The following is a 55868-nucleotide window of genomic DNA, read 5'->3' as shown; positions in this document are numbered from 1 at the left end:
GAAGCCGTGAGCCGCGTCTCGTCGATCATCACCGAGGTCGCGAACGCCAGCGGCGAGCAGGCCGAAGGCATCCGCCAGGTCAATCAGGCCGTCGCGCATCTGGACAGCGCCACGCAGCAGAACGCCGCGCTCGTCGAGCAGGCCGCCGCCACGGCGCAGCGGCTCGCCGAGCAGGCCGACGTGCTCGACGAGGCCGTGCGCCTCTTCACCGTGGCAGGCGCCGAAGCGGAAAAGCGCGCAAAGCCCGCCCGCACCCCGGCGCGCCGCCAGAGCGTCAATCTTGCCGAAGCGGCCGAGGAGATCGCAGCGTAACGACCGGCTCGCACGCCGCGCCGCAAACGCAGTCGGGTGGCTTCGTCTATTGGTCTGAGAGATCGGCGTTAGTCCCATCTCGACAGTGCGGCGCGCGGGCGGCACCATGAAAACCGTCAGCAAGCCGTACCCCGGTTTGCTGATCCGAGTAACAACGGCGTTTCAACGGCTCGCCCGGCCTGCCCGGGTGGGCCGTTTTTTCTGTTGCGCACGCCTGGCGCCTGGCATCGCTTTGCTTCGCAACCATGACAGCGGTGCAACGCGCAACGCATTTCGCATGGCCCGTTGCAGGGCGCGCAAAAACGGGCGTTGCGCCGGCGAGTCGCGTTACACTGGCTGGCCAGGGTCGCGGCACAGCGATCTCGCTGTGTGTGTCTGCGCTCACTTGCATGAACACGCCGCGCAGCCGACCCCGTACAATGGTTCGACCACCCAACGCACGAGGACAACATCAATGCGCACGACCGGGTCTTCCGGAAACATGACCCTGCTCACCGAGCATGACGACGCGACCGGACGCGAACTGCGTTCACTGCGCCTCGAATCGGCGGCCGACGGCAAAAGCCTCTTGCTGGTCGAAGTCGACGAGCGCAAGCCGGGCATCCATCGCGAAGTGCGTTACGAAATCACGCCGGCCGAGCTGATCGCGGCCATTCGCGCACAAGGCGCCGAGCTGCCCGGGGAATCACACACGCGCTAAGCGCACCGAAACTGACGACACGAACGCGGCACGCGCAGTCTCGTGTGCCGCGTACTGTCGCTTTCCACTCATCGGGCGCCTCTCGCGAACACCTCGCGTTTCTCTCTTTTAATCCGGCGCTTTTTTCATATGCCTGCCCTACTCGGCAGGCATTCTCACGCGCGTGCAGGGGGTCGCTTGCACGCGTTCGAAATACGTCCATAATCTTTACGTTACCCTTCTATCTTTCCCGTTCCTCGCCTGACGGCGCAACGGAAGTAAGCCGATGCTACATGACCTCGTCGCGCAATACGGGCCTGCGCTGGTGTTCATCAATGTGCTCGCCGGATCGCTTGGGCTGCCCGTGCCCGCGATGCCCGCGCTCGTGTTGTTCGGCGCGATGGCGGCCATGCATCCCGGTTCGATCGGCCAGCAGGTCGCACCGGTGCTCGGGCTCGCCATCTTCGCCATGCTGATTGGCGACAGCGTCTGGTTCATGGCCGGGCGCCTCTACGGCGGCAACACGCTCAAGACGCTCTGCAAGCTCTCGCTCTCGCGCGACACCTGCGTGAAAAAAACCGAGCGCTTTTTCGGCCGCTGGGGCGTGCGCGTGCTCGCCGTCGCCAAGTTCGTGCCGGGGCTGTCGCTCGTGTCCGTGCCGATGGCCGGCGCGATGGGCGTGCCCTACCGCCAGTTCGTCGGCTTCGACGGCATCGGCGCGGCGCTGTGGTCCGGCACCGGCCTGCTCGTCGGCGTAATGTTCGCGCCGCAGATCGACATGCTGATGAGCGGCGCAAGCCGCCTTGGCCGCTTCGCCCTCGTCGTGGTGGCCGTGCTGCTGGTGCTTTACGCGACCTACCGCTGGCAGCGCCGCCGCCAGCTCATCAAAAAGCTCGCGAACGCGCGCATCACGGTGGAAGACCTTTACCGCGCGATGGGCGCCAAGCCGCCGCCGGTCGTGTTCGACATTCGTTCAGAAGAAAAGCGCAAGCTCGATCCGTACATCATTCCGGGCGCGTTGTTCGCCGACGAGCGCAAGCTCGACGAGATCGTCGGCAAGTACCCCAACGACCAGAAGCTCGTGATCTACTGCTCGTGCCCCAATGAAATTTCCGCGGCCTGGATGGCGAAGAAGCTAGCCGAGGCCGGCTTTACCGATGTGGTGCCGCTGCTGGGCGGTCTCGATGCGTGGCGCGACGCCGGCCGCACGCTCGAGTCCCTCCAGATGCACGCCCACACCGAAGTCCCGGTCAACATCACGCCTAAAGCTGTCTGATCCGGGCGGCCCGCTCCCGAGCCGCCCGCACGAGGAGAACCGCCAGATGGGCACGATCACCGAAGCCGAGGTTCCCGAATCCGAGGAACTTCCTTCCGCGAGCCGCCACTCCGACACGCAGCCGCAACCCGCCGAAGCGCCGTTCTCGACGCTCTCCACGCGGCGCCATCAGATGTTCCCCCAGCTCACCGACGACGAAATCGCGCGCCTCGCGCGCTTCGGCGAAGAGCGCCACTGGTCAGCAGGGGAGCTGCTCTTTCGTACGGGCGAAACCGGCCCCGGCATGTTCGTGCTGCTCTCCGGTTCGGTCAAAGTTTTCCAGCGCGACGGGCTGGGCCGCGAGCGGCTCATCGTCGAGCATGGGCGCGGGCATTTCCTCGCCGAAGTGGGCCAGCTCTCGGGCGGCCCCGCGCTCGTGGACGGCATGGCGCTCGAACCCGTCGATGCGATCCTGATTCCGCCCGAGCGGCTGCGCGCGGCCATCGTCGCCGAAGCCGAACTCGGGGAGCGCATCGTGCGTGCGCTGATCCTGCGCCGCGTCTCGCTGACCGAAAAGGGCGCGGGCGGCCCGATTCTCGTCGGCAAGCACGACGATCCCACGCTCGTTTCGCTGCAAGGCTTCCTTTCGCGCAACGGCCATCCGTATTCCGTGCTCGACGAGCGCGACGAAGGCATGCTTTGCGGCGTAATCGAGCGTTTCGCCGCGCGCTGCGAGGACCTGCCGCTCGTGATCTGCCCCGACGGGTCGGTGCTGCGCCGTCCCAGCGCGCCCGAACTGGCCACGTGCCTCGGCATCCTGCCCGAGCTCGACGGCGAGCGCGTCTACGACGTCGCCGTGGTGGGCGCGGGCCCGGCCGGTCTCGCCACGGCGGTCTACGCCGCTTCGGAAGGCCTTTCGGTGATCGTGCTCGACTCGCGCGCGCCCGGCGGCCAGGCAGGCGCCAGCTCGCGTATCGAAAACTATCTGGGCTTTCCCACCGGTATCTCCGGCCAGGCGCTCGCCGGCCGCGCGTTCGTGCAGGCGCAGAAGTTCGGCGCACACGTGGCCATTCCGGTCTCGGTGCGCAAGCTGATCTGCGATGAAGAACCGCGGCGGCTCGAAACCTGCAGCGGCGACGTGCGCGCGCATACAGTCGTGATCGCGAGCGGCGCCGTGTACCGCAAGCCCGCGATCGAGGGCATCGATCGCTATACGGGGCGCGGCATTTACTACTGGGCCTCGCCGGTCGAGGCGAAGCTTTGCAAGCACGAGAACATCGTGCTCGTGGGCGGCGGCAATTCCGCGGGCCAGGCGATCGTCTACCTCTCCACGCACGCGCGCCAGATCGACGTGCTGATCCGCAAGGCCGGTTTCGAATCGACGATGTCGCGCTATCTGATCGACCGTATCGCTTCGCTCTCGAACGTGCACGTGCATGGGCACAGCGAGATCGGCGGCCTGGACGAAGACACGAGCGGCCTCGCCTCGGTGCGCCTGAAGATGCCGTGCCCGGAGGGCGTCGACCATTTCGATTCGCGCCATCTGTTCCTCTTCACGGGCGCGGACCCGAACACCGGCTGGCTGCGAGCATGCGGCGTGAAGCTCGACCCGCACGGCTTCGTGCTGACCGGCGACAACGAGTCGTGCAGCCTCGCGACTTCGGTGGAAGGCGTCTACGCGATCGGCGACGCGCGAGCGGGCTCGACCAAGCGCGTGGCCGCGGCGGTGGGCGAAGGCGCGGCCGTGGTCGCGCAGATCCATCAACGGCTCGCTGCGCTGCGGCCGGTGACGGTGGTCGCGGGCGTTCATGCGTGAGCGCGCTGTGGAGGTTGCAGAAGCGCCCACGGTTGCCGAAGCCGGTTCCTCGCTAGTTCTGCCGCTCGCGGCGGCTCGCACGCTGCACCTCGCGGCGCAAGGGCTGCTCACGCCGCCGCGCCGCAAGGCTACGCAAGAAGACGTGCTCGATGCGATCCGCCGCATGGCGCAGCTGCAGATCGACACGATCCACGTGGTCGCGCGCAGTCCCTATTTCGTGCTGTTCAGCCGCATTGGCGCGTTCGAGCCGGCCTGGCTCGACGCGCATCTCGCGCAGGGGCGCCTGTTCGAATACTGGGCGCACGAGGCCTGCTTCCTGCCGATCGAGGACTACGGGCTGCTGCGCCATCGCATGCTCGACCCTTCCGGCATGGGCTGGAAATACGCGGCCGAGTGGCATGACCAATACCGTGACGAGATCGACGCCCTGCTCGAGCGCATCCGCGCCGAGGGCGCCGTGCGTTCCGCCGACTTCGCGCGCGCCGAGGGCGACAAAGGCAGCGGCTGGTGGGACTGGAAGCCGGAGAAGCGGCATCTGGAAGTACTGTTCGCAACCGGCGCGCTGATGGTGGCGCAGCGGCACAACTTCCAGCGTGTGTACGACGTGGCCGAGCGCGTACTGCCGCACTGGAACGATGCGCGCGACCTGCCGCCACGCGCCGAAGCGGAGCGCGAGCTGCTCCTGCGCTCCTGCCGCGCGCTCGGCGTGATCCGCGCGGACTGGGCCGCCGACTACTTCCGCCTGCCGCGCCGCCCGTATGCCGATGCCCTCCACGCACTCGCCGACGCGGGCGAGCTGCTGCCCGTGCGCGTAGAAGGCTGGAAACACGATGCGTTCGTGCATCGCGAGCACGCGGCCCTCATCGGCGAAGCGGCGAGCGGCAAGCTCGCCTCCACGGTCACGACCCTGCTCTCGCCCTTCGATCCGGTGGTGTGGGATCGCAAGCGAGCGCTCGCGCTATTCGATTTCGATTACGCCATGGAATGCTATGTGCCCGCCGCGAAGCGCAAATACGGTTACTTCGCACTACCGATCTTGAATCGCGGACGGCTGATCGGGCGCGTCGACGCAAAGGCGCATCGGGCGCAGCAGGTGTTCGAGGTGAAGTCGCTGCATCTGGAGCCCGGCATACGCGCGAGCGGCCGTCTGGTGGCCGACTTGCGCCGGGCGCTGCAGCGTTGCGCGGACTGGCACGGCACGCCGGAGCTACGCATCGGCGCAGCACCGGACGGCCTCGCGGCCGCCCTGCTGGCTGCGTGAGCGTGCGACTGCTGACCCGGCAGAGCCGCCGCACGCGTTGAGAACGATTAGTGCTCCAGCTTGGCGCGCAGTTCGCGCGCGGCTTCGAGCAAGCCTTCGTAGCCCGAACGCGCGTGTTGCGGCAGGTCGGGGTCGCCCACCAGCGCGCCCAGCGTTTCGACGAGGCTGAAGACGAGGCCCTTGGCCGCGCCCGCCGCGATCTTGCCGGACTTCACGCCTTCGTCGACGTGGCTGAAGGCGGCGTTCAGGCTCTCCAGATCCGGTTGCGATGAACCGGCGCCAGGCTTTTGAGCGTCCTGCTTTTGCTTGTCGTCGCTCGTCATGATGAACTCGATCTCCCTTGGTGAGCAGTAGTCAAAAGAATCACGCACTTTTTTAATGTTATATACCCATCGGGTGCGGGCGTCCATTCGAGGCCCGGCAGCGCGAGGAGCAACGCAAAGCGCACTCCCGAATCTTCTCACCTTTGCCGCCCACGCGCAGAAGCCGCGAGCGCGACGGCTTGTCGCTTCGTCACGCCCGGGGACTAAAAAAGCCTTGAAATCAGGGCTAATGTGGATTTCGCACGATGGATCGGCAGGTGCCTCGCCTCGCTTCACACGAGCGCCGATGGCGCGTTACGACCTCTCCCGCAAACGCTCACCATTGCGCTTCGAAACGTGGATTCTCGCCGCTTCGAGTGCGTCTGCCGATCGGTTCGCGCTCACCGCACCCCACGCCGGATTTGCATTTCACCCTTGTTTTCAAGGTACTTCTGCTCATGGCGGCACGTCCCGCGCGCTCGTGCCGCTCCGTTCAAGGTGCGTGACCGGTTGGCAACCTGCTCACTCCCGAAAAGCCTCACCTCTCGCGCGACTGTCCATTTGGGGCGTCCAATGCGATGCCTGAACGTTGCCGCGCGATGCGGTATCGTATGTGGATGTCTGCAGATGCCAATACGAGGAATCACACGATGAGCTACGCCACGAACGCGCCCGCCCGCAAGGAAATCGACTCGCTCAGCGGGGCCGCCGTCGTCGAATTCGGCACCGACTGGTGCGGCTATTGTCAGGGTGCGCAACCGCTGATCGGCGCGGCGTTCGAGCGTAATCCGCAGGTGCGTCGCCTGAAAGTGGAAGACGGACCGGGCCGCGCGCTCGGCCGCTCGTTTCGCGTGAAGCTCTGGCCCACACTCATTTTCCTGCGCGACGGTGTGGAGGTCGCGCGCGTGGTGCGTCCACAAAACGCCGCCGAACTCGACGAGGCGTTCGCTTCGCTCGCGTAGTCGCGCCACGCCCTCCTACGCGGTCCGAACGATCGGCGCAGACCGCTCCCGAAAAGCCTCACCTTTGCCCGCGGGCGCGCCCGAAAGCGCCCGCCGCGCTCACGCCTCCAGGCCGGCGAGCAGATCGTCGATCGCGCGATACACACGCTCGACCACCTCCGGCCCCACCTCCGCTTCCAGCGCCTTGTAGCGCGCCTCCAATTCGTTCGAAATCGCTTTCACGAGTTGATGGCTCTTCTTCGTGAGCGAGACGAGCACGCGCCGCTGGTCGTCGGCGAAACGCTCCTTCGTCACGAGGCCGAGCGTCTCCATACGTGCGAGCACGCCCGCCATGCTCGGGCTGGAGATCGTGCACAGGTCGGAAATCTGCCGCGGCTCGAGCGGTCCGCTTTCATTGAGCGCGCGGATCACGCGCCACTGCTGCTCGGTGAGGCCGTGCGACGTGATGAGCGGGCGAAAGCGTTCCATCATCTTTTCGCGCGCGCGCAGCAGCAGCATGGGCAGGTTGCGGTGCGCAACGCGAGTGGTCGGGCGCGAAGTATCGGACATGGCGGTTTCAGCTAAACGAAGAATTCGACGAACAGGCCCAGGAGAAACCCGAAAAGTTCTCATCGACGATTGACGACGGATCATAGCAAGCGCACTATCACTCACATATTAGTGTTTCCGTGAAGCCAATCCAAGCCATGTTTTCCGTTGCCGATCATCTGCTGCACGCGTCGAAGGCGAGGCCTTGCCGCGCGACGTCAGCGCCGCTGCCGTGCGCGGGCTGCTCGCCACAGGTGCGCGTTGCCGGGCGCCGGTGAGCGGCGCTGTCTACGGCACGCTGCTCAACGACCGCCACGCGCTCGAAGCGCTGGGCGACGCCGTGAACGCGCCCCCTTACAAGGCGCCGCCGCGCGCGCCCGTTCTCTACCTGAAGCCGCGCAACACGCTCGCAGGCCACCGCGCGCGCGTGGCCGTGCCCGGCGGCGAGGGCGTCCAGGTGGGCGCATCGCTCGGCGTCGTGATCGGGCGCACCGCCGCGCGCGTCGCCGCACATGAAGCGTTCGATTACATCGCGGGGTATACGCTCGTGGCCGATCTGAGCGTGCCGCATGCGAGCGTCTATCGCCCCTCGGTGCGGTTTCGCGCACGCGACAACTTCTGCGTAATCGGCCCCGCCGTGGTCGCGCGCCGGCATGTGGCCGATCCGGATGAACTTGCCGTTGCGGTCAACGTCGAAGGCGGCGCGGCCTTCCATGCAACGACGGCCACGAGCGTTCGCGGCGTCGCCCAGTTGCTCGCCGATGTCACCGACTTCATGACGCTCGCCCCCGGCGACGTCATCACGCTCGGCGTGCCGCACGGCGCACCCGTGGTTCAGGCCGGTGCGCGTGCAGCGATCTCCATTGGAGACTGGTCGCCGCTCGAAATCGAATTCGTCGCGGCAGACGTGGCGCTGGGAGCACAAGCATGATGCGCGCACGCGTTGCCTATGCAGGCGCCATCCACGAAGCCACGCCCGAAGGAGACCGCGTGCGGCTCGCCGACGGCCGCGTGCGCGAGGAACACGAAGTCGTCTGGCTCGCGCCGTTCGAGCCCGGCACGATCTTCGCACTCGGGCTCAATTACGCCGAGCACGCCAAAGAACTGCAGTTCTCGAAGCAGGAAGAGCCGCTCGTGTTCCTCAAGGGGCCGGGCAGCGTGATCGGCCATCGCGGCACCACGCGCCGCCCCGCCGACGTCACGTTCATGCACTACGAGTGCGAGCTCGCCGTCGTGATCGGCCGCACCGCGCAGCACGTGAAACGCGAGGACGCCATGCAGTACGTGGCCGGCTACACGATCGCGAACGACTACGCGATCCGCGACTATCTGGAGAACTACTACCGCCCGAACCTGCGCGTGAAGAACCGCGACGGCGGCACCGTGCTGGGCCCCTGGTTCGTCGACGCCGCCGATGTCGCCGACGTCAACGCTCTCGGCCTGCGCACTTACGTGAACGGCGAACTCAAGCAGAACGGCAACACGCGCGATTTCGTCACCGGCATCGCGGAACTCATCGAGTATTTGAGCGGCTTCATGACGCTCGCCCCCGGCGACGTCGTTCTGACCGGCACGCCCGAAGGCGTCGTCAACGTGAATGCAGGCGACGAAGTCGTCTGCGAGATCGACGGTCTGGGCCGTCTCGTCAACACCGTCGCGAGCGACGCCGACTACGGGCGCTGATCCGCCAACGAATCGAACACGGACTACGTTAGACATGCGAATCGACCATCTGATCAACGGCCGCGCACACAGCGGACGCGACTACTTCGAAACCGTGAATCCCGCGAACCAGGACGTGCTCGCGGAAGTCGCGCGCGGCGGCGCAGAGGAAGTCGATCTCGCGGTGCGCGCCGCGAAAGACGCCTTTCCCGCCTGGGCGGCAACGCCCGCCGCGGAGCGCGCGAAGGCGATCCGCAAGCTCGGCGAGCTGATCGCGAAGAACGTGCCCGAAATCGCGCAGACCGAAACGAAGGACACCGGCCAGACCATTTCGCAAACCGGCAAGCAACTCGTGCCGCGCGCCGCCGACAACTTCAGCTACTTCGCCGAAGTCTGCACCGCCGTGGACGGCCACACCTACCCCACGGCCACGCATCTGAACTACACGCTGTTTCATCCCGTGGGCGTGTGCGCGCTCATCTCGCCCTGGAACGTGCCGTTCATGACCGCCACGTGGAAGGTCGCGCCCTGCCTCGCGTTCGGCAATACCGCCGTGCTGAAGATGAGCGAGCTATCGCCGCTCACGGCCTCGATGCTCGGCCAGCTCGCGCTCGATGCCGGCATTCCGGCGGGCGTGCTCAATGTCGTGCACGGCTATGGCAAGGAAGCGGGCGAGCCGCTCGTCGCGCACCCCGACGTGCGCGCCGTTTCGTTCACGGGCTCGACGGCTACGGGCAACCGTATCGTGCAGGCCGCGGGCCTCAAGAAGTTCTCGATGGAGCTGGGCGGCAAATCCCCGTTCGTGATCTTCGACGACGCCGATTTCGAACGCGCGCTCGACGCCGCCGTGTTCATGATCTTCTCGAACAACGGCGAGCGCTGCACGGCGGGCTCGCGCATTCTCGTGCAGCGTTCGATCTACGCGAAGTTCGCCGAGCGCTTCGTCGAGCGTGCGAAGCGCATCAGCGTAGGCGATCCGCTCGACGAGACAACCATCGTCGGCCCGATGATCAGCCAGGGCCATCTCGCGAAGGTACGCAGCTATATCGAGCTCGGACCGAAGGAAGGCGCGACGCTCGCGTGCGGCGGCCTCGACGCGCCGGCGCTGCCCGACGCGGTGAAGAATGGAAACTTCGTTCAGCCGACCGTGTTTGTCGATGTCGATAACCGCATGCGCATTGCGCAGGAAGAGATCTTTGGCCCGGTGGCGTGCCTGATTCCCTTCGACGACGAGGCTCATGCGATCCGCCTTGCCAACGACATCGCCTATGGTCTGTCCAGCTACGTGTGGACCGAGAACACCGGCCGCGCGCTGCGCGTGGCCGCCGCCGTCGAAGCGGGCATGTGCTTCGTGAACAGCCAGAACGTGCGCGACCTGCGCCAGCCGTTCGGCGGCACGAAGGCTTCAGGCGTCGGCCGCGAAGGCGGTACGTGGAGCTACGAAGTGTTCCTCGAGCCGAAGAACGTGTGTGTTTCGCTCGGCTCGCATCACATTCCGCACTGGGGCGTGTAATGGGCAATCTCGCGCTGGCGGCCAAGGTCACGCACGTGCCTTCGCTGTACCTCTCCGAACTGGACGGCCCCCACAAAGGCTGCCGCCAGGCGGCCATCGACGGCCATCACGAGATCGGCCGCCGCTGCCGCGAGCTGGGCGTCGATACGATCGTCGTGTTCGATGTGCACTGGCTCGTGAACAGCGAGTATCACATCAACTGTGCACCGCGCTTCGAAGGCGTCTACACGAGCAACGAGCTGCCGCATTTCATCAAGAACATGCCGTATGCGTACCCCGGCAATCCGCGGCTTGGCCATCTGATTGCCGATGTCGCGAACGAAATGGGCGTCAAGACCCGCGCCCATAGCGAAACGACGCTCGACCTCGAATACGGCACGCTCGTCCCCATGCGCTACATGAACGGCGACGAACATTTCCGCACGGTTTCGGTGGCGGGCTGGTGCATGTGGCACGACCTCGCCACCAGCGCGCGCTTTGGCCTGGCCGTGCGCCGCGCGATCGAAGAGCGCTACGACGGCACGGTGGCGATACTCGCGAGCGGGTCGCTGAGCCACCACTTCGCCAACAACGGCACGGCCGAAGCCTTCATGCACAAGGTCTGGGACCCGTTTCTCGAAGCGACCGATCGCAACGTCGTGGCGATGTGGGAGCGTGGCGACTGGAAAACCTTCTGCGACATGCTGCCGATGTACAACGAAAAGTGCTGGGGTGAAGGCGGTATGCACGACACGGCCATGCTGCTCGGCGCGCTCGGGTGGGACCGCTACGAAGGCCGGGCGGAAGTCGTCACGCCGTATTTCGGCAGCTCCGGCACAGGGCAGATCAACGCCATCCTGCCGGTCATGCCGCTACCGGCTTAAGCGGCTCAAACACGGGAGAACGCCATGCCCCATCTCACCCTCGAATACAGCGCGAATCTCGCGGATGCGAGCAGCATGGGTCAGCTATGCGAATCGCTCGCGCACGTGCTCGATGCACAACGCGACGAGAACGGCGCGCGCGTGTATCCACGCGGCGGCATTCGCACCCGTGCGCTGCGCTGCGAGCAGTACTTCATTGCCGACGGCAACCCCGGGAACGCCTTTCTGCACGGCTGCCTGAAGATCGGCGCAGGCCGCTCCCAGGCCGTGCGACGGGCGACGGGCGATGCGCTCTTCGAGGCGATCAAGCAGCACTTCGAACAAGCCTTCGCGTCGCACGGCCTCGCGCTCTCGCTCGAAATCGTCGAGTTCAGCGAGGAAGGCGCGTGGAAGCACAACAACCTGCACGCCCGGCTCAAAAACGCGAGTTCATGATGCTAGATCAGCAAACCATCTGCGAGCTGGCCGCACGGCTCGACGAAGCGGAACGCACGCGCACGCAGCTGCGGCATTTTTCGCGGTTGCATCCGGAGATGACAATCGACGACGGCTACGCGATCCAGCGCGAGTGGGTCAAACTCAAGCTCGCCGCGGGCCACACGATCAAGGGCCGAAAAATCGGCCTGACGTCGCGCGCCATGCAGCGCGCGTCGCAGATCGACGAGCCCGACTATGCGCCGCTGCTCGACAGCATGTTCATCCCGGCAGGCAGCGAGATTCGCGCGGAACGCTTCATCGCGCCGCGTGTGGAAGTGGAATTGGCGTTCGTGCTGAACCGGCCACTGCAAGGGCCCGACGTCAAGCTCTTCGATGTGCTCGATGCAACGGCCTATGTGACGCCGGCCATCGAGATCATCGACGCGCGCATCGAGCAGTTCGACCGCGAAACCCACGCGCCGCGCAAGGTGTTCGACACGATTTCCGACTTCGCCGCCAACGCGGGCGTCGTGCTGGGCGGCCGCCCGGTCAAGCCGCTCGACGTGGACCTGCGCTGGGTCGGCGCGCTGCTCTACAGGAACGGCGCCGTAGAGGAAAGCGGCCTGGCCGCCGCGGTGCTCGACCATCCGGCAACCGGCGTTGCCTGGCTCGCCAACAAGATCGCGCGCCACGACGAGCGCCTGGAAGCCGGCGACGTGATCCTGAGCGGCTCGTTCACGGCGCCGATTCCGGCACGCGCGGGCGATACGTTCCATGCCGATTACGGGCCGCTGGGCGGCATCGGCTTCCATTTCATCTGATCAGGATGCCGTCATCATGGCCGTACCCGCCAACCCGTTCAAGCGCGCGCTCGCGCAAGGCCGCCCGCAAATCGGCCTGTGGGCCGCACTCGCCGACTCGTACGTAACCGAACTGCTTGCGAACACGGGCTTCGACTGGCTGCTGATCGACGGCGAGCACGCGCCCAATGATTTGCGCAGCACGCTCGCGCAACTGCAGGCCGTCGCACCCTACCCCACGCACGCGATTGTGCGGCCCGTGCGCAACGACGCGGCCATCATCAAGCAACTGCTCGACATCGGCACGCAAACCCTGCTCGTGCCGATGATCGAGAACGCCGAGGAGGCACGCGCCGCCGTCGCCGCGACGCGCTATCCGCCGCACGGCGTGCGCGGCGTGGGCAGCGCGCTTGCGCGTGCCTCGCGCTGGAACGGCTCTGCGGATTATCTGCATCACGCAGCGGAAGAACTGTGCGTGCTGGTCCAGGTGGAAACGGCAAGCGCGCTCGCGCAGCTCGAAGCCATCGCGCAGGCAGGAGGCGTGGACGGCGTGTTCTTCGGGCCCGCGGACCTGAGCGCTTCGATGGGCCTGCTGGGCCAGCCAGGCTCGCCGCAGGTGCGCGAGGCGATCTGCAACGGCATTCGCACTGTGCGCGCGCAAGGCAAAGGCGCGGGCGTGCTCGCGGCCGATCCGGTCATAGCGAACGAATATCTGGAAGCTGGCGCGACGTTCGTCGCCGTGGGCAGCGACGTGTCGTTGCTTGCACGCAGCGCAAGCGAACTGGCCGCGAAATTCCGCCAGCCTGCGGCGCGCGGCTAACGCACGTTCATCCCGCGTTCATCGCGTCGCGCGCGGGGCGCGCTTCATTCGCCCGCTTCCCCGCTCTGTATGAGCTTGGCCAGCACGCTTGCCAGCACTTCGCGCTCGTGCTCGCTCAGCGTGGCGAGAATCGCGTCGTTCGTCGCCTTCGAGATCGCCGTGGCGCGCCGGTAGGTACTGCGCCCCTGCGCCGTGAGCGCCACGAGCACGCCGCGCCCGTCCGCCTCGTTCGAGGTCTTGGCGAGCAGGCCCTTGCGTTCGAGCACGTCGGTGGCGCGGCTCGCCTGGCTGCGGTCGAGATTCGATACGCGCCCGAGATCCGACACCGACAACGATCCGAACGCGCCCACGCTGAGCAGCAGCCGCGCCTCCGTGAGCGACAGGGAGAGCGCTGCCTCGAACGCGTCGCTCATCGTGCGATCGGTCTGCTTCTTGAGCACATGGAGCCGATAGGTGAACAGCTCCGCGATGTTGTACTTCCCCGTCATGGATCTTCCCGCCTGGTTTTCACCGGCCGCGAAATGCGGCCACGCCGTCAGGATAGCATCGATGAAAGCGCTGTTCTGCAGGCATTTCATGGAAAGTTTGATGCTTGCACACGCATTTATTTGCGCGTAGGATCGGCGTGATCAGAGCCCGCCACGAGGAGACTTTCATGAATGAAAACATCCAGCGCACGCGCCCCGAATGGTGCGACCCCACGGAATGGGCGGTGCGCGTGCAACTCGCCGCTGTGTATCGCGTGTTTCATCTCATGGGTTGGACCGAGCTGATCTTCAATCACATTACGCTGCGCGTGCCCGGGCCGCACAAGCATTTCCTCATCAACCCGTTCGGGCTCACGTATGACGAAATCAAGGCCTCGAATCTCGTCAAGATCGATCTCGAGGGCAATATCCTGAGTCCGAGCGAGTATCCGATCAACCCGGCCGGCTTCGTGGTTCACAGCGCGATACATGCAAACGTGGCAGACGCGCATTGCGTGATGCATACGCACACCACGGCAGGGCTCGCGGTGGCGTGCATGGAAGGCGGCCTCGCGTATACGAACTTCTATTCGGCGCAGCTGCACGACATGGTCGCGTATCACGACTTCGAAGGCATCACCGTGCACGCCGAAGAAAAATCGCGCATCCTGAAGTCGATGGGCGACAAGCGGCTGCTCATTCTGCGCAACCACGGGCTGCTTTCGCATGGTGTGACCCTCGCGCACGCTTTTGCGCTGCTCTGGACGCTCAATCGCGCGTGCGAGGTGCAGGTCGTGACCGATTCGATGCGCGGTCAGACGCTGCCGATCTCGCCCGCCATTACCGAACGCTCGACGCGCGACGCCTTGCAGTTCTCGCCCGAACACGGCGCGGGCCAGAACGTGCTCGACGCGCTGATCCGTCGTGTCACGCGCATCGACCCGTCTTATCAGGAGTGAAAGTTTGAACACCCCGAACCGGAAGATCACCGTCGTCGGCGGCGGTGCGATCGGCGGCCTGCTCGCGGCGCGCCTCGCGCGCGCGGGCATCGCCGTAAATCTGCTCGCACGCGGTGCGCATCTGGAAGCGATTCGCCGCGACGGTCTGACGATCGTCGAAGGCGACACGCGCTACACGCAAGCCGTCAACGCCACGAACGACGCCGCATCGCTCGGCGCGCAAGACATCGTCTTCGTTTGCCTGAAGGGTCAGGCGCTCGCCCAGTCGGCCGCTTCGCTCGCACCGCTCGTGGGCCCGCACACGCATATCGTCTCGGCGATGAACGGCGTGCCCTGGTGGTTTCTCCACGGCTTCGGCGGCACGCATGCGAATGGCCCGCTCGAAGCGGTCGATCCCGGTGGTGTCGTCTCGAAGGCGCTGCCGCCCGCGCAGGCTTCGGGCTGTGTCGTGCATCTGTCGTCGTCGATTGCGGGGCCGGGCGTGATCCGCAAGGGCGGCGGCAATCATCTGATCGTCGGCGAGGGCTCGGCGCACATGGCCGCGCGCGCACAGGAAGCGCGCGAGCTGCTTGCGCGGGCCGGCTTCGAGGTCACGAAGGCCGCGCCGATTCAGGCCGATATCTGGGCGAAGCTCTGGGGCAACATGACGATGAACCCCATCAGTGCGCTCACGCGCTCGACCGCCGACGTGATTCTCGACGACCCGCTCACGGCGCAGCTCGTGAGCGCGGTCATGGCCGAGGCGCGTGCGATCGGCGAAGCGCTCGGCATTCGCCTCGCGATGACCATCGAGGAACGCAACGCGATCACGCGTAAGCTCGGGGCGTTCAAGACCTCGATGCTGCAAGACGTGGAAGCGGGCCGCTCGCTCGAAGTCGAAGCACTTCTTGGCGCGCCCTATGAACTGGCGCAGCGCGTGGGCATCGCGGCGCCGTCGCTCGGCATGCTCTACGGTCTGGCGCGCCAACTCCATTCGAATCTCGAAGCGGCGCGCCAGAAACGCTAGCCATCAATCCTCGAGCGGTTTGCCCGTGAGGTCGCGAATAAACGGCAGGGCGAGGCACGAGATCGCCACGCACGCCATCACGTACCACGCGGGCGCGAGCAGATTGCCCGTGCTCTTCACGAGCCAGGTGGCAACGGTCTGCGCGAAGCCGCCGAAAATCGCCACGCCGATGCCATAGACGATAGCCATGCCCGTCGCGCGCACGGCTCGCGGGAACATCTCGGGCAGCATCGTGATGGAGGGCGCGGCCTGCAGCCCAAGCAGCACGCTCAGGCCGCCTACGGTGATCAAAAGACGCGCGGCATCCGGGCCGCTCGCGAGCCACAGGAACGCCGGGTAGATCAACAGCAAGACACCCACGCGCGGCCAGAAGATCAGCGCGCGGCGGCTGAACCGGTCGCAGAGCAGGCCCGATACGGGCGCCACCAGAAAGGTCACGACGCCGGAAACGAGCCCCGCCAGCAGGGCCGTGGGCGCGGGCACCTTCAGTTCGTGAATCGCATACGTCGGCATATAGAACGTGACGACATAGGCCGTGACCGTGGAGCCGATCGTCAGCAGGATGCCGAGCGCCGCGCGCCGCCAGTGATCGCGCAGCACGGCGAGCACCGGCATGCGCACCACGCTCGCCTGCGGCGGCAACTGCTCGTCAAGACGCCGGCGAATCCACATACCGAGCGGCGCGATCGCTACGCCCATGAGGAAAGGCACGCGCCAGCCCCAGGCGAGCAGCGTGTCGGCGGCGAGGAAAGTCGTCAGGAGTCCGGCCGTTAATGCGCCGAGCGAAACGCCCATCCCCTGGCTCGCGAACTGCCAGCTGCCGAGCAGGCCGCGATTGACGGGCGTGCCCGCCTCGATCAGCAGCGTGGTGGATGCGCCCACTTCGCCGCCCGCGGAAAATCCCTGCAGCAAGCGCGCGAACACGATCAGGACCGGCGCAGCCACCCCGATCTGCGCGTAGGTGGGGGCGAGGCCGATCAGCATGCAGCCCAGCGCCATCATGAAGATGGTGAGCGTCATGGCAGGCTTGCGTCCGGCGCGGTCGGCATACGCGCCGATCACCACGCCGCCCAGCGGCCGCATGACGAAGCCCACGCCGAAAGTCGCCACCGAGGCCAGCAACTGCCCGTAGCTCGACATGGTGGGAAAGAACAGCTTGCCGATGGTCAGCGCGAAGAAGCTGTAGACGGTGAAATCGAAGAATTCGAGCGCATTGCCGATTGTCGCGGCGACGATCAACTGCGTTCGGCTCAGTTTGCCCTTGCGCACTCCGGTCATGCTGACGCTGTTCATGGCTCTCCTCGTCGGCCTCTGGCGGGCCTGAATGTTGACCGTGCAACGGTAGCATTCGCCCGGGCGCACGCGCCACTGATCAAAACCCGCGTACGCCACGAACCGCGTATGGCAATGAAACGTCCCTTTTATCGGCGCCCGGCATGCGCGTCTCATCCGCGTTCGTAAGGTAAAAGAGGCATACTCCCGGCATAGTCAGCACTCACGTTTCGCGCGCCGCGCCATTTTTTGGCGGTTCCGCAAACGCCCTGCGGGCCACCCACGCACAAAGTGGGCACCGAAATTGCGGCAGCGCGTCGAACGTTCCGACGAATCGGGCGCCGGCAGGCTATGCGCCGCGCCAACGCGCTTCCAGCCGCGCGTTTTGTCCCGCTGTCTTTTCCTCCGCCGCCACTGAAGGGTCGCCGCAGTCGCGACCCGTAAGCCCATGACAAGGATGTCCCTTTCTTCTGCCTTTCGGTTCCCGCGCGCGTCGCGCCTGCAAGCTCTCGTTGCCGTCCTCGCCGTTTCAGCCGGCCTGACGCTCGCGCTCGGCGCGTCGCGTGCAGCGGCGGCGACACCGGCCACCGTCGCCGAAGCGTTCAAGCCCGGCGCGAGCCCAGCGCATCCCGCCCAGCCTGCCGCGCCCGCCGCTAATGCCAACGCGGCCAACCCGGCCGCCCCCGTGGCGCTCACGCCCACGCAGGCGCAAGCCGCCCTGCAGGTGCTCGACGATCCCGTGCAGCGCGGCCACATGGAAGACACGCTGCGCGCCATCGCCGCCGCTGGCGCGCTGGCCGTGCCCGCCTCGGCGAGCGCGGCGGCCAGTGCGCCCGCCGCGGCCTCCGGCGCGGCGGCATCCACAGCCGCTTCGGCGCCGCTCGCGGGCGCATTGCGCTCCAACGGTCTGGTCGTGCAGATCGCCGATCACGCGGCGCACGGCGCGCGCACGATGGGCCAGCATCTGAGCCATACGTTCGCGACGCTGCTCGGCCTCTGGTCCACGCGCAACTGGTGGCAGGACCATCTGAACACGCCGGAAGGCCACGCGCTGATGCTCGCGCTGCTGCGCGTGCTGCTGCTCACGCTCGTGCCCGCGCTCGCGCTCGCCACGCTGCTGCGCCGCGTCGTCGCCACGCCGGAGCGCGCCATTGCCGCGCATCAGGCCGCGAAACAGCGCGAGGACGCCGGCCCTGCGCAAGGCGGCACGCCGACGCCGCAGCCACAAACACCTGAAGCGACGGGCACGAGCCTCGCGCTCGCCGCGCAGGCGAAAGCCGCCGATGCGAAGGCCGACGCGGAACAAGACGCCCTGCGCGAAGCCGCCGGCATGGAGCCGGCCGAGGGCAAGAGCGGCCAGGACGAAAAGGACAGCGACCCGAACGCCGGCCCCAACGCGAACGCGGGCGCCAACGCGGCAGCGCGCGCCACCGTGGTCGCGGCGCAAGCCGAGGACAACGCCAGCGCCTCGCCAAAAACCGCCGCCGACCGCGCGAAAGAGGCGTACCACGCGCTGCGCGGCGCGCATCACTGGCGCCTCTTGCAGCGTCTGCCGGGCGCGTTGCTCGTGATGCTGCTCGAAGTCGTGCCCGTGATCGCCTTCGGCCTGTGCGCCGCGGGCGTGCTGTCGCTCTTCGGCCCCGACGACGCCGCGCCCGCCGAAGCCGTGGGCCAGATCGTCGATACGTATGTGATCTGCCGCGTGATCGTGATGTTCGGCAAGCTGCTGTTCGCGCCCGACGCCGCCGCGCTGCGCCTCGTGCCGCTACCCGACGACTGGGCCGCTTACGCGCAGCGCTGGCTCGTGCGCGTCGTCGTGATCGGCGGCGTGGGCGGAGCGATTGGCGGCGCGGTGCCGCTCGGCATGACCGAGGACGCGCATCTCGCACTCGTGAAGGTCGTCACGCTGGTCGGCCACCTCGCGCTTGCCGTGATGATCCTGCAGCTGCGCCGCCCCGTGGCCGACGCTATGCGCGCCGCCGCCGCACGCCATGGCTCGTATGCCTGGTTCATGCAATGGTTTGCCGACATCTGGGTGGCCGTGGCGCTCTTCGTCGTCCTCGCGCTCTGGTTCGTCTGGGCGCTCGATCTGCGCGGCGGCTACGCGGCGCTGCTGCGCGCGGGCGGACTCTCGCTCGTCGTGCTGCTCGCCGCGCGCGTGAGCGCCATCGTGCTGCTCGGGGCGTTGAGCCGCGCGTTCGGCTTGCGCGACGATCAGGAGAAGATGAGCTTCGGCCAGCGCCGTGCGTATCGCTATTACCCGGCACTGCGGCGCATCGTCGTCGTGGCGATCTGGATCGTCTCGCTCGACCTGCTGCTGCACGTCTGGGGCCTGCGTCCCGCACGCATTCTCGCGCTCGCGCCGATGGGGCATCTGCTGGGCTCTGCACTCCTCACTATCGTGATCGCCGTCATTGCCGCCGTCGCGATCTGGGAGTTCGCGAACGGCGCGGCCGAGCGGCGCCTGAACGCATGGACCGACGCGGGCGACTTCGTGCGCGCCGCGCGTCTGCGCACGCTCTTGCCGATGTTCCGCACCACGCTGCTCGTTTCGATCCTCGTCGTGGTCGGGCTCACCGCGCTCTCGCAGCTCGGCGTGAACACCGCGCCGCTGATTGCGGGCGCGAGTATTTTCGGCGTGGCGCTCGGCTTTGGCTCGCAAAAGCTCGTGCAGGACTTCATCACCGGTATCTTCCTGTTGACGGAAAACGCCATGCAGGTGGGCGACTGGGTGACGGTGGCGGGCGTCTCGGGCACGGTCGAGTTTCTCTCGATCCGCACCGTGCGCCTGCGCGGCGGCGACGGTTCGCTCTACACCGTGCCGTTCAGCTCGGTGACGACGGTGAACAACACGAATCGCGGCATCGGCAACGCGGCGGTGAAGGTGCAGATCGCGCATGGCGCGGATCTGCAGCGCGCCATCGACACGCTCAAGGACATCGGCGCCGAGATCCGCAAGGAAGACGCGTTCAAGAACGGCATTCTCAGCGACTTCGCATACTGGGGCGTCGATCAGGTGGATGGCGCGGCCGTCACGCTCGTCGGGCAGATTCAGTGTAAGGACTCGGCGCGCTGGGGTGTGCAGCGCGAGTTCAACAAGCGCGTGTTGCTGCGCTTCACGGAACGCGGCATCGAGCTGGCGAATCCGCAGCGCAACTTCCTCGTGGGCATGGCGCGCGGTGACGATGTCGAAGGGCATACGCACGGCGACGATCACGACGATGACGACGCCACCGACAACGATCGCGCGCGGGCGCAGGCGCATGGCGCTTCGAAGACGGGCGCGCAAGGCGGCAAGCCGCGCGCCGGCCGCGCCGGTGCGTCGGGCGACGGTAACGGGTCGTCGAGCGGCAAGCCGAATTGATGCGTGGACATCATGGCCGGTGCGCGGCTCGCGCGCGCCGGCCTCACCCGTCGCTTCGCCCGATCGATCTCCCGAAAAGTCTCACCGATACGGGGCGAGCAACGTCGCGGCGCAACGCTGGCAGGGTAAAGTTCTCCGTCTAATCAAGGGTCTGCGAGCGGTGGCATGAGGCGCTGCACGCGCGGCGCGGTGAGTCCCGAAGAAGCTCACCTTTCCTCTGCTTGCGCGGCGCGCCCGATATAATCGATTTGCCATTCAACGAGGACATCTCATGAAATCACTGATTGCCCTGGTCGCCGCTGCCACCGTTGCAACGACCGCGTTCGCCGCCAACCCCATCGACAAGTTGCCGTCGGGCGTCGTCGTCGAACACATCAAGCAAGGCACCGGTCCGCAGCCCACGGCCACCGACGTCGTGCGCGTGAACTATCGCGGCACGCTCGCGAACGGCACCGAATTCGACAGCTCCGACAAGCACGGCGGCCCGGCGACCTTCCCGCTCAATCGCGTGATTCCGTGCTGGACGCAAGGCGTGCAGAAGATGAAGGTCGGCGGCAAGGCGAAGCTGACCTGCCCGGCGGCGACCGCTTATGGCGATCGCGCGGTCGGCCCGATTCCGCCGAACAGCGATCTCACGTTCGAAATCGAGCTGATCGGGATCGGCCAATAAGGCCAGCAGATTCTGCAGGCAAAAAAACGGGCGGTTGAGGTGTCACCCTCGCCGCCCGTTCTTGTTTTTGCAGGGACGCAGGCCTTACGCCTCGACGTCCTCGAAACTGAAGATTTCCGACTGGTCGTTGTACGAAAAGACCTCGCCGTAACGCGCCCACTCGATCACGGTATCGAGCGTTTCTTCGGCGTCGACATCGGAAAGCACGTCCTCCAGCTCCTGCTCGAAGCGCACGCGCGGCGCGCGATGGCCCGGGCGCTCGTCGAGCACCTTCTTGATGCGCGCCGCGAGCGGCACGTTGCGCAGCAGGTGATCGGCGAACATGAGCTTGCGCGCCTGCGTGCCCATCTCCGCAAACACGCGGGCGGGCGGCGTGAGCAGCACATCGCCTTCGCGCACGTCGGCGAAGCCGAGCTGCTGCAGCATTTCCACGATCGGGAACAGGTCGTCGACTTCCAGATGCAGCGAGCGCGCGATTTCCGGCATGTCGGCGCGGCCGTGATACGGTGCGGCCGCCAGCGTTTCGATCAGACCGGCCATGATGTTGGTCGACACGTCCGGCAGGCGGCTGCCCACTTCGAGACGGCGAGTCGTGGCCTCGGCGGCTTCGCGCGCCGTCATCTTCGCGTAGATGTCGTCGACGAGCTTGCGGAACGCCGGATCGAGACGATTGCGCGGATGCTTGAACGGCACCTTGATCTCTGCCGACACGCGCCCAGGGTTCGACGACAACACGAGAATGCGGTCGCACATGAACACCGCTTCCTCGATGTTGTGCGTGACGATCAGCACGGACTTGATCGGCAGACGCCCTTGCGTCCACAGGTCGAGCAAATCGGTACGCAGTGTTTCGGCGGTCAGCACGTCGAGCGCGGAGAACGGCTCGTCCATGAGCAGGAGCGTCGGGTCGACCACGAGCGCGCGCGCGAAGCCCACGCGCTGGCGCATGCCGCCCGAAAGCTCACGCGGATAGGCGTTTTCGAAGCCGTCCAGACCGATCAGGTCGATGGCCGCCAGCGCCCGCTCGCGGCGCTCGCGCGCGCCCACGCCCTGCGCTTCGAGGCCCGCTTCCACGTTCTGCAGCACCGTGAGCCACGGGAACAGCGCGAAGGTCTGGAACACCATCGACACGCCTTCGGCCGGCCCTTCGAGCGGCTTGCCGAGCCAGTTCACCTCGCCTTCGGTCGGCTCGATGAGCCCGGAGATGATGCGCAGCAGCGTGGACTTGCCCGAGCCGGAACGGCCCAGCAAGCCGACGATCTCGCCCTCGCGCAGCGTGAGGTTCACGTCGTCGAGCACGAGGCGCTCGTCCTCTTTCTTCGCGAAGCCGCGCGAAACATGCTTGACGGCGAGCACTTCCTGGCCGGGAGCGGGCCGCATCGGCAGCAGGTCGGAAGAGACGATTTTCGGATTCAGCATGATGTCACTCCATCTCAATCGAGGCGCAGCCGGGACTCGGCGTAGGTGTACAGCGGACGCCAGAGCACGCGATTGAACAACGTAACGAACAGGGACATCATCGCGATGCCCAGAATGATCTTCGGGAAGTCGCCGGCGGCGGTCGTTTGGGCGATGTACGAGCCGAGGCCATGCGCGACGACTTTCGTGTCGCCCCACTGCACGAACTCGGAGACGATGCTCGCGTTCCATGCGCCGCCGGAAGCCGTGATCGCACCCGTGATGTAGTACGGGAAAATGCCCGGCAGCATGGCCTTCTTCCACCATTGCCAGCCGCGAATGCGGAAGTTCGTGGCCGCTTCCTTGTAGTCGTTCGGATAGGCGCTGGCACCCGCGATCACGTTGAAGAGGATGTACCACTGCGTGCCGAGCACGATGAGCGGCGAGAGCCAGATGTCCGGGTTCAGGTGAAAGCGCACGATCACGATCACGAACACGGGGAACAGCAGGTTCGCCGGGAACGCGGCGAGGAACTGCGCGAGCGGCTGAACCTTCTCGGCAATCGCCGGACGCAGGCCGATCAGCACGCCGAGCGGCACCCAGATCACCGAAGCGATAGCGATCAAGAGCAGCACGCGAAAGAGCGTGATGAGGCCGAGCACGAACACGTGCCAGACTTCATCGAGCGTGACGCCCGTGCGCACATAGGCCACGACGCGCCACACCACGAACACAGTCAGCGCGATCACGAACGCGGCCCAGACGATGTCGCCGATACGCGAGCGCTTGCTGATCGTGGTGACGACGGGCAGCGACTTCGGCAGTTGCACGCGCAACGGAATGCGCGCGAGCGTGGCGAGCAGGAAGCCCATCGGCACGAGCAGACGGTGAATGAGACGCGTGCGGCGAATCAGGTCGAGCAGCCACGATTCGGGCGCGTCGCCCGAGCTCGTGTTCTCCATGCGGAACTTGTCGGCCCACGCGACGAGCGGGCGGAACAGGAACTGGTCGTACGCGAGAATCACGACGACCATCGCGAGGATCACCCAGCCCACGGCGTGCAGGTTCTTTTCCGCGATCGCCTGGGCCAGATACGCGCCGACACCCGGCAGCGTGATCGTGTTGTTGCCCACCGTGATCGCTTCGGAGGCCACCACGAAGAACCAGCCGCCCGACATCGACATCATCATGTTCCAGATGAGGCCCGGCATCGAGAACGGCACCTCGAGCTTCCAGAAGCGCTGCCAGCCCGTGAGATGGAAACCTCGCGAGACTTCATCCAGATCGCGCGGCACCGTGCGCAGCGACTGGTAGAAGCTGAAGGTCATGTTCCAGGCCTGGCTCGTGAAGATCGCGAAGATCGCCGCAAGCTCGGCCCCCAGCACGCGCGAGGGAAAGAGCGCGAGAAAGAACGTGACCGTGAACGAGATGTAGCCGAGCACCGGCACCGACTGCAGGATGTCGAGAATCGGCACGAGCACCTGGCCCGCGCGGCGGCTCTTCGCCGCGAGCGTGCCGTACACGAGCGTGAAGATGAGCGAGGCCACCATCGCCGCGAGCATGCGCAGCGTGGTGCGCATGGCGTACTCGGGCAGGTTCGCGGGATCGAGCGAGATGGGCTGCGCCTTCAACGTGGCAATGGGCGCCATCGTCTCGTGAAAGCCCACGGCCGCCATTGCGATCAGGCCGATCATCAGCGGGAACGCCACGAAGTCCCAGCGGTTCGGCAGCACGCGCCACGCCGAGGCGTTGGCCGTGCGGTTCAGGTTGAAGCTGAACTCCATTAGCGGCCTCCGTTAGCGAGTACTGGCGTGGGCACGAGCACGCCGGCGCAGGCGCGCGCTGCGCGGCGGGTCGTTCGCAATGTGTGGTTGAACTGGTTCATGTCGAAGCACCGGCGATGGGTTATTGCGCGAATCCCTCGCGCGGCGCGTAGGGCCGGCCTGGCCGGCAGGGCATACGCGCGGGGATCCGTTACTGCTTGTCTGATTCAGACCCGAAACACGCGCGCTCGCAGGTCTCGCCAGCGCGCGGCAAGTCGCGATTCCCGGCAGGGCGGCGGGGCGCTCGCGCGCTCACGCGCGCCGAGCAGATCGGGATGGAAGGTGTGCTGCGTTTGCTGCAGTTGCGACAGATGCGGCAAAAGAAGGCCGAAGTTCATACTGGTTCTCCTGGCGTCGCGGGGGACGCGTTGGGGAGGAAAGCCAGCAGACCCGGCAGGGCGCAATCTTTCAGCGCGCGGCGGCTCGCGTCTGCCCGCTTTCCTCAGTGCAATTCAAAAGGAAGCGGCATAACGGATAACTGTCACTGTCAGACATCGGAACTCCTTATCGTCACGGCGGCTGAGCCCAGGGCTTGCATCGAGTCGGTAGCTCGAACGCGAAGCGGCTTCAAGGGCTTCAAAGCGCGCATGTGTCGATCCGCGCGTCGCGCTCAGGGCGCAACGAACGAACCGTGCCGCAAGCGCGCATCGATCAGGGCGGGCTTACGGCGCGATGTCGGCCATCCGCGGCGCTCGATACGGTCAAGGCGCTGCGGCGTCGGTCGACGCTATTCAAGAGTGCACGAGGATTTACTGCTGGACGCGCACCATCTGCCTGGCTGGCAAGACGGCGGCTGGAAGAAAAGGAGCGCGGACGTCCTGCCGGTCAGGCAGCGAAACTGTTCGAAGATCGACAACTGCTACTGTCCAAGGCGTCAGCCCCTTTTGTTAAGACGGGCGAATTTTAGGCGCGCCACCTGTCCGAAGTCAACACGATTCGCATCCCGCGTCAAATCTCGTGCCAATGTCGCCACAGCGCGCACCGGCGGCCCGCTCGGGCACGCGCCCGGTTCGCCACAGCGCATCCTTGGCTCGATCGGAGCGGCCTGCATTTTTTGGGGATGCATCGCCCGCCGGCGGCCTTCCGTCTGTCGCCTCGATCCGGCTTGTCTTTCAAAGAGGGATCGTTCACTTCACCATACTGCCTGCTACCCACTGCGTCTGTGCGGCGACGGTCATTCAACCCCGGCCGCAATGTGCGTACCCGGCGTCGCGCGCGTCACGCGCTCTTGCGCAATGCGTGCTGGCTGGCATCGCCTGCGCCCATGCGCTCGAGCCGCTCGCTTGCCTCGGTCAGCGCCCACAGCGGCGCGCCTTGCAACTGGCGGTCATACACATTCACGAGTTGCGCAACAGCCTCGAATCCCGCATCGTCCAGCTGCCAGCCGCCGCCCGTGTTGCCGCTCTCGAAACAGGCGATCAGCGCGGCATCCGCCGCTCGCACCTGTTCCGGCTCGAGCGTGCCATATCCGGCCTCCGCAATCGATTGCGCGAGCACGTGAGCATGGAGCAACGCGCGTGCGTCGTCGCCGGTGCCGCCGCGGCGCAGCGCGGCGAGCGCGAGATGCACCTGCAGCGCGAGTTCGTTGGCGACCGCGCGCGGGATCGGCAGCAGCATCGACTTGCTGCGTCGGGGGCGACCGGCTTGCGAGCGCTGCGGGAAAGGGATGGTCCTGGCCATGGAAGGGCAAGTAAGAGTCTGTTCCGTGCAATAACGGCACGGCGCGCCGAAGGTTAAGCGCCGACCCTCAAATCGAATGTAACTATCAGTGACAGACATGCGCCGCGCATCGCCTGACAGGCGGGCAAGCGGCTGGCGGCGGCCGGCTCAGCGCGGTTCGCGCTCGCCCCCGCCGTCGGCGCGTCGCGCGGCCATGAACGCCTCGATGTGCGCGATGGCCCGCTCGCACTGCTCGAGGCTCAGAAGGTGGATCGACGGATTGGGCAGGTCGAAGCCCAGTTCGTCCCCGAGCCAGCGGATGGCCTTGCCCCGTGCCTCGAAGGCGTTGACCTTGTCGCGCCGCATCTTCGCGGCCACCAGCGGTTCGAGCGCGTCGTGCAGGCGGCTCTTGGCGTCGCGCAGGGCGGCGTTGGCAAGCCGGCCGAGCGGCACGTTGCGCGTGCTGCGCGCGGGCACGCCGATCCAGGCCTCGCAGGGCGTGCAGACCCATAGCGGGCCGTGATCGTCGCGATACGGGTAGGCCTCGTCGGCGAAGCGCGCGAGCACCGCTTTCGCGCCGCAGTAATCGCACAGCGGCTGCGGCAGCGCCTTGACGGGGCGGCCTACGCGCATGCGGCGCTCCTCGGGACGATGGTCGATGGATGCATGACTTGATGGGTGGATGAGAAATACAGGGGTCCGCTACTTCCGCTGCTGCGAGCGGGCCCTCGCGAAAGGATAACGGCAAACCCCGGCGCACGGCAGCGGCGAAACGGGGCGCCGCGGGTTGCCGCATGCGCGATCAGTTCGCGCTGGCGGTGGCGTGCGCCTCTTCGCGCTCGAGCGAGCGCGTGTCGCGCAGGGCCGGAAAGAGCCGCATCCACAGCAGCGCGACGCAGATCGTCGCCACGCCGCCCACCAGCACGGCGCGCTGCGCGCCCCACCAGCCAGCGGTGAGGCCCGACTCGAACTCGCCAAGCTGGTTCGACGTGCCAATGAACAGCGAATTGACCGCGCTCACGCGGCCGAGTTTTTCGTCGGGCGTGCGCAGCTGCACGAGCGACGTGCGCACGACCACGCTCACGACGTCGGAAGCGCCCAGCACCGCCAGCGCCATCAGCGACACGACGATGTCATGCGACAGCCCGAACGCGATCGTCGCGCAGCCGAACACGATCACGCCGCCGAACATCGCGAGACCCGGCCGGCGCCGAAGCGGAAAATGCGCGAGCCAGATCGAGCCCGCCAGCGCGCCCGCGGCCGTCGCCGAGCGCAACAGACCGAGCGCGATGGGCCCGGCGTGCAGGATGTCGCGGGCGAACACGGGCAAGAGTGCCGTCGCGCCGCCGAACAGCACCGCGAACAGATCGAGCGACAGCGCGCCGAGAATGACGGGCTGCGAACGGATGAACGCGATGCCCGAGAACACCGATTCGAGCGTGACGGGGGCGCGCGCGGGCGGTTTGGCGCGCAGCGGGATCGTGCCCGAGAGCGTAGCGGCCGCCGCGAACGCGAGCGAGCAGGCCGCGTAGGCCGGCGTCGCGCCGATGCCGTACAGCAGGCCGCCCAGCGCCGGGCCGACGATGTTCGCGGTCTGGTTCGCCGAGGTCGACCACGCGGTCGCGTTCGGCAGCTGCGAGCGCGGCACGACACCCGGCAGCAAGGACGAAATGGCGGGCGACTCGAACGCGCGCGCTGCGCCTACGCACGCGGCAAGCGCATAGATGAGCGGCGCACTCAGCCAGCCGCCGACCGTGCCGGCCGCGAAGGTCAGGGCGGCGGCGCATTCGATGAGCTGGCAGACGGAGGCGATGCGTCTGCGGTCGTAGCGGTCCGCCACGTGGCCGACGACGAGCGTGAGGCAGAACATCGGCAGGAACTGCGCGAGGCCGACGAGACCGAGCGCGAACGCACTATGCGTGAGCGCGTAGATGTGCCAGCCCATGGCGACGGCGAGCATCTGGAACGCGAGCGACGACAGCACGCGCGCGCCATAGAAGCGCTGGAAACCGCGATTGCGCGAAAGGCTGGGCGGGTCGTCGGATGCCGCCTCCGGAGAAGGTGTGGTCATTGAACAGCGGGAAAAAGCGAAAAATCGGGTGCGCACGCAACGAGGCAATAAGCGAGGCGCAAAGCGGTAATTTTAGTTCATGCGGCGTGGCGCCACAGGAACACGGGCGCCGCGCGATTCATGCGCTCCGTCTCCGAATCGATGTATCCTATAAAATACATCGAACGACAATCCAGCAGACGGAGGCAGGAATTGGCGAGTAGTCGGCGCCTCGTAAGCGCAACAACGGCAATATCGATACCGCAGGTGCGTCGCGTACCCGCGCCGGCCGGTGCGAACGGCTTCGCGGCCACGATCACCACGCTGCGCCCCGCGTCGGGGCACGAGCGCGCGGAGCTGATCCGCGACCTGATCGACGCGTTCCGGCGGCTGCGCAACAGCATCGAGCGCTTCGAGCGCATGCTCGCGCGTGGGGACGGCGCTGGCAGTGGCGGCATGGCTGACGCGCACGCATCGCCAGCCGGGGTGTCGCTGCAGCCGCTCCTCGTCGCGCTCTCGCGACGCATCGATGTGGCCCGCTTCGCCCGTCAGCGCGAACTCAAGCGCGCGATTCGCGACGCGCGCCGCCTCGACAAGACGCGCGATGCGCTTTTCAGCGACGCGTTCTGTCTCGACACCGAAGCGCTGCGCCGCACCGTGGCCGAACTGGAGCGGCTCGATGCGGCCTTCGTCGGGCTCGGCGTCGAACATGTGCTTGCGCAGCACGCGAACGCGGCCGAAGCGCAATTCGAAGCGCGCTGCGAAGCGCAATCGTCCGGGGCGGCCGCAGGCTGGTCAGTGGCCAATGCCGTCACCGTCACCGGCATCGCAACGACGCTCATGCGCGAAACCGCCACCTGAACCGCGTCCCCCGGCCGTTATCCGGCCTTCGTTATATTCCATGGTATATTGCGCTCTCGACGCGCAGCCAGCCGGGGGCGCCCAGCCGGGGGCGCCCAGCCGGGGGCGCCCAGCCGGGGGCGCCCAGCCGGGTCGAGGCGCAGTCGCCGCTCACGCCATGCACAGCCCCGCGTTCCGCAGTGGATCAGAGGTCACCATGCACGCACCGCCGTTCCGCCTCGCCCGCACGCCGGGCGGCACATCTGCCGAAGAGACCACGCTGCGCGCGATGACGAGCGCAGACTGCTGCGGCCCTTCGCAAGCCGAACTCGCCAGCGCGCGTCAGCGCACGCGCCTCGTCGAACTCGACGCCCATCTGCATTGCTCCATCATCGGCACCTGCCTGAGCACGCACGAGCTGCGCAAGCTCGTCCCTAAATTCACCCGGCTCGACGCCCAGCGCGCGAGCGATCTCGAGATCCATCACGCCGCGGTCGAACTGGCGATCGAAGGCGGCGCAGGCGGCAAGGCATTGCAAAAGGCTCTCGACAGCCGCTATGCAGGCGCGGTGCGCCGATTCGCCAGTGCGCGCGACACGCAGGCCGTGCTCGCGCTCTGGAACGACGCGCTCGCGAACGGCGACATCCCGCCCGCGTACTGGGCGGTGATGACACATCCGGCCACGACGATGGAAGTGCGCCAGGCCGCGTTCGGCGAGCTGCACATGCTCTCGCACCTGGTTGGCGCGGCCAATCGCGCGGACTTGCGCCGCCTCGTGGCGCTGGAAGCGGAAAACGCCGAACTCCGGGCCAAGATCGAGCGTCAGCAGGCGCGCCTGCACGAGATGAGCCGTGAGCGCGACGCCGCGCGCAACGCCCTCGATGCGCAAACCGCACAGCTGACGGCGCAGCGCGAAAACACCCCGCAGCACGCGCAGCTCGAGGCGCTGCAGGAAGCGCTCGCGGCACGCGACGCGCGGGTCGCGCTGCACACGAGCCGCCGCGAGATCGCGGAGCAGCGAGCGAATGCCGATGCCGCCGCACTCCACACGCTACGCGCGCAGCTCGACGAAGCCCACGCGCTGATCGACGCCTTGCGCGCCGAAGTCCACGCGATGGAGCAGACCACGCAAGCGCACGAAGACCCGCAAGCCCAACGCACGCTTCCCGAGGATGCGTTAAAGGGCCGCCGGATCGTCTACGTGGGTGGCAGGCCGGGTTCGAATCACGCGCTCAGGCGCTGGGTGGAGTCGGCGGGAGGCGAGCTGACCGTGCACGACGGCGGTGTGGAAGATCGCAAGGGCCTGCTCGCCGCAGCCCTCGCCAACGCGGATCTCGCGGTGTTTCCCGTCGACTGCATCGACCACGATTCGATGAGCACGCTCAGGCGCGTGTGCGAACGGCACCAGGTCACATGGCACCCATTGCGAACGGCGAGTCTCGCCAGCTTCGTCGAGTTGATGATGCGGCTCCATGCGAACGCGCCGCCCACGCTCGCGGCGGTACCCGTCTCGCGTTTCTGCCTGCGCCACGGCTAGGCGCCTGGCGTTGGCGGCAGTGCGCCGCCGCGGCACATCACGTCACATCGCGTCAGGATTTCACGAGTTTGACGAGGGCTGCGATCTCGGCCTCGCAGACCGCCGCCGCACGCGCCTCGATGCTGCGATACAGGCGCACGATCTCTTCGCCCACCGGCGTCAGCATGCTACCGCCGCCGCTCTGCCCGCCATGCTCCGAAACCGTGGCCGGCGACTCCAGCGCGCGGTTGAGTTCATCCATCAGCAGCCACGCGCGGCGGTACGACATGTTCATGCTGCGCGCCGCAGCCGAGATCGAGCCATGTTCGCGGACGGCTTCGAGCAGCGACACCTTGCCTGGACCGAGCGCGATCGTGCCATCCTGAAGGATGCGCATGCGAAAACGCACCTCGGGTCGGCCCGGTTTCTGCGCCTGGGCGGGCGCGGGAGCGTCTGCGCGCGGTTGATCGTTGGGGGACTTGGTCATGCGCGCAAGCATACACGATGCGTGCTACGTGCCGTTCCCCTCTGCATGGCTAACGCCCGGCGGGAAAACAGAAGCCGAAGTCCTCGCAGCCGGGGCAACCGGGCGCAGGGCCTGGCGTGGCGCCCGACGCCAGCGCGAGTTCACGCGCCAGCAGCTTCTTCCAGCGCAAGCCTTCCACGTTGCGCGCCACGACCTCGGGAAAGAAGCGCTCCAGCATGCCTGTCACGTCATCGCGGCCACGCAGGCCGAGATCGCGCCACAGATGATCGGGACGCAGGCACGCGTGGGCAACGATCGCGGCGAGGCAACGCACGTCGTCGGGGTCGGCTTGCGGCGCGGCAAGCGCAACGAGAAAGTCATGCATTGCGGTGGCGAATGCAGCATGCGACGCATCGGCCATCACGTGCGTGTGCAGCGCTTCACTCGTCACCGCACACACGAAGTGCCGCGCACCGAGCGCGTCGAACTGCGCGCGCGTTAGACCGAGCAACGGCAATTCGCCGCGCACCTCGCGCGCCGCAACGAGCCGCGCGAAGAGCCAGGCGTCGGGCGTGCGCGGCGCCTCCGGCGCCCCCGTCAGAGTGTCGCAGCGCGCTGCGGCCAGCGCATCGACATCGCGCGGCGGCGCGCCGGAGTCCTGTCTACCGTGTGTCATGGCATTCACGCGAGTTTGGAGCGCATCAACCGTCTACGCCGACGATCACGCTCGATGCCTTGAAAAGCGCCGCAGCCTGCTTGCCCGCCGCGAGGCCGAGACGATCGACGCTGTCGTTCGTTACGATGGCCGCGATCTGCGCACCGCCCGGGGCCGCGAGCACGACTTCGGCGTTCACCGCGCCCTTCGTGACCGACGAAACCGTGCCCGCCACCACATTGCGCGTGGACACCTTGCTCGCATCGCCGTCGACCATGAGGATCACCGACGATGCCTTCACAAGCGCGAAGGCCGGCTTGCCAGCGGCGAGACCCAGCGAAGCGGCGCTGCCATGCGTAATGATCGCAACGATCTCGAGGCCGCCGTCGGCGCGCAGCGTGACTTCGTCGTTGACAGCGCCGGCCTTGACCGCGCTGATCTGGCCGGAGAAATGGTTGCGGGCGCTGGTACGCATAAGGACCTCCACAATTGAACAGAACAATGAAACGGCAAAGAACCGGAGCCTCAGTTTAGCCGTGTCACTGTGACGCGCACAGGCATGGATCGCCAAAATAGCGAATGTCGCAAGCACATGAATACAGCAGTCCATCGTAATATATGGGCCTTTATAACGAACGGGGTGTCGAACATGTTTATCCGCAAGCTGGCGGCCTCAGTCGTCGTGATGAGCGGTGTGATGGGCGCGATGGGTGCGAGCGCCAACGCATTCGCCGACGAATCCGATGTCAACGTGCTCTACGCAGGCTCGCTCGTGAACCTCATGGAAAAGAGCGTGGGCCCCGCGTTCGAAAAGGAAACGGGCCTGCATTTCAAGGGCTACGCAGCCGGCTCGAACAAGATCGCCAATGAGATCAAGGGCAAGCTGCGCCGCGGCGATGTGTTCATCAGCGCGAGCCCGAAGGTCAACACGAGCCTCATGGGCGAGGCCAGCGGCAATCACGTCACGTGGTACGTGAATTTCGCCGAATCGCCGCTCCTGATCGGCTACAACCCGAAGAGCCGTTTCGCCGCCGACTTCAAAACGAAGCAGTGGGATCAGGTCCTGCAGGAACCGGGCATCCGCCTCGGCCGCACTGATCCGAAGCTCGACCCGAAGGGCGCGTTCACCGTCGAACTCATGACGAAGGCCGCGCAGGCGTACAACCAGCCTGATCTCGTGCAGAAAACACTTGGCACGCCGGAGAATCCCGAGCAGGTGCTGCCGGAAGAAACGCTCGTTGGCCGTCTGCAATCGGGTCAGCTCGACGCTGGCTTCTTCTACTCGACCGAAACGTCCGACCTGAAGATTCCGGCGATCCACCCCGCGCCCGAACTGAAGATCAAGGCGAACTACACGCTCACGATTCTCAACGACGCCCCCAACAGCGCCGGCGCCGCGCGCTTCGTGAACTTCCTGCTTTCGGCGGAAGGCCGCAAGCTGCTCGCCGAGCACGGCGTGGATGTGACCAGGCCTGCCGTCAACGGTCAGATCCAGGCGATCCCGCCGTCGGTGCAAGCCGTAATCGACGCCGCACAGCAATGACACAAGCCGCGCAACGTGCCGAACAGGTTGCCGTGAAACGCTCCCAGCCGCTCTGGTGGCTCGGCGCGCTGCTCGCGGTCTACCTGTGCGCGCCGTTCGTTGCGAGCATTCCGCAGATCGGGCAGGCGGACTGGGCCGGCGTCGACTGGCACGCCACCTGGTCGGCGGTCGGCGTGTCGGTCGCGAGCGCGAGCGTGGCCGCACTCGTCATCCTGGTGGGCGGCGTGCCGCTCGGCTATTGGCTCGCGCGTTCGCGCGCGCGCGGCATTGCCTTGCTCGGCTTCGTCGTGCAGTTGCCGCTCGCGTTGCCGCCGCTCACGAGCGGTGTGCTGCTGCTGTTTCTCATCGGGCCGTATAGCGGCATTGGCCAGCTCTTCGGCGGCTCGCTCACCGACTCTTTCACGGGCATCGTGCTCGCCGAGACCTTCGTGGCGGCGCCCTTCCTGATCGTCGCGGCACGCTCGGCGTTCAGCGCCGTCGATCCCGTCTACGACGACGTTGCCGCCACGCTCGGCCATCACGCCGCCAGCCGTTTCTTTCGTGTCACGCTGCCCATTGCGTGGCCCGCTATCCGCGCGGGGCTCGCGCTCGCCTGGCTGCGCGCGTTCGGCGAATTCGGCGCGACGGTGATGGTCGCGTATCACCCGTATTCGCTGCCTGTGTATACCTACGTCGTGTTCGGCGGCCAGGGCTTGCCCGCGATGATGCCGCTCCTGCTGCCCACGCTCGGCATTGCGATCATCTGCGCGGTGCTCTCCGTCTATAGCCGCGGCACACGCCCGACGCCGGCGGTGAGCCTGGACAACGGCGACGAACTCACCAGTATCACGCCGGCCGCCACCGCGGCAGAAAACGCCGGCCTGCGTCTTGCCTTCGCGGCGCGCCGGCATCTCGGCGCGTTCACGCTCGATGTGGCGTGGCAGCCGCAAACGCGCCGGCTCGCGATCATCGGCCCTTCGGGCTCGGGCAAGTCGCTCGCGCTGCGCATCATCGCCGGGCTCGAGCGCAACGACGCGGGCTCTGTCACGCTCGGGGCAACCGACCTCGGCGCGCTGCCGCCCGAGCGCCGCCAGATCGGCTACATGCCGCAGGATTACGGGCTCTTCCCGCACATGACAGTGGAGCAGCAACTCGCGTTTCCTGTCGATGCCGACGCGGCCAGCGCCCGCTACTGGCTCGCGCACCTCGGCCTCGACACGCTCACCGAACGCCTGCCTCGGCAGCTCTCGTTCGGCCAGCGCCAGCGCGTGGCGCTCGCGCGCGCGCTCACGCGGCACACGCAACTGCTGCTGTTCGACGAACCGTTCGCCGCGCTCGACACGCCGCGCCGCCGCCGTCTACAGCAGTCGTTGCGGGCGCTGCAACGCGAAGTAGGCGCAGTGACGGTGATCGTCACGCACGACCCCGACGAGGCGGCGCTGCTCGCCGACGAAGTGCTCGTGATCGAACAGGGCTGCGTGCTGCAGGCGGGCGCCGTGGCCGACGTGTTCCGGCTGCCCGCCACGCTGCGCGTGGCCGAACTGCTCGGCCTGCACAACGTCGGCGAGGGGATCGTGCGTGCCGGTGGCACGATCGAAACGCCGGCGGGACTGCGCCTGCCCTGCGCCGATCCATCGCTTGCGGTGGGCACGCGCGTGATGTGGCGGGTCTCGCCGCGCGCGCTCGTCGCGACGCAGGAAGGCGCGTGGCAAGGGCGTATTGCCGGCACGTCGCTGCGTCACGGAGACCGCTACGTTACCGTCGAGATCGCCGGAGAAACCTTCGATATCGCCGCAGAAGATGCGCCGGCATCGCATGCCGGCGAGCTGCGCTTCTCGATCGACGCGAACGGCGTGCTCGCCTGGCCGGCGTCGCAGGGCGCCTGATTCACCACTCCTGAAAACGCTCACCTTTCGCGGCGACATACCAGCAGCGGTGTCGCCGCTGATGACAAAATAGCCCCTGTTAAAGGGGCTTTTTGCATAAGCGGTTAGCGATCCGATGCGCCATTTCGCACCGTTGCTCACGGTTCCCGAAAACGCTCACCTTTCGGCGTCTCGCGCTCGGACACGCAAGGTTTCGACTGCCAACACCTGGTAGTCGGCAATATTCGCATCCCTTAACCTGGGACTACCAGGAAAATCTTGCGCGCCGGAACCAGGTTCTCCTGTCCATCGGGATCACGAAACTTCCGCAGCCGATCACGCGCGACTGTGATTTCGGCACGCTTCGTTCACGAACCGTCGCAATGCCACGCGCGCGGCTCCCGGATCTTCTCACCTATGACCGCGACGCCACGCTCAGATCATGAAGCGGCTGTCTTCCACGAGCACACGCGGCAACGGTTGCAGGTCGGTGCGCGCGAAGCGCACCAGAGAGAAGGCGCGCAGACCTTGCGGGCTCGACGGCAGCCGCGCGAGCGGGAACGTGATCGAGGCGCTGTTGCCCGGGCCGCCGTTTGCGAGCAGGACGTTCATCGGACTCAGGCAGATCTCGCGCATTTCGACGTTCGTGTATTGCGCGGGATTCGCGAGCACCCTGCAGATCACCGTGAGCTGGTGTTCGAGCGCTTCGCTCTTGAGGCCGAGTGCGGCAATCTCGCTCTCGTTCTGCGCAATCTGCGCCTCGACCTTCGCCACTTCGGCGACGTTTGGCACGGCGTGCTCGCCGAGCATGCGTTGCGTCCCCGCGCCGTGGCGCGTGAGCAGTTGCAGGCGCGTCCTGAGCAGCGCACGCTCCTGTTCCAGCACGTCGCGGCGCGACTCGTCGGCGCCGATCTGCTCGAGGCCTTCCAGGGCGATCTGCTCGACCACGCGCTGCACGATCTGCTCGCGAAGGTCGCTCTCGGTTTCGCCGCATACACGCACCTGATGGTCGTCGAAGCTCAGCGTCGTCTGCATGACATCGGTGTGCACCTCGTCGCCATGCTGCTCGGCACCGAAGGCACGCCGCTCGTTCAGGGCCATGCCGAGCACCGCGTAAGTCTCGCGCGCAAGTGGATGAGCCTCGAACCAGGCATGCAGTTCAGGCGAGCGGCTCAGCACATGGCCGACCTCGTCGGGCGCAGCGAAAAACGCGTGGATATAGGGGTCGCTCGACCAGGTGGCGGCGCTCGCTTCGCGCGCGGGTGGCATGCGGTCCACCACCTCGCGCACGTACGCGACCGATTGCGCGAGCGCGGGGGCGAGCCGCTCGCGCCACTCGGGCACGAGCTTGAGCGTAGGGCTGAGCACGAGCAGACGCTCGATCAGCGTCTGGATTTGCGGCGATTGCGGCGCCTGCTTCGCGCGGGCGCGCGGCCAAAGCCTTTCCAGGATACCCATCGATAACTCCGTTGCAGACCGCTCGGACGCGGCGGCGGTGAAGCGCAGGGCGCACAACGAGGCCTCTTGTCGCGAATGACTATACCGCGAATCACGACCCGGCCGCGGCGATACTGCCGCAACGCAGCAACGCCTCACGTTGCGTTCATATTCCCGGAAACACTCACCTTTGAGTTGCGTGACGTGCGCCACATAGACCTGAACCTGGCCGCCGATATGCGCAACGGTGCAACGAAAACCCGTGCGGCGCACACCGCAGTGAACTTGCGCTCCCGCACACGCTCACCTTTGGTTTTCTTTGGAGCGCCCACCTTGCTACGCAGGTTTGTGCAGTGCTTCATCCCGGCCGTTCCCGTATGCACTCACCGTCGAGCATGGCGGCGCGATGACGGCTCCCGAATATCCTCACCATCAGACAGCACGCGCTGTCTTGATCTGCAATCCGAATCAATTGCCTCGCTAACGTGATCCCATCCTCAGCTTTCCTCTGCCTTTCAGGGACCGTCGCGGACGCAACGAATCGCGATGACATGTCAACGAGGCGTTTCAGGCATGCCAATTGCGCAGGGGCGCACGGCGCGTGCACGACGGCCTCGGGAAAAACCCCGCTTGCTGGGTGCGCAAACCGCGAAGCATCAAGCAAGAGCGACCTCGTCACGCGTTTTAGACGGTTCGTTCAATTGACAGTGGCCAATGTCATGATCCAATCTTCTGCGCACAAATACGACACAGGGAGGCAGACAAATCATGGAGAGCATTGTCCGCAGCAGCTTGATGCTGGCCGCGGCCGCGACCCCTTTTCTGGTCGCCTGCGGCGGAGGTACCGCCAGCAATCCGGCACCCATCACCCCGGCGCAATGCTCGGGTTCGTCATGCGCGAACCAGGGTCCGCCCAGCAGCGCACCGACCGCCACGGCGTTGTGTCCCGCCGCGGCGGACATCGCGGCGAACACGTATCTGGGCGGTGCAGGCAGTGGCGAGGTCGTGAGCCTGAACATCGACCCGACGAAGATGACGTACAAGCTCACGTTCCTCGCCTCGCCCATTCCCGTGGCCGCGAGTTCGGTGCAGAACACGCGTGCGGGTCTCACCATCACGGGCGCCGTGCAGCATCCGCCCGCGGGCTCGCTGCCGACCGCCGCGCAGATCACGTGTGCGTTCCAGCTTCAGGCGGGCACGGGCACGATCAACGGCAGCACCTACACAACGGCGTACAACGCCAACAATCCGCCCACGATCTATGTTGGCTTTGGCGTGGCGGGCGGCGGCATTCCGGGCGCGACCGTGAACATCGACGGCGACACCACTGCAAATCTGCTCTTCAGCGGGGTGGCGCCGCGCACGTTCGACTTCTATCCGTTCATCGGCTTTTCGTCGGTCAGCACGAGCCTCGCCGACCTCAAAGGCTCGTATAACGCGCTGCTCTATCACATCCTGCCTTCCAGCAGTTTCGCGCCGGCGGCAAAGGTGACGCAGGAGCAGTACGACGCAAGCGGCAATTGCAGCGTGCCGGCTGGCGCGACCAACACGAGTTGCGCAACCGCTGCGAACGCATGGACGGCGAGCACGAGCGGCAGCTATTTCGACAGTACCGACGCACCGCAGATCGAGACGCCCACACCGTTGCCGTTCCCCTTGAACCTCGGCAACAACGTCATCGTCAGCCGCCAGGGCGGCGCCGGGCACCTCATCCTCGGCAAGCTCAATGGGGCCATCGTGCCCGTGGTCGTACGCACCGGCTACGTGAACGAAACCATCAGCCTGAGCAATCAGATCGCCGTGGACGACGAGTCCGGCATCGCCCTGCTCGCGCCCGCGACGACGCTCACGTCGGGCGCGTTCGACGGCAGCTACATTGGCGCGGACTCGAATTTCGCCTACACGGCAACGCTCATCAACGGCCAGCAAGCCGGCTTCCTCAAGCCCTCGACGATGACGACGCAGAGCCAGTTCACGCTCGACTACACGCAGACGCACCCCGGCCTGATCGGCGTAACCGATACCCAGGGCAAAGCGGGCAATCTGATTGCGGTGGGCGGCCTTTACGGCATCTTCATCAACGGCGAGGAGAACGGCGGCGTCACGGCCAGTTCGGCGAACAGCGCCACGCCCAATCAGCCTTACTTCGGTGTCGGTGCACTGATCCAGCCACAGTAGTTCATCAGGCGGTCGCGGCATCCTGATCGTTGACGACCGCCTTAATTTCGCACTACGAATGACTGTCAGTCGCTCTCGCCAACAACAAGACTCTGGAGACGCGGTATGAAATGGAAACTTTTTGCGGCGCTCTCGATTGCCGCACCGATGATCGCAGCGCTCAGCGCATGCGGTGGCGGCAACGGCAGCAGCAGTAGCCCTCCGCTCGTGGAAGCAGCGCTTTGCCCCACCTCGCTCGACTACAACACGGTATATACCGGTGGCGGCGGCGACGGCGAACTCGTCAAGCTGCAGCTCGACACGGCCAAAATGACCTGGCAGATCACTTATGTCGAGTCGCCGATCCCGCAGACCACCGGCACCGTGACGCCCACGCGCAAAGGCCAGGTCGCCACCGGCACGCTGACGGCGGAAACCGGGCTCCCCACGGCGAAGCTCAACCAGTGCGCGTTCCGCCTGAATGGCGCGAGTCTCGACCCCAACCGCCCGGCGCGCGTCTTCATCGGCGAAGGCGTGGCCGGCGGCACGATTCCGGGCGCCGAGATCGCGTACAAGGGCTCCGGCGGTATTGGCGTCGTGCCGGACACGACGTTCCCGTACTACCCGTTCATCGGCTTCTCCGCGATCGAAACGAATCTCGCGAATGTCGCCGGCACGTACAGCCAGCTCGGCTATCACCAGGTGCCTTCGCAGAATTTCCAGCCCGCAGCGGTCGACGCAAAGATCACGATCAACGCCAACGGCACCTGGACCGAATGCGACAACACGGGCGTGAACGCCGGCAAATGCCAGCAGCCCGGCACGAATTTCGCGCAGTCGGCCGATGGCAGCGGCGCGTTCGAAACCGATCACTTCCAGGGGCAGGTGAAGCCGACGCTCGTCACCACGGAGCCGGCCGGCAAGGGCTTCATGATCGTTGGCAAGTTGCGCGGCCAGCTCGTGCCCGTGCTCGTCCGCACCGGCGTGGCGTATCCGCAGGTTGGCGTCGATCCGCAAAGCGGCGCCACGGGCCCGGTGGCCGACGACGAATCGGGCATCTCCGTGCTCGCGCCGCAAACGGCTATCGCGCAGGGCTCGCAGAACGGCGAATACATCGGCGTGGACAGCCAGTTCGACTATCGCACGCTCGCGCTGGAAGGCACGCAGGCCACGCTGCTCGATCCGTTCAACGCCTCGCAGGCCGCGCTCGCCACTGCCCTCGATCTGAACTTCACCCAGACCGTACCGGGCACGGTGACGACCACGCATGTGGGCGCCTCCACCGGCTCGACACCCACCGGCAAGATGATCTTCACGGGCGGCGTGTTCGGCTACCTCGACATGACGACGCCGTCGGACCCGTACTTCACGGCTGGTGCGTTCGTTCAGTAAGGATGACGAAGCAACGTATCGAACAATAACCGGCGCGGCAAACCGCGCCATTCACGAGGTGGCCACTCCCGGCCGTCGCGCAACGCGGCGGCGGCCGGGCCACAAAGGCGCGCGCAGCAAAGGCGGACGACGCATGCCGGACATCCCGAAGCATGCATCGAGCCGTCCCGCGCGCGGGTAAGGCGCACCCGTTCCTGGGAGGGACATGATGAAACGCATTGCAGTGGCGGCGCTGACCGCCGGGCTGACGGCGAGTGCGTATGCACAGCACGCCGGCGACAACGTCGTCGCACTCGGCTGGTTTCACGTCACGACGCAGCATTCGAGCACGCCGCTCACCACGGACGTCGCGCCCGTGCCGATCAACACGCCGCTGCGGCTGCCCAGTTCGTTCACTTCGGCGGGCACGGGGCTTTCGGCATCGAATGCGGATACGGTCGGCCTCGTCATCAGCCACTTCTTCACGGACCATATCGCGCTCACCTCGGTGGCGGGCGTGCCGCCCACGTTCAAGCTCTATGGTCACGGCACGATCAAGCCGCCAGGCCCGGCGGGCGCGCTCGGTAGCCAGAATCTCAGCGATCCGGCAACGAACCCCATTGTCGGCAGCGTGCGTCAATGGAGCCCGGCGCTGATCTTCCAGTATTACTTTCGCGACGCCGATGCGAAATTCCGCCCGTTCCTCGGCATCGGCGTGTCGTACAACTGGTTCTCGGACATCCAGCTCAATCCGAACTTCGTGAAAGCCACCCAGGACGATCTCGGCTCCGTGCTCGCAGCGGGCGCGGGCAAGTCGGGGCAAACGCAGATTAGCGCGAAGGCGTCGTCGTCGTGGTCGCCGGTTTTCAATCTCGGGGCCACCTACAACGTCACGAAGCATCTGGGGATCGTTGCGTCGGTCACCTATATTCCGCTGAAGACGACGTCCTCGGTGATCGTCAAGGCAGCGGACGGCAGCGAGCTCGGCGTGAGCCGGGCCGACCTCAAGGCCGATCCGATCATCTCGTTCCTCGCGCTTTCTTACCGCTTCTAAGGGCGCGTCGTGCCGGCGCAACGGCGAGGAGGCGCATGCGCGTAAGGGCGAGAACGCCCGCGCCAGAGCACGCACCCTCCCGTGCGCTCGCGTGGGCCGGGCCGCTCGCGCTAAAATCGCGGCATGCCGAAAACGCCCAAAGCCCCCGTGACCGATTCCGCGCCCGAGCGTGTCACCGACAGCGAATACACCGTCGACGAACTCGCTCGCGTGGCGGGCACGACGGTGCGCAACGTGCGCGCCTATCAGGACCGCGACCTGCTCATGCCGCCCGAGAAGCGCGGGCGTGTCGGCATTTACAACGATTCGCACGTCGCGCGGCTCAAGCTCATCAACCACCTGCTGGCGCGCGGCTACACGCTCGCCAACATTCAGGATCTCATCCAGGCGATCGACGACGGCGGCGACCTGCGCTCGATCCTCGGCCTGGAGAATGCGATCGGCGGTCCGTGGTCGCACGCGCGGCCAAAAACGTATTCGCTGCCGCAGCTCATCAAGCTGTTCGGGCCGCAAGCGCCGAGCAGCCTTTCGCGTCTTGCGGATCTCGGGCTGCTCGAACGCCAGGGGCTGTCGTTCGTCTCGCGCAATCCGGGCATGCTCGACGCCGCGGCCGCCACCGTGCGCGAGGGCATTCCCGCACGCGAACTGCTCGACGTGCTCGAAGAAACGCGTCCGCATTTCGACGCCATCGCGCGCGTGCTGGTGGAAATGGTCGTGCGCCATCTGGATCGCTACGATCAGGGCGCGCTGCCGCCCGCCACGGACATGCCCGCGCTCGTCGACGCGATCTGGCGGCTGCGCCCGCTTTCCACGGTGTTCGTCGAGCACGAGATCCTGCGCGCGCTCGAAGCGCAGTCGAGCGACTACCTCGGCGGCCGGGTCGCGACGATCCTCGACAAGACGCTCGGCCGCGAGCGTGCAAGCGAGGCCGCGCCTTCGCCCGCTTCCGCGCCTGCCAGCGCCGCGAAGCAGCGCGCGCCCAAAGCCGCGCCTCGCAAGAGCGCCGCGCGCGCGCCGGCTGCCGCAAAACCGGCTCGCCCCGCGAAGAAAACCGCGCTCAAGAAGCGTTAAACGCGCGCGTCGTCTCTCCTCGTTTCTGCTTCCCCGAGCGCGTGAAAGGCCCCGCCAGGCGGCCTTTCGCGCGCTGGCGTCCCCTTGCGCCCCTACTGTTGTTGATGTGTTAGAGCGCTGAATCTAGCCCCTTGCGCATTGGCGTCGATCGCACTATGTTTACATCCATCAATGTCACAGTCATAGATGGATCGACAACAGGGAGACGCTCCGGATGAACGCACCCGCCCGTACCGGCGACGCGATCGGCATCGCCATCATCGGCACTGGTTTTGCCGGCCTGGGCATGGCGATCCGCCTGCTGCAAAGCGGCAACCAGGACTTCGCGGTGTTCGAGAAGGCTGACTCCGTGGGCGGCACCTGGCGCGACAACCATTACCCCGGTTGCGCCTGCGACGTGCAATCGCACGTGTACTCGTTTTCGTTCGCACCCAATCCGCGCTGGACCCGCATGTTCGCGCCGCAGCCCGAGATTCGCGCCTATCTGAATCGCTGCGTCGAGCGCTTCCGGCTTTTCCCGTGGCTCAACTTCGGGCACGAACTCACGAACGCGACATGGGACGAAGCCGCGCACTGCTGGCGCCTTGCGTTCGCCAATGGCCGGCGCCTCACCGCGCGCGTGCTGATTTCGGGCATGGGCGGCCTTTCGCGCCCCGCGTTGCCGGCGATTGCGGGACTCGACACCTTCGAAGGCAAGGCCTTCCACTCGCAGCACTGGGACCACGACTATGCGCTCGAAGGCAAGCGCGTCGCCGTGATCGGCACGGGGGCAAGCGCTATTCAGTTCGTGCCGCAGATCGCGCCGCGCGTGACGCAACTCTCGCTCTTCCAGCGCACGCCGCCGTGGATCATGCCCAAGCCCGACCGCGCCATTTCGGGCTTCGAACAATGGCTGTTCCGCACGCTGCCCATCACGCAGGCGCTCGCTCGCGCGGGTCTTTACTGGATGCTCGAAACGCGCGTGCTCGGCTTCGCGGTGCATCCCGCGCTCATGAAGAACGTGCAGAAGCTGGCGTTGCGCCATATCCGCCACCAGGTGCCCGATCCTGAACTGCGCGCGGCCGTGACGCCCGACTACACGATCGGCTGCAAGCGCGTGCTCATATCGAACGACTACTATCCGGCGCTCTCACGCAACAACGTGCAGGTGGTGACGAACGCAATCGAGCGCGTGGACCGCACTGGCGTCGTGACCGCCGACGGCGTGCATCACGAGGTCGATTGCCTGATCTACGGCACCGGCTTTCAGGTGGCCGATCCATTCCCGCCGGGCACGATCATGGGCCGCGGCGGCATCGATATCGTCGAGACCTGGCGCAACGGCGCACATGCCTACCTCGGCACGAGTCTGCCTGGTTATCCGAACTTTTTCATGCTGGTCGGCCCGAACACCGGCCTCGGCCACAACTCGATGGTGTTCATGATCGAATCGCAGATCGAGTATGTGCTTGGCGCGCTCGCCGCCATGAAGCGCGACGGCGCCGATTCGATCGATGTGCGGCCCTATGTGGAAGCGCGCTACAACGAGCGCATCCAGAACAAGCTTGGCCGCGCGATCTGGTCGGTGGGCGGCTGCAAGAGCTGGTACCTCGACCCGCGCAACGGCAGGAACACGACACTGTGGCCCGGTTTCACCTGGCGCTTTCGCCGCGCCACCGCGCACTTCTCCCTCGCCGATTACCAGGTCTATCGCGCGCCGCATGCCGCACAGCACGAAGCGCCGCTCGCCGTGGCCACGCAACCCACCGAGGCCGCCTGAACAGGCGCAATCGTCCCACCCGGAGCCGCCCATGAAACGCTTTGACAACAAGGTCGCCGCCATCACCGGAGCGGGCTCGGGCATGGGCCGCGCGCTCGCGCTCCAGCTTGCCGGCGCCGGCTGCCATCTCGCGCTCGCCGACCGGAACGCCCCGGCGCTCGAGGAGACCGCTCGCATCGTGGGCGCGCTTGCCCCTTCAGTACGCGTGAGCACGCGCGTGCTCGACGTGAGCGAGCGCGACGCCGTATTCGCGTGGGCCGACGAAACAGTTGCCACGCACGGCGGCATCAACCTCGTCTTCAACAACGCGGGCGTCGCGCTGTCGAGCACCATCGAAGGCATGGCGTACAGCGACCTCGAGTGGATCGTGAATATCAACTTCTGGGGCGTCGTGCATGGCACGAAGGCATTTCTGCCGCATCTGAAGGCGAGCGGCGACGGACACATCGTCAATACGTCGAGCGTGTTCGGTCTTTTCGCACAACCAGGCATGAGCGGCTACAACGCGACCAAATATGCCGTGCGCGGCTTTACCGAAGCGCTGCGCCAGGAACTCGACATGATGCGCTGCGGCGTGTCCGCGACCTGCGTGCATCCGGGCGGCATTCGCACGAACATCGCGCAATCGAGCCGCGTGGCGCACAACATGGTCGGCTTTATGGTGGCGAGCGAGCAGCAAGGCAAAGACGACTTCGAGAAGTTCTTCATCACCGCTGCCGACGACGCTGCCCGCATCATCCTGAACGGCGTGAGGCGCAACGCGCGGCGCGTGCTGATTGGCCGCGACGCGCGCGCAGCCGACTGGCTCGCGCGCACGCTGCCCGCCGCGTACCAGGCGCTGGTCGTGATGAGCGCGCGGCGCGAAGCCGCGAAGGCGCGCCGCCGCGCCGCGCGCGGGTCCGCCGCCACGCAATGAATAACAGCAGGCACACAACAGGGAGCCATAACATGATGCCGATACGGCGCGACATCCGCTTCGCATTACCGCCCGAAAGGGCCTGTGACTGGCACGTCGAGGGCGTGCCGGTCACCCACTTCTTCAACGCGCTTTCGCTGCTCTTTCCCGCGGGCGAGCGCTTCTTCATGGATTCGGTGCGGCACTATCGCGACCGCATCGAGGACCCCGAACTCAAGAAGCAGGTCATGGGCTTCATCGGGCAGGAGGCGATGCACACGCGCGAACATGTCGAATACAACGACTTGCTGCAGGCGGCGGGCTTGCCTGCGCACAAGCTCGACAAGCGGTTGTGGGCCATCCTCAACTTCGTGCGCAAGGTGTTGCCGCCTTCGCTGCAACTCGCGCAAACCGTGGCGCTCGAACACTACACGGCCATGCTCGCCGACCTGCTGCTCGCCGATACGGGCACGCGCATCGAAGGCTCGGTGGCGGGCTACAAGCAGATGTGGCTCTGGCACGCGCTGGAGGAAACCGAGCACAAGTCGGTCTCGTTCGATGTCTGGAATCTCGTGATCGAGCCGGGCGTCAAGCGCTATTTCATGCGAACCGGTACGATGCTCGCCACCACGGTTCTCTTCTGGCTCATCGTGTTCGACTATCATCTGGCGCTTTTGCGCGCGCACCGCCGACGCCAGGGCAAGGTGCGCGGCACATGGAAGCTCGTGAAGTTTCTCTACGGGCCGCGTCACGGCGTGTTTCCCGGCATCGCGCTCGAATGGCTGCGCTTTTTCAAGCCCGGCTTTCATCCGTGGGATCACGACAACCGGCAGCATCTCGCGCGCATCGACGGCCTCGTTGCACAGATCGACGAGACCAACGCGCAGTACGCCTCGCGCGCCGCCCCGCGCCGTGTGCCGCTGCATCCGGCGGTGACGCCGCGCGCGGTGTGAGCCACGTCATGCGCGGCGCGCCCGAACCCGTGTTCGTCCAGTCCGACGACGTGCGCCTCGCGGTCTACGTCAGCGGGCCCAACGATGCGCCGCCCGTCGTGCTCGTGCACGGCTACCCGGACTCGGCGCGCATCTGGAGCGCGCTGCGCAGCGAACTGGAGACGCGCTTTCGCGTGATCGCCTACGACGTGCGCGGCATGGGGGCCTCCGAAGCGCCGCGTGCGCAGTCTGGCTACGCGCTCGCGCAACTCGCGCGCGATCTGTTTGCAGTCGCCAATGCCACCTGCGGCGCGCAGCCGTTTCATCTGCTGGCGCACGACTGGGGATCGATCCAGTGCTGGGAGGCCGTGACCGATCCGGCGAACGCTTCGCGCATTGCTTCGTACACCTCGATATCCGGCCCGTGTCTCGACCATGTTTTTCTCAAGCCGCGCGTCCCGGCGCAGTTGCTGAAGTCGTGGTACATCGCGTTCTTTCATCTGCCGTTCGTGCCCGAACTCGCCTGGCGGCTTGGCGGCGCGGCGTTGTGGCCGTGGTGGCTGCGCAAGACCGAGCGCGTGCGCGTCGAGCCTGATCCCCGGCAGTTGCGCAACGCGCTCAACGGGCTGCAACTCTATCGCGCGAATTTTCTTGCCTGTGCGCGGCGCCCGCGCGAGCGCAGCACGCGTATTCCGGTACAGTTCATCGTGCCGCGTTTCGACCGCTATGTGACGCCGGCCATGTCCGAAGGCATCGAGCGCTGGCTTGGACAACATCAGCGCGAGATTATCGCCGCGCCGCATTGGGCGGTGGTGAGCGAGGCGCGGCAGATCGCGGCGCGCTTCACGCGTTTTGCCACTTGCGCTTCGTCACGCGCACAAGGCTTCGAACCCAACCTGCCCCCAGAGGACCGCCAGTGAACCCACTTGCCCTGCCTGCCGCGGTCGTTGCAGCCGGCGCTGCACTCGCCGCGCTCGCCGCATTCACGCGACGCGCCACGCGCCGCATCGAAGCCGCCGTGCCGATGGACGGTCAATTGGTCGACATCGACGGCGACCGGATTCATTACGTCGAGTTCGGCAGTGGGCCGCCCATCGTGTTCATTCACGGCCTGAGCGGACAAATGCGCAACTTCGCGTGGCTGCCCATGCAGGCGCTCGCGCGAGAACATCGCGTGATACTCATCGATCGCCCGGGTTCCGGCTACTCCACACGCGGGCCGCACGCATCGGCGACCATCCGCGCGCAGGCGCGCACGGTCGCGCGCTTCATCGAAGCGCTGGGTCTCGAATCGCCGGTGCTCGTCGGGCATTCGCTCGGCGGCGCGATCGCGCTGGCCGTAGCGCTCGATCATCCGCACGCCGTTTCGCGGCTCGCGCTGATCGCGCCGCTCACGCACGTGCAGACCGAGGTGCCCAAGGCCTTCCGCGCGCTCGTGCTGCGCTCGAACGCCGTGCGCCGCTTCGTGGCGTGCACGTTCGCTACGCCCATCGGCCTCGCGACCAGTTCCGCGGTCCTCAAGCAGGTGTTCGCGCCCGAGGCCGTACCGGGCGATTTCCGCACACGCGGCGGCGGACTCCTGAGCTTGCGGCCCAGCGGCTTCTACAACGCCTCCGCCGATCTCGTCGCGATTGAAGACGCCGATGATCTCGTGCAGATGGAACAACGCTACGCAGAACTGAGCGTTCCCGTTGATGTTCTGTTTGGCCGTGACGACGTCGTGCTCGACTGGACCCGACACGGCGAGGCGCTCAGCCGCCTCACGAGCCAGGTGACGCTCAAGGTGGTGAGCGGCGGCCATATGCTGCCCGTCACCGCGCCGTCCACGACCTACGACTGGCTGCTCTCCGCGCTCTCGGGCACAGTGCACGCGAGCCACGCGCGCGTGATCGAGGCGGATGAGTCGCGCACGGACATCGGTTCGCCGGCACCGGGCGTGTTGGGCAATCCGTCTGTGACTTAGCCGGCCTCGCCACACGGCGTGCGCTGCGTGAAGAGGAAATCGCGAAGCCGAAAAATGCGTTGGCCCGCGTGCGAACGCGCGGGCCGCAAGCATTCATCAAGGGAGACAGGAAATGAAAATTCAGAAAGCGCGGACGTTCATCGCGTGTGCGGCGCTTGCGCTCGCCAGCAGCGCGGCATTCGCGCAAGGCAACGGCGCGCAAACAAGCGACGCATCGCAAAGCGCAGCGTCCGCCGCCGAAGTCGCAAAACTGAGCGTCGATCAACAGGTGCGCTGGCTGCAGCGCGCACAGAAGAACGACACGCTCACGAAGATGGACGATGCGCAACTGACCGCGCTCTTCGAGGCGTTCGATCCGCTCGTCGTGCCCACGCTCATCAAGCTCGGCCCGGCGGGCTATCCCTCATACGAATTCGTGCTGTCGCGCTGGGAGCGCCTGAACGGCAAGTGGCCCGCGAAGCCCGCGCACATGCTAGTGAAGCTCGAGCACGAGCCGCTGCGCATCTACGCGAAATGGCTGCCCGACGGCGATCATTCGGGCGAGGAGGTGATCTACGACGCCTCGAAGCGCAGCGACGAAATGTACGGACACCTGGGCGGCCTGCTCGGCGTGATGCCGATGTGGACCGCACTCGACGGCTCGCTCGCGCGCTCGCAATCGAATCACAAGATCACGGATCTCGGCACCGAATTCATCGTGAGCCAGTTCATGACCGACGCGAAGAAGTACGTCGAAGTGGGCGCGTCCTACAAGCCGCAAGTCGAGGTGAAAACGATAGACGGCGTGCGTGTGGTGGCGCTGACCTACGTTTCGCCGAGCGGCAAGCCGCAGTTCTACGCGAAGAAGCAGACGCTGGGGCTGGACCTGCGGCATCCGTATTTCCGCACCGTCGAAGCCTATGGCGACGACGGACAGATGTTCGAGAAAATCGTCATCGACAGCATCACGCCGAAGTCCTTCGACGACGAAGCATTCGATCCGAAGAATCCCGATTACAAGTTCTGAAACCTGGGCTGCGAGAACAAAGGTGAGGCTTTTCGGGAGGAGCGCACGACATTCGACTCCTGGAACTCCTCACCTATCGTTGTATCGGTGAACTCACGATGCGGTGAATGACTCACCGCCGCGCGCGCTCAACGATACTTCTGCAACTCGGCATCGGTGATCGGTTGCGCCGGCAGATTCAGCATGCCCGGCAAGTCGTCCAGCTTCGGCAAGCCGCTGACATTGGCCCAGCGTCCGCCCGAGCCTTGATAAACAAGCGTAGGCGTACCGTCGAAACCGAGGTCCTGAAAGAGCTTGATGTTGTCGTCGAGCTTGTTCTTGTCGGCGGCGGAGATGTGCGCGAGCGGAGCGATGCCGCCCGATTCGTCCTTCTCCGAGTAATGCGTTTCCAGTTCTTTGAGCAGCGCGGCGCCGTCTTTCGCCTCCAGCAGCGCAGCCGCCTTGCCCGCCGAATCGGGCTTCAGAAAGCCCATAGGAATCCAATGCACCTGCAGGCCGACCGCTTCATACGGTTGCAGTGCTTTCCACACTAAGTGACAGTAAATACAGTTTGGGTCCATAAAGACATAAAGCGTCGACTTCACGTTCGGCCCATTCGCGCCTTCGACGATCGTACTCGCATTCTGCAGGCTTGCAGCCGCCGTTGCGGGCAACCAGGTGGGCTCAGCGGCCGCGGCGGCCGTAGCGCCAGCGCTCATTGCCAGCGCGCCTGCAGCGATCAGCATGCGTGTGAACTTCTTCATTCTTTCCCTCTGACTGGATAGCGCGTCACGTCGCGAGTCTGTGAAGCGAAGGCTCGTATCTTAGGTTCGGGCCATGGCACGTCACTGACGCCAATATGGCAAAGGCGTCAGGTGAGCAGCAAAGGTGAGAGTTTGCGGGAGGACGTTGGACCCTAGAACTTGAACCGCAACTGAAACCCGATGGTAAACGGCAGATCGTCAGACGGTATCGGCGGAATGACGATGAAGTTCACGCCCACGCGCTTGTACGCGACCATCACGATAGGCGCGACCACGGGCCCGATCGTATGGTCGTGGCCGAGGCCCCAATTGCCATAGTTGTAGCCGGAGATGATGCCGCCCATCGCCGCGAGCCGCACGAAGCCCCAGTGCAGAAACTCCGGCGCCCACACTGCGCCGCCATAATAAGAGGGCCGGCGCAACGAGTTGCGAAAACCGCCTGCCGTAAGGGCCCACGTGTCGCCGGGCCAGCATTCGATGCCGAGGCCCGGATTGAATTGTTCGAAGTCCTTGTCGGGATGGATGTGGTACGAGCCCACCATCGCATCGACCCACAGGCCCGAACTACACCAGTTCGCCGCGTGCGCCGGCTGCGCCGTGCCGAACAACAGCACCGGCAGGAGCGACAGGGCGGCAGCCGCGCCGCGTTTCGTTTTCCTCGCCAGTTTTGTCGCTGCCGTTGTCGTTATCGTTGCTGCGTCACCTTGCTTGTGCCAAAACCGCATGGGCTCTCCGTCCTTTCTTGCGCCGATCCGCTTGAGGATCGTCAGTTTTCTGATTGCTGGTTCGCGGTGAATGACGAACTGTACCGCAACCCGAAGCGTGCGCAATGGAGTCGAGGCTCGGATCGGGCAACTCGCTCGCCGCCGGCATGGTGCCAGCGTAGCGAGTCGTCCCGATGAAAGCGAAGCGTCAGAGGCCGAGGTCGGAGAGGCCCGGATGATCGTCGGGACGGCGCCCGAGCGGCCAGTGATAGAGACGATCCGCCTCGCGGATCGGCAGGTCGTTGATCGATGCGTGACGGCGCGCCATCAGGCCGTTCGCGTCGAATTCCCAGTTTTCGTTGCCATACGAGCGGAACCAGCTGCCCGAATCGTCGTGCCACTCATAGGCGAATCGCACCGCGATGCGATTGTCCGTGTACGCCCATAGCTCCTTGATCAGGCGATAGTCGAGTTCGCGCGCCCACTTGCGCGTGAGAAGTTCGACGATGGCCCCGCGGCCCGTCACGAACTCGGCGCGATTGCGCCACACGCTTTGCGGCGTGTATGCAAGCGAAACGCGTTGCGGGTCGCGCGTGTTCCAGCCGTCTTCCGCTGCGCGCACTTTCTGTATGGCGCTCTCGCGCGTGAACGGCGGCAGCGGCGGACGCACTTCGGGCGAATCACTCATGGTCTTGCTCCTTGCGTTGGGCGGCGCGCCGTAGCGGTGCGCGCGATGGGGATCGGTTTTGGGATTGGCTTGGGGAATCGGAACCGCTTTTCGGTGCGAGGGCGTCGAGCAACGATCGGCCTGCCGCGCGTGCGTCGAGCGCCGCATCGGCGTCGCCGCTGACGAGCGCGACGCCGATCGCGCCATCGATCAGGATCAGCCATTGCCGCGCGAGACGGGCAGCGATCCGGCGATCGACGCCGACGATCGCGGCCCACGCCTCGCTCTGTTCGCGCACGAAGTCGAGCAGACGCTCCTTGTGTTCGCGCGCGACCACGCGCACGGGGTCGGCAGGCGACGCGATCTCGCCGGCGGCGTTGAGAAACGCGCAACCGTGAAACCCTTCGGACGTGAACCACTCGCGCAATACGTCGAACATGCCGACAAGACGTGCCTGCGGCGTGCGTCCACGCGCGAGCGTGCCGGCGACGAACCAGCGCATCCAGCGCTCGTCGCGCCGCGAAAGCGCAGCCGCGACCAGCGCGTCCTTCGATTCGAAATACGTGTAGAAGCTCTTGCGCGCCGCCCCCGCCGCGCGAACGATCGCATCGACGCCCGTTGCGTGAATGCCGCCCGCGTAGATCAGCGCCTCAGCGGCTTCGAGCAGGCGCTCGCGCGCATCGGCCTGCGGCGCGCCTGCGTTCGCTTCGGTGTTCGTTACGGCGGGCGGGCTCATGGCTAGTCTCTTTCAGCGCGATTGCGGCGGAATTGCGAAGGTCAGTGGGAGAATGATCGTTCTCCCAGTCCGCAATGTAGAACGATCATTCTCCCAAGTCAAGACACTTTGCTGTCGCGCGCGCTGCGCTGCGCCCTAACGCGATCCCACAGCCCGCGTCCTGAGACCGCGAACACGGCGACCACGACCAGCGTGAGGCCGAGCACGCGCGTGAGCGTAAGCGGCTCGCCGAGCAGCACCGTGGCCAGCGCCACGCTCGACACCGGCGCCACCGCGGTAAAGACTGCGGCCTCGCCGCCCGGCACGCGCGCCGCGCCCGCATACCAGAGCCAGAATCCGGCCACCGTCGGCACGAGCGCGTAATACGCCACGCCGAGCAAGGCGTTCAACTGCACGGTGTGAGCCGCGCCAAACCAGCCGGGCAGCGCGCACAAGCCCGCTACGACGAAGCCGATGCCCGTCATCGCGCTCGCCTGCGCAAGGGGCGGCCACGGTTGCGACAGCCGTTTGTTCAGCAGGACGAACAGGCTTTCGCACACGACGGCGCCAAGGATCATCGCGTCGCCCGTGAGCGAGCGAGCGCCATCGCGATGCTCGCCGGGCGCGAGTGTGATCATCGCCACGCCGAGGCTCGCGATCGTCACCGAAACGAGCGTCCTTGCGCGCAGCCGCTCTCCGAGCACCAGCGCCGCCGTCAACGCGCAGACCGCCGGTAGCGTGCCGAGGATGATGCCGGCATCGCTCGCCGAAGTACGCTGCGTGCCCGCGATCAGCAAGACCGTATACCCGACGCTGCCGATCGCAGCCTGTGAGACGAGCAACAGCGCGTCGCGCAGGCCGGGACGCGGAAACGCCGTACCGGTCAGACGCATGAGCAGCAGAAAGACCGGCAACGCCATCCCGAAGCGCAGCGCGGTGGCCGGCAGCGGATCGAGCCCGGCGCCGATGGCCTTGCTCGCAATGACCGTGCTGCCCACGGTGAGCATGGCCGCCGTCAATTGCGCCTGCGCGACGGATCGGGGGGAGAGGGTCAAGCGCCGCGCGTTTTCGTGCGGCGGCAATCGGTTCGACATGGAGCGCTCCTCGTGGTGATACGCCTGTATAGGCTCACGACGACGCGCCGTCTTGGATCGTTGTGCGTCAGCGGATGATGCGCGTGCGACTCATGCCGCGCGCAAGCCGGTAACGCCCCGGCGATACGCCGAACTGCCGCGCGAACGCGCGGTTCAAGTGGCTCTGGTCGCAAAAACCGGCGGCCAGCGCGGTCTGCGCCGGGGCATGGCCCGCCTTGAGCAGGCGCCGCGCGAGCGCCACGCGGCGATGCAGGATGTAGCCGTGCGGCGCGACACCGAACGCACGCAAAAAGCCGCGATGGAGCTGGAAGCGGCTCAGCCCCGCCGCCTGCGCGAGTTCGGCGAGTAAGAACGGTTGGGCCGGGTCGGTGTCGATCATGTCGCGCACGCGCGCGAGCGACGCCGGTGAGCACTGCGCGAGCACGCGCCGGTGGCCGAGCGCCTCGACGAGCCGGGTCATCATCTCGAGCGCGGCGGCGTCGAAGGCCATCTGCGAGAGGTCATGGTGTGGGTCGGTGATATGAGTGAAAGCCGCATCGAACAGCGCGCGCAAACGCGGTTCACTGATCACCGGCGCGTGGAGCGCAAAAGGGCGTCGTCACCTTGCGTGATGTCGGCTTGCAGCGCGTCGACCCAGCGCGGCTCGAAATACAACATGCGCCACGTGCGCCCGGCGGCGTCGAGCGGGCGGCCGTCGTGCACCTCGCCCGGATTGACGAGGATGAGGTCGCCCGGCACGGCCTCGACCTGGCCCGCATCGCTGAGCGAGACATGGCCGCCGCGATCGATCACGCCAATGCCGTACTGGTCGTGCGTGTGACGCCCGAACGCGCGCGCCGTGGCGGCCGTCATCGCGTCGACGTCGCGCACGAGCGTGGCGTGAAAACGCACGGCGTGGTTCGTGGCTGGCATAGTCGGCTCTCCGCTCGTTCGGACTCCAATCGGCGTATGAGACCCGAGTTTCGCGCGGCGCGCAATGTGCGCGTGACCTGGACGAGAAACTGCGCGGGTCGCCGCGATCCGGCCCCGTCGCGTTATGCTTCGCGAACCGGATGGAAGAAACGCACGTCGCCAAACGTCCTTACGGGTGTCGACGAGTCAAAGGGAGATGAGATGAAAGACCGGCCGCTGGTATCGCTTGCGCCCCTCGTTCGCGGCTCGCGCCGCGCCTTCTGCGTGGCGCTGTGCGCGGCGAGTCTCGCCGCTTGTACGCCGCTGCGCGTGGTCACGCACAGCGTGAGCCGCACGGAAGCCGACGTGCCGGCGGGACACTACGTGATGGATGCGCATCACTGGAGCGTCGTGTTCGACGTCGATCACTTCCACTACACGCGCTTCGTCATGCGCTTCGACCGCGCGCAGGCGACGCTCGACTGGCAGGCAGGCGGCCTCGAAGCGGCCGCGGTCGACGCAACCATCGACGCCACGAGCCTCGACACCAATGTCAGTGCGCTCGACACCATGGTCAAAGGACCGCAGATGCTCGATGTAGCACGCTATGCGCAGATCCGCTTCACGAGCACGCACTTCGAGCGCACGGGCGAAGGGCGCGGCACGCTCACCGGTAATCTCACGATACGCGGCGTAACGCAACCGGTGACGCTCGACGTCACCTTGAATGGCTACGCGCCGAATCCGCTCACGAAGCAGCCTACGTTAGGCTTCACCGCATCGGGCCATTTCAAGCGCTCGGCGTTCGGGTTGACGAGCTGGTATCCCGCCGTGGGCGACGAGATCGACGTGCGCATCGAGGCCGAATTCGAACAGCCGGCGCCGGGCGCAGCGCCGTAACAGCTTCACCAAATCGATTCGCGTTCAGGCCGTGGTCCAGTCGAGAATCACCTTGCCGCTCTCGCCCGAGAGCATGGCCGCAAAGCCCTTCTCGTAGTCGTCCACCCCGAAGCGGTGCGTGATGATGGGCGAGAGATCGAGCCCGCTCTGCAGCATCGCGACCATCTTGTAACAGGTCTCGAACATCTCGCGGCCGTAGATGCCCTTGATTTCCAGCCCCTTGAAGATGACCTGATTCCAGTCGATGGCGGTTTGCGCGGGCGGGATGCCGAGCAGCGCCACCTTGCCGCCGTGGTTCATCGACTCGAGCAACGCCGTAAACGCGCTCGGCACACCCGACATTTCGAGGCCCACGTCGAAGCCTTCGGCCATGTGCAGTTCGTTCATCACGTCGCGCAGCGACTCGCGCGAAACGTTCACGGCGCGCGTTGCGCCCATCCTGCGCGCAAGCTCGAGCCGGTAGTCGTTGACGTCCGTGATGACGACGTTGCGCGCCCCCACGTGCTTCGCGATCGCCACCGCCATGATGCCGATCGGCCCCGCGCCCGTAATCAGCACGTCCTCGCCCACGAGGTTGAACGAAAGCGCCGTGTGCGTGGCATTGCCGAACGGATCGAAGATCGCGGCGAGATCGTCGGAGATCTCGGGCGGAATCTTGAACGCGTTGAAGGCCGGAATCACGAGGTATTCGGCGAACGCGCCTTCGCGGTTCACGCCGACGCCCGTGGTGTTGCGGCACAGGTGACGCCGCCCCGCGCGGCAATTGCGGCAAAAGCCGCAGGTGATATGCCCTTCGCCCGATACGCGATCGCCAATCTGGAAGCCGCGCACCTCCTGGCCCATTTCGACGATCTCGCCCACGTATTCGTGGCCCACGTGCATCGGTACCGGAATGGTCTTCTGCGCCCAGTCGTCCCATTTCCAGATGTGGATGTCCGTGCCACAGATCGCGGTCTTGCGGATCTTGATCATCACGTCGTTGTGGCCGACTTCGGGCTTCTTCACGCGCGTGAGCGTGAGTCCGGGCGCGCGTTCGAGTTTGGCGAGTGCTTTCATTTGATTCGCAATCCTTGTCAAATCACGCCGAGCTGCCTGCCGACCCGCGCAAACGCCTCGACGGCGCGGCCGATCTGTGCGGACGTGTGCGCGGCGCTCATCTGCGTGCGAATGCGCGCGCGGCCCTTGGGCACGACGGGATACGAAAAGCCGATGACGTAGACGCCCTCGTGCAGCAGCGCGTCGGCCATTTTCGAGGCGACCTGGGCATCGCCGAGCATCACCGGAATGATCGGGTGCTCGCCGGGCACGAGCGTGAAGCCGAGCGCGCTCATTTCGCGACGGAACTGTGCGCCGTTCTCGCGTACCTGGCGGCGCAGTTGTGCGCCTTCGTCGCTCTCAATCAACTCGAGCACCGCAAGCGTGGCGGCCGCGATGCTCGGCGTCAGCGTGTTCGAGAAAAGATAGGGGCGCGAGCGCTGGCGCAGCAAGTCGACGACTTCCTGCTTCGCCGCGATATAGCCACCCGACGCGCCACCCAGCGCCTTGCCGAGTGTGCCGGTGATGATGTCCACGCGCTGCAGGACCCCGCAGTGCTCCGGCGTGCCGCGCCCATGCTCGCCGATGAAGCCGACCGCGTGCGAGTCGTCGACCATCACGAGCGCGTCGTAGCGGTCCGCGAGATCGCAGATGCCCTTGAGGTCGGCGATGATGCCGTCCATCGAAAACACGCCATCGGTGGCGATGAGCTTGTAGCGCGCGCCGGCTTCGTCCGCTTCTTTCAGCTTTGC

The 55868-nt window shown here is 66.2% G+C and carries 54 protein-coding genes and 1 pseudogene (2 of these 55 cut by a window edge); 32 read left to right on the top strand and 23 right to left on the bottom strand.

The annotated features are described in order from the left end of the window. The 5 genes from ACOJB8_RS01855 to ACOJB8_RS01835 all read left to right on the top strand — a co-directional run. Positions 1 to 312, top strand: partial view of a methyl-accepting chemotaxis protein gene (locus tag ACOJB8_RS01855; RefSeq protein ID WP_342946877.1) — the end only. It extends 1338 nt beyond the left edge of the window; the window shows 312 of its 1650 coding nt (coding positions 1339-1650); the start codon falls outside the window, past its left edge; the stop codon is at positions 310 to 312. Positions 313 to 766: 454 nt separating this feature from the next. Then, complete coding sequence (locus tag ACOJB8_RS01850) at positions 767 to 1012, top strand: hypothetical protein (RefSeq protein WP_028207914.1); 246 nt, start codon at positions 767 to 769, stop codon at positions 1010 to 1012. A 265-nt stretch (positions 1013 to 1277) separates the two neighbouring features. Then, positions 1278 to 2267 carry a DedA family protein/thiosulfate sulfurtransferase GlpE gene (locus ACOJB8_RS01845; protein WP_069261507.1) on the top strand — a complete coding sequence of 330 codons (990 nt, stop codon included), beginning with the start codon at positions 1278 to 1280 and terminating at the stop codon, positions 2265 to 2267. 46 nt (positions 2268 to 2313) lie between these two features. Continuing rightward, positions 2314 to 4062, top strand: coding sequence for an FAD-dependent oxidoreductase (locus ACOJB8_RS01840; RefSeq protein ID WP_475010778.1), 1749 nt, complete (start codon positions 2314 to 2316; stop codon positions 4060 to 4062). Continuing rightward, a complete protein-coding gene (locus ACOJB8_RS01835) occupies positions 4055 to 5323 on the top strand; it encodes a winged helix-turn-helix domain-containing protein (protein ID WP_342946876.1) in 1269 nt (422 codons plus the stop codon). The genes ACOJB8_RS01840 and ACOJB8_RS01835 overlap by 8 nt, the downstream gene beginning before the upstream one ends. Before the next feature lie 47 nt (positions 5324 to 5370). On the opposite strand, the gene ACOJB8_RS01830 is transcribed toward ACOJB8_RS01835, so the two are convergent. Continuing rightward, positions 5371 to 5646 carry a hypothetical protein gene (locus tag ACOJB8_RS01830; protein WP_028207911.1) on the bottom strand — a complete coding sequence of 92 codons (276 nt, stop codon included), beginning with the start codon at positions 5644 to 5646 and terminating at the stop codon, positions 5371 to 5373. A 629-nt stretch (positions 5647 to 6275) separates the two neighbouring features. Between ACOJB8_RS01830 and ACOJB8_RS01825 the strand changes: the two genes are divergently transcribed. Next, positions 6276 to 6587, top strand: a complete 312-nt coding sequence (locus tag ACOJB8_RS01825; protein WP_324154874.1) for a thioredoxin family protein — start codon at positions 6276 to 6278, stop codon at positions 6585 to 6587. A 99-nt stretch (positions 6588 to 6686) separates the two neighbouring features. Here the strand turns inward: ACOJB8_RS01825 and hpaR are convergent, their stop codons facing one another. Beyond that, complete coding sequence (hpaR, locus tag ACOJB8_RS01820) at positions 6687 to 7085, bottom strand: homoprotocatechuate degradation operon regulator HpaR (protein ID WP_069261859.1); 399 nt, start codon at positions 7083 to 7085, stop codon at positions 6687 to 6689. A gap of 188 nt (positions 7086 to 7273) precedes the next feature. Between hpaR and ACOJB8_RS01815 the strand changes: the two are divergent. The 7 genes and pseudogenes from ACOJB8_RS01815 to hpaI all read left to right on the top strand — a co-directional run bounded on the left by ACOJB8_RS01815 (position 7274) and on the right by hpaI (position 13190). Next, positions 7274 to 8046: pseudogene (locus ACOJB8_RS01815) on the top strand (fumarylacetoacetate hydrolase family protein). After that, positions 8043 to 8798: a fumarylacetoacetate hydrolase family protein gene (locus tag ACOJB8_RS01810; RefSeq protein ID WP_342946874.1), complete on the top strand. Its 756-nt coding sequence runs from the start codon at positions 8043 to 8045 to the stop codon at positions 8796 to 8798. Before ACOJB8_RS01815 ends, ACOJB8_RS01810 begins: the two are co-directional and overlap by 4 nt. 34 nt (positions 8799 to 8832) lie before the next feature. Further along, complete coding sequence (gene hpaE, locus ACOJB8_RS01805; RefSeq protein WP_475010772.1) at positions 8833 to 10290, top strand: 5-carboxymethyl-2-hydroxymuconate semialdehyde dehydrogenase; 1458 nt, start codon at positions 8833 to 8835, stop codon at positions 10288 to 10290. Next, positions 10290 to 11153 carry a 3,4-dihydroxyphenylacetate 2,3-dioxygenase gene (gene hpaD, locus ACOJB8_RS01800; RefSeq protein ID WP_475010769.1) on the top strand — a complete coding sequence of 288 codons (864 nt, stop codon included), beginning with the start codon at positions 10290 to 10292 and terminating at the stop codon, positions 11151 to 11153. The genes hpaE and hpaD overlap by 1 nt, the downstream gene beginning before the upstream one ends. A 24-nt stretch (positions 11154 to 11177) precedes the next feature. Beyond that, positions 11178 to 11588, top strand: a complete 411-nt coding sequence (locus ACOJB8_RS01795) for a 5-carboxymethyl-2-hydroxymuconate Delta-isomerase (RefSeq protein ID WP_368682427.1) — start codon at positions 11178 to 11180, stop codon at positions 11586 to 11588. After that, positions 11588 to 12391: a 2-oxo-hept-4-ene-1,7-dioate hydratase gene (gene hpaH / locus ACOJB8_RS01790; protein ID WP_475010946.1), complete on the top strand. Its 804-nt coding sequence runs from the start codon at positions 11588 to 11590 to the stop codon at positions 12389 to 12391. The genes ACOJB8_RS01795 and hpaH overlap by 1 nt, the downstream gene beginning before the upstream one ends. A gap of 16 nt (positions 12392 to 12407) precedes the next feature. After that, positions 12408 to 13190 (top strand): 4-hydroxy-2-oxoheptanedioate aldolase, encoded by a 783-nt coding sequence (gene hpaI, locus ACOJB8_RS01785; protein WP_342946870.1) that lies wholly within the window; start codon positions 12408 to 12410, stop codon positions 13188 to 13190. A gap of 44 nt (positions 13191 to 13234) precedes the next feature. Here hpaI and ACOJB8_RS01780 read toward each other — a convergent pair whose 3' ends face one another. Then, positions 13235 to 13678, bottom strand: a complete 444-nt coding sequence (locus ACOJB8_RS01780; RefSeq protein ID WP_069261861.1) for a MarR family winged helix-turn-helix transcriptional regulator — start codon at positions 13676 to 13678, stop codon at positions 13235 to 13237. 167 nt (positions 13679 to 13845) lie between these two features. Here ACOJB8_RS01780 and ACOJB8_RS01775 point away from each other — a divergent pair, with 167 nt between their 5' ends. Together ACOJB8_RS01775 and ACOJB8_RS01770 are read left to right on the top strand one after the other, a co-directional pair. Continuing rightward, positions 13846 to 14616 carry a class II aldolase/adducin family protein gene (locus ACOJB8_RS01775; protein WP_069261516.1) on the top strand — a complete coding sequence of 257 codons (771 nt, stop codon included), beginning with the start codon at positions 13846 to 13848 and terminating at the stop codon, positions 14614 to 14616. A gap of 4 nt (positions 14617 to 14620) precedes the next feature. Further along, positions 14621 to 15622: a 2-dehydropantoate 2-reductase gene (locus ACOJB8_RS01770; RefSeq protein WP_475010764.1), complete on the top strand. Its 1002-nt coding sequence runs from the start codon at positions 14621 to 14623 to the stop codon at positions 15620 to 15622. Positions 15623 to 15625: 3 nt separating this feature from the next. Here the strand turns inward: ACOJB8_RS01770 and ACOJB8_RS01765 are convergent, their stop codons facing one another. Beyond that, complete coding sequence (locus ACOJB8_RS01765; protein WP_342946866.1) at positions 15626 to 16915, bottom strand: MFS transporter; 1290 nt, start codon at positions 16913 to 16915, stop codon at positions 15626 to 15628. 436 nt (positions 16916 to 17351) lie between these two features. Between ACOJB8_RS01765 and ACOJB8_RS01760 the strand changes: the two genes are divergently transcribed. Further along, positions 17352 to 20258, top strand: a complete 2907-nt coding sequence (locus ACOJB8_RS01760; RefSeq protein WP_475010761.1) for a mechanosensitive ion channel family protein — start codon at positions 17352 to 17354, stop codon at positions 20256 to 20258. 271 nt (positions 20259 to 20529) lie between these two features. Next, positions 20530 to 20928 carry an FKBP-type peptidyl-prolyl cis-trans isomerase gene (locus ACOJB8_RS01755; RefSeq protein WP_069261520.1) on the top strand — a complete coding sequence of 133 codons (399 nt, stop codon included), beginning with the start codon at positions 20530 to 20532 and terminating at the stop codon, positions 20926 to 20928. Between the two features lie 84 nt (positions 20929 to 21012). Here the strand turns inward: ACOJB8_RS01755 and ACOJB8_RS01750 are convergent, their stop codons facing one another. The 6 genes from ACOJB8_RS01750 to ACOJB8_RS01725 all read right to left on the bottom strand — a co-directional run bounded on the left by ACOJB8_RS01750 (position 21013) and on the right by ACOJB8_RS01725 (position 27879). After that, positions 21013 to 22347, bottom strand: coding sequence for an ABC transporter ATP-binding protein (locus tag ACOJB8_RS01750; RefSeq protein WP_069261521.1), 1335 nt, complete (start codon positions 22345 to 22347; stop codon positions 21013 to 21015). A 14-nt stretch (positions 22348 to 22361) separates the two neighbouring features. Next, positions 22362 to 24110 (bottom strand): ABC transporter permease, encoded by a 1749-nt coding sequence (locus ACOJB8_RS01745; protein WP_069261522.1) that lies wholly within the window; start codon positions 24108 to 24110, stop codon positions 22362 to 22364. Between the two features lie 206 nt (positions 24111 to 24316). Then, entirely contained in the window at positions 24317 to 24487 is a 171-nt protein-coding gene (locus tag ACOJB8_RS01740; protein WP_176732804.1) for a hypothetical protein, read from the bottom strand. 880 nt (positions 24488 to 25367) lie between these two features. Continuing rightward, positions 25368 to 25766 carry a hypothetical protein gene (locus ACOJB8_RS01735; RefSeq protein WP_342946863.1) on the bottom strand — a complete coding sequence of 133 codons (399 nt, stop codon included), beginning with the start codon at positions 25764 to 25766 and terminating at the stop codon, positions 25368 to 25370. A gap of 210 nt (positions 25767 to 25976) precedes the next feature. After that, the gene (locus ACOJB8_RS01730) at positions 25977 to 26441 is read right to left on the bottom strand and encodes a zinc-finger-containing protein (RefSeq protein ID WP_069261524.1); all 465 of its coding nucleotides are present in this window, start codon (positions 26439 to 26441) and stop codon (positions 25977 to 25979) included. A gap of 169 nt (positions 26442 to 26610) precedes the next feature. After that, positions 26611 to 27879, bottom strand: a complete 1269-nt coding sequence (locus ACOJB8_RS01725) for an MFS transporter (RefSeq protein WP_342946862.1) — start codon at positions 27877 to 27879, stop codon at positions 26611 to 26613. 246 nt (positions 27880 to 28125) lie between these two features. On the opposite strand from ACOJB8_RS01725, the gene ACOJB8_RS01720 reads away from it, so the two are divergent. Together ACOJB8_RS01720 and ACOJB8_RS01715 are read left to right on the top strand one after the other, a co-directional pair. Further along, complete coding sequence (locus ACOJB8_RS01720) at positions 28126 to 28719, top strand: hypothetical protein (RefSeq protein ID WP_342946861.1); 594 nt, start codon at positions 28126 to 28128, stop codon at positions 28717 to 28719. A 196-nt stretch (positions 28720 to 28915) separates the two neighbouring features. Further along, the gene (locus ACOJB8_RS01715; RefSeq protein ID WP_342946860.1) at positions 28916 to 30235 is read left to right on the top strand and encodes a DUF2325 domain-containing protein; all 1320 of its coding nucleotides are present in this window, start codon (positions 28916 to 28918) and stop codon (positions 30233 to 30235) included. Positions 30236 to 30287: 52 nt separating this feature from the next. Here the strand turns inward: ACOJB8_RS01715 and ACOJB8_RS01710 are convergent, their stop codons facing one another. The 3 genes from ACOJB8_RS01710 to ACOJB8_RS01700 are packed head-to-tail and all read right to left on the bottom strand — an operon-like array spanning position 30288 to position 31810. Beyond that, on the bottom strand, positions 30288 to 30701 hold the full coding sequence (locus ACOJB8_RS01710) for a winged helix-turn-helix domain-containing protein (protein WP_475010755.1): 414 nt from the start codon (positions 30699 to 30701) through the stop codon (positions 30288 to 30290). Between the two features lie 49 nt (positions 30702 to 30750). After that, positions 30751 to 31356 (bottom strand): nitrogen fixation protein NifQ, encoded by a 606-nt coding sequence (locus tag ACOJB8_RS01705; RefSeq protein ID WP_475010753.1) that lies wholly within the window; start codon positions 31354 to 31356, stop codon positions 30751 to 30753. A 25-nt stretch (positions 31357 to 31381) separates the two neighbouring features. Continuing rightward, positions 31382 to 31810 carry a TOBE domain-containing protein gene (locus tag ACOJB8_RS01700; RefSeq protein WP_069261529.1) on the bottom strand — a complete coding sequence of 143 codons (429 nt, stop codon included), beginning with the start codon at positions 31808 to 31810 and terminating at the stop codon, positions 31382 to 31384. A 174-nt stretch (positions 31811 to 31984) separates the two neighbouring features. Between ACOJB8_RS01700 and ACOJB8_RS01695 the strand changes: the two genes are divergently transcribed. Together ACOJB8_RS01695 and ACOJB8_RS01690 are read left to right on the top strand one after the other, a co-directional pair. Then, complete coding sequence (locus ACOJB8_RS01695) at positions 31985 to 32878, top strand: extracellular solute-binding protein (protein WP_069261863.1); 894 nt, start codon at positions 31985 to 31987, stop codon at positions 32876 to 32878. Next, entirely contained in the window at positions 32875 to 34743 is a 1869-nt protein-coding gene (locus ACOJB8_RS01690; RefSeq protein WP_475010751.1) for an ABC transporter ATP-binding protein/permease, read from the top strand. The genes ACOJB8_RS01695 and ACOJB8_RS01690 overlap by 4 nt, the downstream gene beginning before the upstream one ends. Positions 34744 to 35157: 414 nt before the next feature. Here the strand turns inward: ACOJB8_RS01690 and ACOJB8_RS01685 are convergent, their stop codons facing one another. After that, the gene (locus ACOJB8_RS01685; RefSeq protein ID WP_368616560.1) at positions 35158 to 36180 is read right to left on the bottom strand and encodes a hypothetical protein; all 1023 of its coding nucleotides are present in this window, start codon (positions 36178 to 36180) and stop codon (positions 35158 to 35160) included. 747 nt (positions 36181 to 36927) lie between these two features. Between ACOJB8_RS01685 and ACOJB8_RS01680 the strand changes: the two genes are divergently transcribed. The 10 genes from ACOJB8_RS01680 to ACOJB8_RS01635 all read left to right on the top strand — a co-directional run bounded on the left by ACOJB8_RS01680 (position 36928) and on the right by ACOJB8_RS01635 (position 48367). Further along, entirely contained in the window at positions 36928 to 38337 is a 1410-nt protein-coding gene (locus ACOJB8_RS01680; protein ID WP_475010748.1) for a DUF2957 domain-containing protein, read from the top strand. A gap of 105 nt (positions 38338 to 38442) precedes the next feature. Then, entirely contained in the window at positions 38443 to 39708 is a 1266-nt protein-coding gene (locus tag ACOJB8_RS01675; protein WP_342946856.1) for a DUF2957 domain-containing protein, read from the top strand. Between the two features lie 208 nt (positions 39709 to 39916). Then, positions 39917 to 40741, top strand: coding sequence for an OmpW/AlkL family protein (locus ACOJB8_RS01670; RefSeq protein ID WP_141710540.1), 825 nt, complete (start codon positions 39917 to 39919; stop codon positions 40739 to 40741). A gap of 123 nt (positions 40742 to 40864) precedes the next feature. Continuing rightward, positions 40865 to 41812, top strand: a complete 948-nt coding sequence (locus ACOJB8_RS01665; protein WP_475010746.1) for a MerR family transcriptional regulator — start codon at positions 40865 to 40867, stop codon at positions 41810 to 41812. 214 nt (positions 41813 to 42026) lie between these two features. Next, entirely contained in the window at positions 42027 to 43571 is a 1545-nt protein-coding gene (locus ACOJB8_RS01660; RefSeq protein WP_475010743.1) for a flavin-containing monooxygenase, read from the top strand. A gap of 31 nt (positions 43572 to 43602) precedes the next feature. Beyond that, positions 43603 to 44487, top strand: a complete 885-nt coding sequence (locus tag ACOJB8_RS01655; RefSeq protein ID WP_475010742.1) for an SDR family NAD(P)-dependent oxidoreductase — start codon at positions 43603 to 43605, stop codon at positions 44485 to 44487. Between the two features lie 32 nt (positions 44488 to 44519). Then, positions 44520 to 45419, top strand: a complete 900-nt coding sequence (locus ACOJB8_RS01650) for a metal-dependent hydrolase (RefSeq protein WP_475010740.1) — start codon at positions 44520 to 44522, stop codon at positions 45417 to 45419. A gap of 8 nt (positions 45420 to 45427) precedes the next feature. Further along, positions 45428 to 46318: an alpha/beta fold hydrolase gene (locus ACOJB8_RS01645; protein WP_368728251.1), complete on the top strand. Its 891-nt coding sequence runs from the start codon at positions 45428 to 45430 to the stop codon at positions 46316 to 46318. Further along, positions 46315 to 47361 (top strand): alpha/beta fold hydrolase, encoded by a 1047-nt coding sequence (locus tag ACOJB8_RS01640; RefSeq protein ID WP_342946852.1) that lies wholly within the window; start codon positions 46315 to 46317, stop codon positions 47359 to 47361. Before ACOJB8_RS01645 ends, ACOJB8_RS01640 begins: the two co-directional genes overlap by 4 nt. A 112-nt stretch (positions 47362 to 47473) precedes the next feature. Further along, positions 47474 to 48367, top strand: coding sequence for a DUF1571 domain-containing protein (locus ACOJB8_RS01635; protein ID WP_342946851.1), 894 nt, complete (start codon positions 47474 to 47476; stop codon positions 48365 to 48367). A 128-nt stretch (positions 48368 to 48495) separates the two neighbouring features. Here the strand turns inward: ACOJB8_RS01635 and ACOJB8_RS01630 are convergent, their stop codons facing one another. From ACOJB8_RS01630 to ACOJB8_RS01600, 7 genes are all read right to left on the bottom strand, one after another. Further along, on the bottom strand, positions 48496 to 49110 hold the full coding sequence (locus ACOJB8_RS01630; protein ID WP_069261540.1) for a thioredoxin fold domain-containing protein: 615 nt from the start codon (positions 49108 to 49110) through the stop codon (positions 48496 to 48498). 152 nt (positions 49111 to 49262) lie between these two features. Then, on the bottom strand, positions 49263 to 49835 hold the full coding sequence (locus tag ACOJB8_RS01625) for a hypothetical protein (protein ID WP_141710541.1): 573 nt from the start codon (positions 49833 to 49835) through the stop codon (positions 49263 to 49265). Positions 49836 to 50022: 187 nt separating this feature from the next. Further along, positions 50023 to 50502: a nuclear transport factor 2 family protein gene (locus ACOJB8_RS01620; protein WP_069261541.1), complete on the bottom strand. Its 480-nt coding sequence runs from the start codon at positions 50500 to 50502 to the stop codon at positions 50023 to 50025. Continuing rightward, positions 50495 to 51217 (bottom strand): TetR/AcrR family transcriptional regulator, encoded by a 723-nt coding sequence (locus ACOJB8_RS01615; RefSeq protein WP_342946850.1) that lies wholly within the window; start codon positions 51215 to 51217, stop codon positions 50495 to 50497. Before ACOJB8_RS01615 ends, ACOJB8_RS01620 begins: the two co-directional genes overlap by 8 nt. 98 nt (positions 51218 to 51315) lie before the next feature. After that, entirely contained in the window at positions 51316 to 52290 is a 975-nt protein-coding gene (locus tag ACOJB8_RS01610) for a DMT family transporter (protein WP_475010735.1), read from the bottom strand. 67 nt (positions 52291 to 52357) lie between these two features. After that, positions 52358 to 52861, bottom strand: coding sequence for a helix-turn-helix transcriptional regulator (locus ACOJB8_RS01605; protein WP_475010732.1), 504 nt, complete (start codon positions 52859 to 52861; stop codon positions 52358 to 52360). Continuing rightward, positions 52858 to 53202 (bottom strand): AraC family ligand binding domain-containing protein, encoded by a 345-nt coding sequence (locus tag ACOJB8_RS01600; RefSeq protein ID WP_475010730.1) that lies wholly within the window; start codon positions 53200 to 53202, stop codon positions 52858 to 52860. The genes ACOJB8_RS01605 and ACOJB8_RS01600 overlap by 4 nt, the downstream gene beginning before the upstream one ends. A gap of 201 nt (positions 53203 to 53403) precedes the next feature. Here ACOJB8_RS01600 and ACOJB8_RS01595 point away from each other — a divergent pair, with 201 nt between their 5' ends. Further along, entirely contained in the window at positions 53404 to 54081 is a 678-nt protein-coding gene (locus ACOJB8_RS01595) for a YceI family protein (RefSeq protein ID WP_406951618.1), read from the top strand. 24 nt (positions 54082 to 54105) lie between these two features. Here the strand turns inward: ACOJB8_RS01595 and tdh are convergent, their stop codons facing one another. Together tdh and ACOJB8_RS01585 are read right to left on the bottom strand one after the other, a co-directional pair. Then, positions 54106 to 55137, bottom strand: coding sequence for an L-threonine 3-dehydrogenase (gene tdh / locus ACOJB8_RS01590; protein WP_475010728.1), 1032 nt, complete (start codon positions 55135 to 55137; stop codon positions 54106 to 54108). A gap of 17 nt (positions 55138 to 55154) precedes the next feature. After that, positions 55155 to 55868: the 3' portion of a glycine C-acetyltransferase gene (locus tag ACOJB8_RS01585; RefSeq protein WP_069261546.1), read on the bottom strand. 486 nt of this gene lie beyond the right edge of the window; 714 of the gene's 1200 nt are visible here — the last part of the coding sequence; its start codon lies off the right edge, out of view — the gene reads right to left on this strand; its stop codon occupies positions 55155 to 55157.

The sequence above is a fragment of the Paraburkholderia sp. BR10141 genome (assembly GCF_056155635.1).
This window is presented reverse-complemented; position numbering and strand designations above follow the sequence as displayed.

Excerpts from the sequence above, each read along its gene's own strand:
- ACOJB8_RS01850 (WP_028207914.1), top strand. The coding sequence starts at position 767 with ATGCGCACGACCGGGTCTTCCGGAAACATGACCCTGCTCACCGAGCAT.
- ACOJB8_RS01845 (WP_069261507.1), top strand. The coding sequence starts at position 1,278 with ATGCTACATGACCTCGTCGCGCAATACGGGCCTGCGCTGGTGTTCATC.
- ACOJB8_RS01840 (WP_475010778.1), top strand. The coding sequence starts at position 2,314 with ATGGGCACGATCACCGAAGCCGAGGTTCCCGAATCCGAGGAACTTCCT.
- ACOJB8_RS01835 (WP_342946876.1), top strand. The coding sequence starts at position 4,055 with ATGCGTGAGCGCGCTGTGGAGGTTGCAGAAGCGCCCACGGTTGCCGAA.
- ACOJB8_RS01830 (WP_028207911.1), bottom strand. The coding sequence starts at position 5,646 with ATGACGAGCGACGACAAGCAAAAGCAGGACGCTCAAAAGCCTGGCGCC.
- ACOJB8_RS01825 (WP_324154874.1), top strand. The coding sequence starts at position 6,276 with ATGAGCTACGCCACGAACGCGCCCGCCCGCAAGGAAATCGACTCGCTC.
- hpaR (WP_069261859.1), bottom strand. The coding sequence starts at position 7,085 with ATGCTGCTGCTGCGCGCGCGCGAAAAGATGATGGAACGCTTTCGCCCG.
- ACOJB8_RS01810 (WP_342946874.1), top strand. The coding sequence starts at position 8,043 with ATGATGCGCGCACGCGTTGCCTATGCAGGCGCCATCCACGAAGCCACG.
- hpaE (WP_475010772.1), top strand. The coding sequence starts at position 8,833 with ATGCGAATCGACCATCTGATCAACGGCCGCGCACACAGCGGACGCGAC.
- hpaD (WP_475010769.1), top strand. The coding sequence starts at position 10,290 with ATGGGCAATCTCGCGCTGGCGGCCAAGGTCACGCACGTGCCTTCGCTG.
- ACOJB8_RS01795 (WP_368682427.1), top strand. The coding sequence starts at position 11,178 with ATGCCCCATCTCACCCTCGAATACAGCGCGAATCTCGCGGATGCGAGC.
- hpaH (WP_475010946.1), top strand. The coding sequence starts at position 11,588 with ATGCTAGATCAGCAAACCATCTGCGAGCTGGCCGCACGGCTCGACGAA.
- hpaI (WP_342946870.1), top strand. The coding sequence starts at position 12,408 with ATGGCCGTACCCGCCAACCCGTTCAAGCGCGCGCTCGCGCAAGGCCGC.
- ACOJB8_RS01780 (WP_069261861.1), bottom strand. The coding sequence starts at position 13,678 with ATGACGGGGAAGTACAACATCGCGGAGCTGTTCACCTATCGGCTCCAT.
- ACOJB8_RS01775 (WP_069261516.1), top strand. The coding sequence starts at position 13,846 with ATGAATGAAAACATCCAGCGCACGCGCCCCGAATGGTGCGACCCCACG.
- ACOJB8_RS01765 (WP_342946866.1), bottom strand. The coding sequence starts at position 16,915 with ATGAACAGCGTCAGCATGACCGGAGTGCGCAAGGGCAAACTGAGCCGA.
- ACOJB8_RS01760 (WP_475010761.1), top strand. The coding sequence starts at position 17,352 with ATGTCCCTTTCTTCTGCCTTTCGGTTCCCGCGCGCGTCGCGCCTGCAA.
- ACOJB8_RS01755 (WP_069261520.1), top strand. The coding sequence starts at position 20,530 with ATGAAATCACTGATTGCCCTGGTCGCCGCTGCCACCGTTGCAACGACC.
- ACOJB8_RS01750 (WP_069261521.1), bottom strand. The coding sequence starts at position 22,347 with ATGCTGAATCCGAAAATCGTCTCTTCCGACCTGCTGCCGATGCGGCCC.
- ACOJB8_RS01745 (WP_069261522.1), bottom strand. The coding sequence starts at position 24,110 with ATGGAGTTCAGCTTCAACCTGAACCGCACGGCCAACGCCTCGGCGTGG.
- ACOJB8_RS01740 (WP_176732804.1), bottom strand. The coding sequence starts at position 24,487 with ATGAACTTCGGCCTTCTTTTGCCGCATCTGTCGCAACTGCAGCAAACG.
- ACOJB8_RS01735 (WP_342946863.1), bottom strand. The coding sequence starts at position 25,766 with ATGCTGCTGCCGATCCCGCGCGCGGTCGCCAACGAACTCGCGCTGCAG.
- ACOJB8_RS01730 (WP_069261524.1), bottom strand. The coding sequence starts at position 26,441 with ATGCGCGTAGGCCGCCCCGTCAAGGCGCTGCCGCAGCCGCTGTGCGAT.
- ACOJB8_RS01725 (WP_342946862.1), bottom strand. The coding sequence starts at position 27,879 with ATGACCACACCTTCTCCGGAGGCGGCATCCGACGACCCGCCCAGCCTT.
- ACOJB8_RS01715 (WP_342946860.1), top strand. The coding sequence starts at position 28,916 with ATGCACGCACCGCCGTTCCGCCTCGCCCGCACGCCGGGCGGCACATCT.
- ACOJB8_RS01710 (WP_475010755.1), bottom strand. The coding sequence starts at position 30,701 with ATGACCAAGTCCCCCAACGATCAACCGCGCGCAGACGCTCCCGCGCCC.
- ACOJB8_RS01705 (WP_475010753.1), bottom strand. The coding sequence starts at position 31,356 with ATGACACACGGTAGACAGGACTCCGGCGCGCCGCCGCGCGATGTCGAT.
- ACOJB8_RS01700 (WP_069261529.1), bottom strand. The coding sequence starts at position 31,810 with ATGCGTACCAGCGCCCGCAACCATTTCTCCGGCCAGATCAGCGCGGTC.
- ACOJB8_RS01695 (WP_069261863.1), top strand. The coding sequence starts at position 31,985 with ATGTTTATCCGCAAGCTGGCGGCCTCAGTCGTCGTGATGAGCGGTGTG.
- ACOJB8_RS01690 (WP_475010751.1), top strand. The coding sequence starts at position 32,875 with ATGACACAAGCCGCGCAACGTGCCGAACAGGTTGCCGTGAAACGCTCC.
- ACOJB8_RS01685 (WP_368616560.1), bottom strand. The coding sequence starts at position 36,180 with ATGGGTATCCTGGAAAGGCTTTGGCCGCGCGCCCGCGCGAAGCAGGCG.
- ACOJB8_RS01680 (WP_475010748.1), top strand. The coding sequence starts at position 36,928 with ATGGAGAGCATTGTCCGCAGCAGCTTGATGCTGGCCGCGGCCGCGACC.
- ACOJB8_RS01675 (WP_342946856.1), top strand. The coding sequence starts at position 38,443 with ATGAAATGGAAACTTTTTGCGGCGCTCTCGATTGCCGCACCGATGATC.
- ACOJB8_RS01670 (WP_141710540.1), top strand. The coding sequence starts at position 39,917 with ATGAAACGCATTGCAGTGGCGGCGCTGACCGCCGGGCTGACGGCGAGT.
- ACOJB8_RS01665 (WP_475010746.1), top strand. The coding sequence starts at position 40,865 with ATGCCGAAAACGCCCAAAGCCCCCGTGACCGATTCCGCGCCCGAGCGT.
- ACOJB8_RS01660 (WP_475010743.1), top strand. The coding sequence starts at position 42,027 with ATGAACGCACCCGCCCGTACCGGCGACGCGATCGGCATCGCCATCATC.
- ACOJB8_RS01655 (WP_475010742.1), top strand. The coding sequence starts at position 43,603 with ATGAAACGCTTTGACAACAAGGTCGCCGCCATCACCGGAGCGGGCTCG.
- ACOJB8_RS01650 (WP_475010740.1), top strand. The coding sequence starts at position 44,520 with ATGATGCCGATACGGCGCGACATCCGCTTCGCATTACCGCCCGAAAGG.
- ACOJB8_RS01645 (WP_368728251.1), top strand. The coding sequence starts at position 45,428 with ATGCGCGGCGCGCCCGAACCCGTGTTCGTCCAGTCCGACGACGTGCGC.
- ACOJB8_RS01635 (WP_342946851.1), top strand. The coding sequence starts at position 47,474 with ATGAAAATTCAGAAAGCGCGGACGTTCATCGCGTGTGCGGCGCTTGCG.
- ACOJB8_RS01630 (WP_069261540.1), bottom strand. The coding sequence starts at position 49,110 with ATGAAGAAGTTCACACGCATGCTGATCGCTGCAGGCGCGCTGGCAATG.
- ACOJB8_RS01625 (WP_141710541.1), bottom strand. The coding sequence starts at position 49,835 with ATGCGGTTTTGGCACAAGCAAGGTGACGCAGCAACGATAACGACAACG.
- ACOJB8_RS01620 (WP_069261541.1), bottom strand. The coding sequence starts at position 50,502 with ATGAGTGATTCGCCCGAAGTGCGTCCGCCGCTGCCGCCGTTCACGCGC.
- ACOJB8_RS01615 (WP_342946850.1), bottom strand. The coding sequence starts at position 51,217 with ATGAGCCCGCCCGCCGTAACGAACACCGAAGCGAACGCAGGCGCGCCG.
- ACOJB8_RS01610 (WP_475010735.1), bottom strand. The coding sequence starts at position 52,290 with ATGTCGAACCGATTGCCGCCGCACGAAAACGCGCGGCGCTTGACCCTC.
- ACOJB8_RS01600 (WP_475010730.1), bottom strand. The coding sequence starts at position 53,202 with ATGCCAGCCACGAACCACGCCGTGCGTTTTCACGCCACGCTCGTGCGC.
- ACOJB8_RS01595 (WP_406951618.1), top strand. The coding sequence starts at position 53,404 with ATGAAAGACCGGCCGCTGGTATCGCTTGCGCCCCTCGTTCGCGGCTCG.
- tdh (WP_475010728.1), bottom strand. The coding sequence starts at position 55,137 with ATGAAAGCACTCGCCAAACTCGAACGCGCGCCCGGACTCACGCTCACG.